This window comes from Cellvibrio sp. PSBB023, assembly GCF_002007605.1.
GTDB lineage: Bacteria > Pseudomonadota > Gammaproteobacteria > Pseudomonadales > Cellvibrionaceae > Cellvibrio.
Window position 1 is genome coordinate 4,493,528 of the sequence record NZ_CP019799.1, and the last position, 57,671, is coordinate 4,551,198.

Consider the following 57,671-nt stretch of genomic DNA (forward strand, 5'->3'; position numbering starts at 1 on the left):
TTAAACTGGAGGAAGGCAATTACACCATTGAAACTAAACCCGCGCCGACAGCAGTGAAAGCGCTGCCTCCGGTAATAGTTACCGCGCGTACCGACAGTAATGTTGTGGAACCATCCCGCTCAGTGACGCTTATTGAAAAGGAAGAGCTGGACACTTTACGTCAAGGTTCGGACAGCCTTGCCACCTTGCTTGGAAAAGCAATCGCAGGAATGGGCGATTCGACCCACACCATCACCGAGTATGGGCAGACATTGCGAGGCAGGGAGACATTGGTGTTAGTGGATGGCGTGCCGCTGAATACTAACCGCGGTTCTTCACGCAACCTGGCCAACATCAACCTTGCCGATGTGGAGCAAATAGAAGTGTTGCGTGGTAGTAGCGCCATTTATGGCAGTGGCGCGGCGGGTGGGATTATTTCAATTCGCACGCGTAGACCCGAAGGCGAAACCCAGGCGCGAACAACAATTACCGGTGTTGTACCTTTATCAAAAATTGGCACTTCCGGATTGGGTGGTGAAGTCCAGCATTACATTTCAGCAGCAAGTGAAGCGGTGGATTACACACTGAGCCTTGGTGCCCGTCATGTAGGTGGATCATTTGATGCAAAAGGAAATCGCATTGCACCCGAGCCAAGCCAGGGCGATATGTTTGATTCAAATGTCTACAGCGCTGCGACAAAACTCGGTTTTAAAATAAATGCAGATCAGCGTTTGCAATTATCGGCCAGTTATTACGATCTGCAACAAGATACTGACTATGCCACTGATCCTAGCGTGGCAGCGCTTCCTCCGAACAGTGTTCCGGCACGCTCGATAAAAGGGCTTGATCTGGAAGAGCAAAATCGTGTCCAGAATACACTTTTGGGTGTTGATTACGAACACCGCAACATCGCGGGCAATACACTTGCGGCACAACTTTATTATCGGGATTTTTTCACCCGCTTTGCGCCATTTGATGCGCGCAGAGTTGCTGTGCGTGGCGGGAATGTTGATCAGTCAATGCAAAACTCTGAAGTCTATGGCGGGCGTTTGACGATCAAATCACCGGTTGGTGAGAGCAAAACTACCCAACTGGTGTGGGGTGGCGATTTTCACAATGAAGTCACTGATATGCCGTTGGATATTTTTGACCCAGTGATTTACGACGCAAGTGGCGGCTTGGCTTTCAAAAAAACAGGCAAACTCATTTATATGCCTGAAGTGACAACCAATGCGTCAGGTGCGTTTGCACAGTTGGAGCATCGCGTTAATAAACGCTGGTCAATTGAGGCGGGCACACGATACGACCGTGCCAAGGCAAGCTTCGATGACTTCATCCCATTATCACAATCGAAATTAGCTAATCCCGGAACAGTTACTGGCGGCTCAGTTGATTACGATGCTTGGACATATAATGCCGGAACGGTGTTTTCTTTGACCAAGGCGCATGAAATTTATGCGTCGTTTAGCCAGGGTTTTCAATTGCCGGATATTGGTTTGCAGGTCCGCAATGCAACACCTGCCTTTAATATTAATAGCTCAAATTTGCAGGCGGTAAAAACGGATACTGCCGAATTGGGTTGGCGGGGGCGCTGGGATAATTCACTGGCAACATTTAGTGTGTTTGAGTCCCGATCAGATTTAGGCGGCGTGCAAAGTTTTAATAATGGTCTTCGGCTGATCCGCACCAAAGAGCGAATTTTTGGTGTTGAAGGCGGCATTGATTATTTTACCGATGACGAGCGCTGGAGTATTGGTTCAACTATTACCTGGATGAAAGGCGAGGAGTTGCCACAAAATTCCAGTCAGTATCAGGACATGCCAGGCAATCGTATTCCGCCGTTAAAGTTTACTGCTTATGTCGAGTATCGGCCTTCAGAAAATTGGAGCCATAAACTCCAAACAACCGCATTTCAAGGAAAAGATTACCGACTTAACGGCGTTGCAAGTTTCAGCCGCAGGGATACGAATGGCTATGCCACAGTCGATTTAATTTCCCGCTGGAAAATCGATGGCGAAAGCAGTGTTGCGATGGGTGTGGAAAACCTTCTTAACCACTATTACTATCCTCTCTACAGCCAGCTTTTGCGTAGCGATAGCAATACCAGTCATTTGCCTGCAAGTGGAACGGTGTTGAAGCTAAGCTTTACCCATAACTGGTAATGGATTTTACAAGAAAGGCGCAGCCTTAATTGGCTGCGCCTTTGAATAAAATAAGGTCATCACCATCACAAAACAGCAGGCTATAAGAAAAAATTGAATGTGTTTGTTATAGCGCTGAATAATTGCGATACGAATTGTCCGTGCTGGAAGCGAAGCGCACAATTTATTTAGTAGTTGTTAAGTGACAGGAACTGCCAAATTATTCTAGCAAGAACAAAAGTTTCAGGAGGGATCTTAAAATGGTGGGCCCAGCTGGACTTGAACCAGCGACCTGCCGATTATGAGTCGGATGCTCTAACCAACTGAGCTATAGGCCCTTGAGAAGCAAAATGCAATACGCACTTTGATTTTGGAGTTGCGCATTATAGTGAGATATAACGGATGTGGCTAGGGTTAATTGTGTGGGATTTTTATCCATTAGCGTCCATAAAAAAACCGCCAGTTGGCGGTTTTTTGACTTCTATATTGCTGATTGTGTCCCTTTAGTTGCACACATTACCCGTTACTGTGGGTATAGCTGCGGCTCCGTTTGGCTTTGTGCCTTGGAAGCCGAATTCAACCGACTGGCCCGGCTGGATGGTTTTATTCCAATCCAGATTTGTGACCGTGTAGGGGTTGCTTCCGCTCAGAGCACCATTCCACAGGTTGGTTACTCGAGTGGCATTGGTGTAGCTCCAACTGACGCTCCACGCATTAATTGCCGTTGAGCTGGTGTTGGTGATTTTTATAGACGCGGTGAATCCATTGCCCCAATCATTTGTGATGGAGTAAGCGCATTTCCCGCTGCTGGCGGCTTTGGATGAGCTTGAGGCGCTTCTTGATGAAATCAGGCTGCTTGAGGACGAGCTTAAACTTGTTGCGGAAGAGGAACTCCGGGCGCTGCTGGATGAGAGCGAGCTTACTGTGCTGTTCCTATCTATTTTATCAAGCATAATTTGTGCGTAGCGTCTGCCAAGCTCGCGATAGGATGCTGAGGTGAAATGATACACATCCATTCCTGGCAGCCCCATTGCCGAAACTATGTGGGCATTGTTGATTAATCCGGGCAATTTTCTGACCTCGGTATTGTGCCAGTGACAGCAGGATCCATAATCCGCATAGAGCAATTCGCCAGCGAGAAAAGGCACATCGCCAATACCAAGATCTCTGCGCAAATCTGTAACGATTTCTTTGACCTGGTTTTTCCAATTCGGGTCACTGGTATCGCTTTCGCCTTGATGAAAGATAATGCCCTTAATGACGCCAGCTTGTTGGGCTTTTCTTGCCATATCGAGCAGCCATGCATAGCCGCCATTAAATTGTGTTGGGATGTTTTGATTATTTCGGCCTATTGGCGCCGATTTCTGATAAAGCTCGATGGGGGTTCCAGATACTGCTGCCGGAACCAATCCTATAGTCACGGAGCTTGGCATCCCGTCTGCCATGGTTTTACCAAAGTAATCGCCAGGGCCCAGGCCGCTGTAGCATCGGTTAAGTGGCGGTGACGCGACATACCAATTGCCATAGGTGCGACCTAAATTGCTGCAATTTAAATCAGCCATTACTTTTACCCGTGGATTGGTAATGCGATCCTGGTTTTCGATTGGTGCTGCACCTTCCATGTTGGATTGGCCAAACATCAAGTAAATATGAAAATTTGGATCAGGTGCTGCAGAGGCCTGGTTTGTCGCAATAAAAAACAAAATAGAAAAAAGCCATTTTCCCAGCAAATTATTTTTATTGAGCATGGAGTACTCCTTATGCGCTTAAAGGTGGTGACGGAAGCATTATTTTTTGAACCTTTAACTTCAAGGTGCTCGCGGATATTGGCGGGAAAAACACGGAATGGCTTGATTAAAATGCAGGAAAGCTTGATGACTGTAGAAAGTTGAAGTTTTGCTGTAAAAAATAGATGGTAGCCTTGTGAGCCTGGATTTTTATACCAGCTAAGTTGCGAGGGGATCTTGCCCGGCGTTTGGATAAGTTGCGCACAAAATAAAACCCGCCTGAGCGGGTTTTATTTTGTGCGGTCTTGAGACAATTAATCGTCGAGGAAGCTGCGCAGGTGATCAGAGCGCGATGGGTGGCGCAGTTTGCGCAAGGCTTTAGCTTCGATTTGACGGATACGCTCACGCGTTACATCAAATTGTTTGCCCACTTCTTCCAAGGTGTGGTCGGTGTGCATGTCGATACCAAAGCGCATACGCAGTACTTTGGCTTCGCGTGCAGTAAGGCCAGCCAGAACTTCGCGTGTAGCTTCCATCAGGCCTTCCATTGTCGCTGACTCCACCGGGGAAATAATGGTGGTGTCTTCGATAAAATCGCCCAGATGTGAATCTTCGTCATCGCCGATGGGTGTTTCCATGGAGATAGGTTCTTTGGCAATCTTCAGCACTTTACGCACTTTGTCTTCTGGCATTTCCATGCGCTCGCCCAATTCTTCAGGAGTGGGTTCGCGACCCATTTCCTGCAGCATTTGACGCGATACACGGTTGAGTTTGTTGATGGTCTCAATCATGTGCACCGGAATACGGATGGTGCGCGCCTGATCCGCAATAGAGCGGGTAATCGCTTGGCGAATCCACCAGGTGGCGTAGGTGGAGAATTTGTAACCGCGACGGTATTCAAATTTATCCACCGCTTTCATCAAGCCGATGTTACCTTCCTGAATCAGGTCGAGGAATTGCAGGCCACGGTTGGTGTATTTCTTGGCGATAGAAATAACCAGGCGCAGGTTGGCTTCTACCATTTCCTTTTTGGCGCGACGTGCACGTGCTTCACCAATCGACATGCGACGGTTGATATCTTTGATGCTGGCGAGGCTCAAGCCACTTTCTGCTTCAATGTGTGCCAGTTGTTGTTGGGCATTTTGAACATCGGGCAGTACACGCTCCAGTTTTTCGGGCGCTTCCACTTTGCCTTTGAGCACTTCAGGCAGCCATGCTTCGTTGGTTTCGTTGCCAGGGAATTCTTTGATAAAGGTCTTGCGTTGCATCTGGGCTCTGCGGGTGCACAGATCCATGATGTGGCGCTCGTGTTTACGTACGCTGTCCAGTGCTTCGCGCGCTTTGGTGTAGATGGGCTCGAACTGGCGTGCAGGCAATTTGAAGAATTTAAACAAATCGCCCAATACCGATAGCTCTTTCTCGGCTTGTTTGCTGCCATAGCCATACTTGGCGAGTGCTTTGGTAGTTTTGTCGTGCTGTTTTTGCAGCTCTTCAAAACGTGCACGCGCTTCTTCCGGATCTACCCCGGAAACGGCTTCTTCTTCATCTTCTGTTGCGGCTTCTTCCTCTTCGTCGTCAGCAGCGGCAGGTTTGGCGCCTGCTGCAGCAACGGGGATTTCTTCCACTTCAGCCAGTGCGGCGGGAATATCTTCCACCGGGTCCAGCCAGCCGATGATTACGTCGGCCAGGCGGCGCTCTTCTTTGGCAACCAATGCGTATTCGTCCAACACTTGTTGTACGGCGCCGGGCCAGTAAGCGATGGCGTGCATTAACTCACGCACGCCTTCTTCAATACGCTTGGCGATAACAATTTCGCCTTCGCGGGTGAGCAGCTCTACGGTGCCCATTTCGCGCATGTACATACGCACCGGGTCGGTGGTGCGACCGGTTTCGGTCTCCACGGCAACCAGTGCGGCAGCAGCTTCGGCGGCGGCTATCTCGTCGGCGGCGGAGTCACCATCGGTCATTAACAGGGTATCGGCGTCGGGTGCAGTTTCGTACACACGGATACCCATGTCGTTGATCATCTGAATGATGTCTTCGACCTGATCCGGATCAGAGATGTCCTCCGGCAGGTGATCGTTTACCTCGGCATAGGTCAAATAACCCTGCTCTTTACCGCGGGCGATCAGTTCTTTAATACGGGACTGTTGCTGTTGGACGTCTTCAGACATTCGAAACCCTATTTAAAACCTGATGAGTGAAATGCAAAGCCCAAAATTATACTCCACTTGCGTGTGTGGATTCTAGGCGACATATGGTTGGCGCCCTGTTCTTCGGACTGTTTTGGGTCAATTTGCCGGCCTTTGACCGGCTTTTGTGCTCAGTGTTGCAACTTTTTATCCAGAGCGGCGCGCACAAGCGCCTCTCTTTCCTCTTTGCTGAGTTGATTAAAGTTGGTGTTTTTCAACTTGGCCAAGGATTCTTCGGCTTTTTTTTGGGTTTGTTGTAGCCGCAATTTCTGCATCGCATGGGTAAATGCCGCTTCGGTGTCGTAATCGGCTTTGGCTGGCTTGTCCTGCCGTGTTTGCGATATGGCATTGGCTGCTTGCAACAAGTCATGCCCGGCAACGGCAGCCAGGCGCTCTGTGTTTTCGGCGCCATAGATGCCGCGCCAATAACCAATCAGGTGCGACAGGTTGTAATGTGGGCGCTCATGAAGCACTTTCAAGAGCCGCCCGAGCATTTGGCAATCCAGATCATTATCCTGCGCCATCCATTCATCGTGATTGGGCTCAAGGCTGGCGAGGGTTGGATGGGTAAGCAGTAGCGCCAAGGCTTTGCGGACTGGCGGCATGAGGTACTTGCTGCTTGCGCGGCTGTGCAGGTCGGGCTGGTGCGGTTTGTTGCCCGGCTCGCGTCGCAGGCGCGGCTCTTCATAAAATTCGTGATAATCCGCAGGCGGCAGCTCTTGCGGAAAATCGCCGTACTCGGCGTCCAGGTATTCGGGCGGTGCTGGAGGCAAATGATCCCATTCCTGCTCCATCTTTTTAGGCATTGCCAGGGTTGGTATACTTTCTTCCTGTTTCTGTGGTGCAGGCGGCGCCGTAAATAGCGGTTGCATCTCGCCTTTTTGTTGCTGCTCCTGAATCAACTCTTGCAGGATGTTGCGATTAAGCCCCGTACGGGTGGCGAGGCTTTCAAACATCAGTTCGCGGAAAACGCCTTTGGGGAGGCGATCCAATAGCGGCGCCGCGCGTTTGCTGAAGGTGGCGCGGCCTTCCATAGTGCGGATATTGATGCCTTCCGCAACCGCGTCGAATAAATAGTCCTCAAAGGGTACGGCCAGTTCGATCATGCGCTCGAATTTATCCGGGCCAATTTGGCGCACCAGTGTGTCCGGGTCCTCGCCTTCTGGCAAAAACAGGAATTTCACTGTGCGCCCGTCCGTCATGGTATCGATGGAGGCTTCCAGGGCGCGATGGGCGGCGCTGCGGCCTGCCTTGTCGCCATCAAAGCAAAATACGACTTCGTTGGTGTATTTAAACGCGCGATCGAGATGATCCGGTCCGCAGGCGGTGCCGAGGGTGGCAACACCGTAACCTATGCCAAACTGGGCGAGACTGACCACATCCATATAGCCCTCAACCACTAACAGGCGCGGCAGTTCGCGGTAGGCGAGGCGCGCTTCGTACAGGCCGTACAGTTCCTGCCCTTTATGGAATACCGGTGTTTCCGGCGAGTTCAGGTACTTGGGTTTGTCATCGCCCAGTACCCGTCCGCCAAAACCGATCACCCGCCCACGGGTATCGCGGATGGGGAACATAATGCGGTGGCGAAAACGGTCGTAGAGTTTCTTTTCCTGTTCCTGATGAATCAGCATGCCACCTTCAATCAGCAGGTGTTTGTCTTCGTCGTTTTGACCAAGGGCCTTGAGCAGGTTGTCCCAGCCTGGAGGAGCGAACCCCACGCCATAGGCTTTGGCAGTTTTGCCATCCAGTCCGCGATTTTTGAGGTAGTTAACCGCCTGAAGTTTGCTGGGGTGATGGCGCAGCTGCTGCTGGTAGAATTCGTCTGCCTTTTCCAGCAGGGTATAAATGCTGCGTTTTTCCTGTTCGCGTTTGGCTTGCGCTTCGGTCTGGACTTCGCGCGGCACTTCAAGTCCGGTCAGGCGAGCAAGTGACTCAACCGCTTCGGGGAAGCTGAGTCGCTCGTAATCCATCACAAACCCCAGCGCATTGCCGCTTGCGCCACAGCCAAAGCAATAATAGAACTGTTTTTCCGGGCTTACGGTAAAAGAGGGGGTCTTTTCGTCATGGAACGGGCAGCAGGCGCTGTAGTTTTTGCCGGTTTTGCGGAGTTTGACGCGACTATCGACCACATCGACTATATCGAGGCGGTCGAGCATGTCATCGATAAAGCTCTGGGGGATTAAACCGGCCATGAGGTGCGTCGCTTATGAGCTTATGAAATGGCGCCTGTGCTGTTGTTGCAGCCAGATTGACTGGTGGCGATCAGCTGCTCAGCTTGGCTTTGAGCAGTTTGCTCACCTCGCCCATATCGGCGCGGCCTTGTACCTGGGGCTTGATCAACGCCATGGCTTTGCCCATGTCGCGCATCTCGGTAACGCCCGCATCAGCAATCGCTTGGGTGACAATAGTCTCCAGCTCGGTTGCACTCAGTGCGGCGGGGAGCCAGGCTTGGATCTCGCTGATTTCGTAAGCTTCCTGGGTGGCCAGTTCGCTGCGGCCAGCGGCAAGGTACTGCTGTTCAGAATCGCGGCGCTGCTTGACCATTTTATCGAGCAGGACGAGGGCGCGAGCGTCATCAACATCGATACGTTCATCGACCTCAATGCGTTTGAATTCAGACATCACAAGACGCAAAACCGCGACGCGCTCTTTTTCTTTAGCGCGCATCGCGGTTTTCAAGGCATCATTTATGCGGTCTTTTAGCGTTGGTTGACTCATGACTCACCGTTTGGTCAGTAATACAGGAGTGGAACGCACAACTCGTTAGATGACAGATGCAAACAAGGCTAACGAGCGCAACCGGTCAAACTAAGGCTATGGCTGCCGAATGTAAGCGGCAGCTAATAACTTAGTACAGACGGGTAAACTTTTTAGATTCGCGTTGAACCTTTTTAGCGTGACGCTTAACAGCGGCAGCAGCATCACGTTTACGAATAGTGGTTGGCTTCTCGTAGCATTCGCGAGCGCGAACATCAGCCAAAATACCTGCTTTTTCACACGCGCGCTTGAAGCGACGCAGAGCTACATCAAAGGGTTCGTTTTCTTTAATTTTTACTGAAGGCATGCTGTTACCTTTAAAAGAGTGCTTAAAAATGATGTCTTGAGGATAGCTACAGGCACGTAAGCACCGCGAAGTATCCGAGGGGTGCGGATTCTATACACTTATTATGGCTGTCGCAACCTTGGGCGGTTCACTGGTGCTGGGTTTTCGTGAGGCCAACCTTTATCATGGCGCCCTGTTTTTAGGGTTGCTATCCGGCATTGTGGTCGGGTGAGGTTTTTTTATATGCGTGTATTGGGGTTGGAGACGTCTTGTGACGAAACGGGCGTGGCTGTTTACGACAGTGAGCGCGGCCTGCTGGCGCACCGGCTTTACAGCCAGATTGCGCTCCATGCGGAATATGGCGGTGTGGTGCCCGAACTGGCATCGCGCGACCATGTGCGCAAATTATTGCCTCTGATTAATGAAGTCTTGAGCGCCAGTGGCTCCTCGCCTGCTGATATCGGCGGCATTGCTTACACCTCTGGCCCCGGTCTGGTCGGCGCCTTGATGGTAGGAGCCTCTATGGGGCGAGCACTGGCCTATGCCTGGAACGTCCCGGCAATTGGCGTGCATCATATGGAAGGGCATTTATTAGCGCCCATGTTGGAAGCTAATCCGCCCGCCTATCCTTTTGTGGCCTTGCTGGTCTCCGGAGGGCATACCCAGTTGGTCAAAGTGGATGCCTTGGGTGAGTATGAATTGTTGGGGGAGTCCATCGACGATGCCGCTGGTGAGGCCTTTGATAAGGCGGCCAAAATGCTGGATCTGGATTATCCCGGCGGCCCGCAAGTGGCAGCGTTGGCGGAGCAGGGGAGTGAAGGTCGCTTCAAATTTCCTCGCCCGATGGTTGACCGTCCCGGTTTGGATTTCAGCTTTAGCGGCTTGAAAACCGCCACACTCACGACGGTAAATGCCCATGCCCAGGAAAATGGCTTGCCGGATGATCAAACCTGTGCCGATATTGCCAATGCCTTTCAGGCGGCAGTGGTGGATACGCTGGTGATTAAGTGCAAGCGCGCGCTGGAGCAAACCGGCATGAAAACATTGGTGATTGCCGGTGGCGTGTCTGCCAATAAAAAGCTGCGCGCCGATTTGGAAACTCAGCTCGCGCGCATTGGCGCAAAAGTATTTTATGCGCGTCATGAATTCTGTACCGATAACGGTGCCATGATCGCCTATGCAGGCTGCCAACGCTTGCTCGCCGGGCAGCACGAAGGTTTGGCAATTAATGTAAAAGCGCGCTGGCCGCTTAATACTCTCTCTCCTCTTTAAAAGAATTATTTATGGATATTGTCTACATTCGCGATTTACGTATCGACACCATTATCGGGATTTACGATTGGGAGCGCGAAGTGCGCCAGACCGTGAGTATCGATTTGGAAATGGCGAGCGATATTCGCAAGGCTGCCGCTACCGATGACATTCAATTTGCGCTCAATTACAAAGCGGTTTCCAAGCGATTAATCGCCTACGTGGAAAACCGTAATGCACTGTTGGTGGAAACGCTTGCAGAAGAAATCGCGCAGATGATTCGCAGCGAGTTTGATGTACCCTGGTTGCGCTTGCGGTTGAGCAAGCCCGGTGCAGTGCGTGGCGCGCGCGATGTTGGGCTGATTATTGAGCGCGGTGAAAAGCCGGGAGCGCGCCCGCAATGACGGCCATTTATTTAAGCTTGGGCAGTAATGTTGAGCGCTACAAACACATTACGGCGGCATTGGATGCGCTGGAACATTTGTTGGGTGATTTAACGATTTCATCGGTCTATGAAAGTAAATCCATTGGTTTTGATGGCAGCAACTTTTTCAACCTTGTCGTAGGTGCACAGACTCATCTGGCGATTGTCGAGCTGTCCGAGGTATTGAAACGCATTGAAGATGAGAACGGTCGCAAACGCAGTGGCCCGAAATTCAGTCCGCGTACCTTGGACATTGATATTTTGACCTACGGCGATTTTGTCGGCTTGGAGGGCGGCATTGAGTTGCCGCGTGCAGAAATCACCAAAAATGCCTTTGTGCTCTTGCCCTTGGCAGAAATTGCGCCGCAGGTGTGCCACCCGCAGCTACAGAAAACCTATGGCGAACTGTGGCAGGAATATGATCAGACATCCCAATCCTTATGGGCGATTGACTTTGAGTGGCGGGGTAAAAAAATTTCCGCCCGCCGCTAGTGGCTATAGCCATTTTTTGTAGGCGAACACGCCAAAGCCCGCCGCAATTACCAGCATCGCTCCCAGCGTATAAAAATAACCGTGCGGGGCGCGCAGTTCGGGCATGTTTTCAAAGTTCATTCCGTAAATACCGGCAATAAATGTCAGTGGAACAAAAATAGCCGTGATAACTGTGAGCACGCGCATAGTGTTGTTCAATTGGTGCGAGCTTATCGACAGGTAACCATTAATCAAATCGCCGCAAATATCGTAGTACATGGTGCACAAGCCGTGGAGGCGCTCGCAGCGCTCAAATAAATCCTGCAGGGCATGTTCTATATCACCATCTTCCTCAATGAGCTGTTGAGGAACATCCTTCAACAAATTGGTGACCAGTTTTTCGTGGTAGCTGAAAATGCGTTTTAGTTTGCGCAAACGTGCTTGGTAGGCGATCAGTTCACGCATAACCTCGTCATTGGGTTTTTCCTGCATGGAATCTTCAAGCTCGGTGAGCGAGGGCTCAAAAGCAAGAATTGCTTCCAGGTAGCGTCCGACTGAGAAACGCATAATGCGCGATGCCAGCAGGCCTGGGCTGATTAATAAATTTTCGGCCTGCGCATTTTCCCAGTAATAATTCACGCCCATGGAGTGGCGCGGGTGGCAGCTGATCAGGCAGCGCTCACCGGCAAAGAGCGCAATGTTCATTTGTTGGATGGTCAGGTCTTTATTAAATTCGGTGATGCCGCGATATAAAATCAGCGTGTAGTTATCAAAGGTTTCTGTCTTGGGTGGATGGCGAAAACGCTGTACATCTTCAATTGCCAAGGGGTGGCAATCCATCGACAATAAAAATGCTTTTTCACTCTGGGCTTCTTCGCCCAGCAGGTCTATCCAGATAAACCCACTGTTATCAGTGCGCCAGCGTTGTACCAGCTCATCGCCACCGCTCAACCATTCGCCTGCCGCTGTTAATAGCTGTGCTCTAATCATGAAGATTCCTGCGCATTCCGAATTAAATAGTCAGTGAGCGGCCGCCATCAACGGCGAGTATTTGGCCGGTCACATAGGGCGCATCATTGACCAAAAACAAAATTGCCTTGGCGATATCCTGTGCTTGACCGCGTTGTTGCAGTGGGATTTTACACAGCATTTTTTCTTTGTCTTCATCGGATAGTTTATCTTCCGGTTTTTTATGGCTGTCATCCGGCCAGAGAATAGCGCCGGGGGCTATCCCATTAACGCGCACGCGCGGCGCCAATTCTTGCGCGAGGCTTTTGGTCAGCATCAGGTTGCCCGCTTTGGCGATAGAGTAAATTGTGTGGTTGCGTAGCGGTTTTTCTGCATAGATGTCGGCAATATTGATAATACAGCCCGCAGCGGCGGTGAGTTGTGGGGCGAGTGCCTGAGCTAAAAAGTAGGGTGCTTTTAAATTGGAACCGATTAAATTATCCCAATCCTCCAGACTTGCCTTATCAAAAGGTGTTGGATAAAAGCTGGAAGCATTATTGACCAGCAGGGTGAGGCAATCCCATTGCGCGCTAGCCTCTTGTGCCAGCGCTTGGAGTTGCGCGTGATTATTCAGATCGGCTCCAATCGCAATGGCGGAATTCGCGCGTACAGCATTTAATTCGCTGGCCAGTGAGCGCGCATCGGTTTCAGAATGATGGTAGTGAATAACCAGATTGAAATTGGCCGCATGCAAGTGGCGCGCAACTTCGGCGCCGATACGTTTTGCTGCGCCGGTAACCAGTGCGACCTTGGTGTTATTAGGCATAAGGCGATTCCCGTTACAAAAAATGGGTGAGTTAATGTGATGAGCCTGGTGCATTATCCCTTGCGTTTTTTAATGCAGTGATTTGTTGCACGCGCTGCCGATCAAGCGCCTCACCAAATGCTTGGCCTGTCAGCCCCAATGTTTGAACGGCGGCGATATCAATCTGTTTGGCTGCCAGTAAGCACTGGCGGAAAAAATCCGCTTGTGGGTAGTCGCGTGATTCAAAACCCGTACGACCACGTGCATCGGCCTCGCAACACACCAGGAATTGCTCAAAACGTTCGGGCCTGCGAAATGCATCGGTGGCCTGCAATACTTTTAACAGTGTCGTCGGTTTTAATTCCAGGGCGCGATGACAGTGGGTGTGCCATTGCGCCGTGAGCAGTGCCAATTCCTTATAGTCTTTGGGCGCGGCAATGCGCGCGCACAGTTGTTTTATGAGCGGTAAGCTGCGCGCTTCGTGGGCAATGTGCCGCGGCCACTCTTCGTGCGGCGTTGTCGCCTTTCCCAGATCGTGCAACAGCGTTGCAAAACGAATGCAGCTATTTGCGCCTAACTTAACCGCCTGTTGCAAGCTCATCAGTGTGTGAATGCCGGTATCTATTTCCGGGTGGTGTACCGCTGTTTGCGGCACACCAAAGAGTGCATCAATTTCCGGAAACAAGCGAGCCAATGCATCACAGGCGCGTAGCACTTCAATAAAAATTTCCGGATTGGGTTCACCCAATGCCCGCTCGGTTTCTTTCCACACGCGTTCGGCAACTAAATGATCTACCTCGCCATTAGTCACCATGGCGCGCATGAGCGCGATGGTTTCATCGGCAACACGAAAGCCCAAATGGTGATAGCGCGCTGCGAAACGGGCAATGCGCAGAATGCGCACTGGGTCTTCGGCAAATGCAGGTGAGACATGACGCAATAATTTATCGGCAAGATCCTGCTGGCCATTGTAGGGGTCGATAATCTGGCCGTGCTCATCTTGTGCCATGGCATTGACGGTAAGGTCGCGACGGATCAGGTCATCTTCAAGAGTCACTTCCTGCCCGCAATAAAAACTAAAACCGCCATAACCGTGGCCGGTTTTGCGCTCAGTGCGGGCGAGGGCATATTCTTCTTTGGTGTCGGGGTGCAGGAATACTGGAAAATCCTTGCCAACCGCAGTAAAGCCGAGTTGCTCCATTTGTTCAGGGCTGCTGCCTACCACAACCCAGTCATGTTCAGTGACCGGGCGATGTAATAATTTATCGCGGACAGCGCCGCCAACCAGATATGTTTTCATTGTTGTTGTCGCAAAAAATAATGCCGCTGAGTATAGGCGATCCATCGCGATAAAAAAAACAGCAAAAATGACTTGTCGCTGGATAAGAATTAAATTACTCTCGATCCAGTTACAAAAAACCTTATAACCTTAGATCAATTAATTATGTACCAGATGAACTCCATCAAGCATAGCTGTGGGCTGCGACCAACTATTTGGTTTGCGGGCGTCATCTATTGCGAGGCGGATTTTGTTGATTAGTTGAATAATCGTTATAAACAAAGGCCGCAGCATAAAAACTGCGGCCTTTTTGTTTTTTTGGTTTCAGTTTTTTAAATCAGCTCCTGTGCTGATCTTGTGCTGCGGCGATTTACTGATGAGTTGCTCATGGGGCAATAAGGAGTTATGCCGTGGCCGTTTTCTTTGCTTATATTTCAGTGGTGCTCATATGGGCAACCACTCCCCTTGCCATTCAATGGAGTAGCGATAGCCTGAGTTTTATCGCTGCTGCTGCCTCACGTATGTTGCTCGCCCTGGCGCTGGCATTAGCGGTTCACGCGCTGCTGCGCCAATCACTGCTGGATTATTGGTATCAGCGCAAAATTTATTTTGCGGCGTCACTGGGTATATTTCCCAATATGCCGTTGGTGTATTGGGCTGCACAATTTATTCCCTCTGGTTTGGTGGCGATTATTTTTGCCTTATCGCCTTTTGCTACCGGCGTGATGACACTGCTCCTGTTGAAGCAGAATCCATTTGGTATTAAGCGCGTATTGGCGCTATTGCTGGCGATTAGCGGATTAGTGGTAATTTTTTATCATCAAATGCGTTTTGATTCCGATTCGATCTACGGTGTGGTGGGTATTTTGTTGTCTTGTGCGCTATTTAGTTTTAGTAGTGTGTGGGTAAAAAAAATAAGCGAACAGAGTCGGCAACAAACCGCACCGTTTCAACAGGCAACAGGGGCATTGTTATTTGCACTGCCCGGACTGCTGCTTAGCTGGTGGTGGATGGATGGCAGTATCCCGGCGCAGGTCTCATTAAAATCGGCCGGTGCAGTGGTGTATTTGGCGATCGTCGGATCACTGTTGGGAGCGGTGATGTTTTTCTTCATTTTGCAGCGGCTGTCTGCCAGTGCGGTGTCGCTTGTTACATTGATGACACCCGTGCTCGCGATTGTTATTGGTAAACACCTGGCAGATGAAGTCTTGCCGGTGCAGACATTGATTGGCGTGAGCATTGTGCTGGCTGCGCTCTTATTGTACTCGCCCTGGTCGCTGCGCGAATGGCATGGTGCACTGACGACAAAGCTGCTGCGCGCCTTGCGTGAGCCTGCGATTATCGAGCAATCCGAGGTGCAAATTTTGTTGAAACAGGCGCAAGAAGAAGTGGATCGTTATAAATGAGTGTTATTGGTGCGCAACTTGCGAAGCTGTTCGCATTTTGCGCACCATGTTGGTGCTGTGGGTTGTTTGGTTTTTGGTATTCAATCTTGTATTCCATTATTAAGTTTTTGATATATATAGAAAAAATAAAATTGGCTTGGTATCTGCAATATCCGGATCAGGCTAGTGTGAATTATCAATAGCTGTATTAAAACACAAGTGAAAAGACCATTAATTAGAGGAAGAACTCATGAAAATGAAACAAAAGTTAGTTGCTGGTGCAATCGCTCTTTCTGCAATGGCAGGTTTTTCTGTGCCAGCTGCCCATGCTGAAGTCTCAGCAGCTATTGGTGCCGCTAACATGTACTACTGGCGTGGTCTGGATTTGGGTGAAGGTGATGCACAAGTATGGGGTGATTTGAAATACAGCGTAAGCGGTTTTTATACCGGTGTGTGGGCAAGCTCTGGTGACTTCGATGATGGACAAGAATACGACTTGTATGCTGGATATGGCGGTTCACTTGGTGATTTTAGATATGATGTAAGCCTGTGGTCATACGTTTATCCTCAGGTGGATGTGTCTCCTGCAGACTTCACCGAAGCGGTAGTTTCTCTTGGTTATGGTCCAGTAACCGCTACTTATTTCAAAAACATTGCCGCTAAAGACTATGGTGATAACAGTTATTCTTATGCAACTTTGGCGGTAGTATTAGACAAATTTACACTGAAGTATGGTGTTCATATGGACGATACCGATTCAGTTGATGGTGTTGCTCACGTTGATTTAACTTATGCCTACAATGACAAACTCAGCTTCACCTTAGGTAAAGTAATCGATGACAAAGATGAAACTGTAAACGACGAAGCTAAATTTGTTGTTGGCTTTACTCTGCCAATCGAATAAGTTTTAACTCGCTGAAACTGCTCAAAAAAGGCAAGCACACCGGCTTGCCTTTTTTATTGGTTTTTTGCTTAAGTATTAATTATATGATTTAATAAAAGATTCTTCGATAGCCCTTATGCTGCACAGGTAAGTCTGATTCAATGCACGCTTGCGGCTTTTTATTTATAAGGAATCTTTCATGTCTCGCACTCCTATTCTTGTGACCGGTGGAGCCGGTTTTATTGGCAGCCACGTATGTGTGGAGCTTATCAATAATGGTTATTCGCCGGTGGTGGTGGATAACCTCTGCAACAGCAAACCTGAAGCCTTGAAGCGCGTAGCAAAAATCACCGGTGTTGAACCGGTGTTTTATGAAGTCGATATCAATGACAAAGAATCTATGCGTAAGGTGTTTGCGGCGCACAACTTTGGCGCTGTTATGCATTTTGCGGGTTTGAAGGCGGTGGGGGAGTCCAACCAGATTCCCATGAAATACTATCGCTACAATGTGGCCGGCAGCTTGTCGCTCACGGAAGTGATGGAAGAGTTTGCTGTGTGGAAATTGATTTTCAGCTCTTCCGCCACTGTGTATGGCGACCCTGTGTCGGTGCCTATTGATGAGTCCTTTGCGACCTCGGCCACCAACCCTTATGGCCGCAGTAAATTGATTGTGGAAGAGATTCTGCGCGATATTGCCAAGGCGCCAAATAGCCAGTGGAACTTCTCATTGCTGCGCTACTTCAACCCGGTCGGTGCCCATGAAAGTGGTCTGATTGGCGAAGATCCCGCCGGAATCCCCAATAATTTGTTGCCATTTGTGGCGCAAGTGGCAATTGGCAAACTCAAGGAATTGAGCGTGTTTGGCGATGATTACAACACAGTGGATGGTACCGGCGTGCGCGATTACATCCATGTGGTGGACTTGGCCAAAGGGCATGTGGCGGCGTTGCAGGGGCTGGAAAAGTCAGGCGCCGGTTGTCGTGCCTACAACCTGGGAACAGGGCGCGGTTATTCCGTACTGGAAATGGTTAAGGCATTTGAAGTGGCCAGCGGTCGCCCTGTGCCTTACAAAATAGTGCCGCGCCGCCCGGGGGATATTGCCAGTTGTTACGCCGATCCGGTCAAGGCCAAAACGGAATTGGGCTGGACTGCCGAATTCGGGTTGGAGCGCATGATGCAGGATGCCTGGCGCTGGCAGTCACAAAACCCGAACGGTTACGACAACTAATACTCGACCCAATACCAAGCCCGCGTTATGCGGGCTTTTTTGTGGGCGAGTGCTATTTGTATTTACGCTAAATTTACGAGCGATGATATTTGCAGGTATAGTTCCGCCACATTAAAAACAGAGGGGGCTTGGTTAATGATTCATTTGTTGTGGTTACTTGTCGGTTTGGTGCTGTTGACTGTTGGTGGCGAGGCTTTGGTGCGTGGTGCCTTGGCAGCAGCGCGTCGAATGAGCGTGTCGCCCTTGTTGGCGGGGTTGGTGATTGTTGGTTTTGGTACCTCTGCACCTGAATTGGTGGTGTCGTTGCAAGCAGCGCTTAGTGGTTCGCCTGCGATTGCGGTGGGCAATGTAATTGGCAGTAATATCGCCAATATTCTGCTGATCTTGGGGGTAAGTGCGGTGATTATGCCGTTAGTGACCCATATCAAGTCGCTGCGCCGCGACGGCCTTACCATGCTGTTTGCAACACTCCTGTTCATGGGGCTGGCAAGTTTTGGGGGGCTCGGGCGGCTGGAAGGTATTTTGATGCTTGGGCTTCTTGCTGCTTATTTGGTCTGGGCCTATCGTACCGAGCGTGAGGATACGTCCAGTCCGGAAGCGCAGTTGCATAAAGCAGAGGCAGACGAAATTGAGATGCTGCCCATGTCCATCCCCATGACTCTGCTGGCTACCATTGGTGGCTTGGCGATGTTGATTGTGGGCGCCAATCGCTTTTTGTTGGGTGCCGTGGGGCTGGGACAGGAGCTAGGGGTGCCAGAGGCCATTATTGGCTTGACCGTCGTGGCGGTGGGGACGTCCTTACCGGAATTGGCGGTGTCGATTGTTGCGGCTATTCGTAAACATGCGGATGTGGCGGTGGGCAATATTATCGGCAGCTGTATTTTTAATATTCTGTGCATTCTGGGTATTTCATCCACTATTACACCGCTTCCATTGGAAGGGCGCCTGTTGGAGATCGACCAGTTTGTGATGTTGGCAGTGACTGTTGTGCTGCTGTTGTTCTTGTTTTTTGGCTTGCGCTTGTCGCGCCTCAAAGGTGCGTTATTGCTGGCAGGCTATGTGGCTTACATTGCGGCTATGTTTGGTTTGCAAAGTTAATCCATTAAGCGTGATGACAGCACAAAAACACAAACCCTGGCCAGTGCCGGGGTTTGTGTTTTTGGGATTACACCAAATCCTTGTCGGTTGCGAATGACAGCGCAAACGATTTAGGACCTACATTCACTGCACCGGTCATGCTCATCATCGAGAGCATGGTTTTGAGATTGTGCTGTTTGCAAAATTCGCGGAAAGCGACCAGTACCGGTTCGTCTTTAATCTCCTCCAGTAAACCGCCGTAGCTCATGGTAATTACATCGCTGGTCAGGCCTTGCTGAATTTGTTTTTTCACATGCTCCAGCAGTTTTTCCAGTGCGCCGAGAAACCCTTTGCCGGTATCAATTTTGTCGGTATTGCCGCGATGCAATTGCACTATGGGGCGCAGATTCAGGGCGCTGGCCAGTTTGAAATTGATCCATGAAATATTGTTATCGCCTTTGCGCAGGTGACGGCGTTCGCGCATGTAGGACAAGTCATTGGGGATCAAATACCCATAGACCTGATCGCGCATATTGTCGATTTCGCGGATGGATTTATTGAGCGGTAACTTATCTACCTGGATGCGCTTCACCAATTCGTAAACCAGCAGTGCGTGGCCGGTAAACATGGACATGGAATCGTAGAGGCGAATACGAAAAGGTGCACGGCCTTCGTCGCGCTCCAATTCGCGGAACCTGGGTTCATTGACCAGTGCCGCTTCGGATACGCGTTTGAATACATCACTTTTTTTGCTATTGATGGTAACTACTTGTACCAAATCGTATTTGGGCAGCAGGCGCTTTTTGAGTATGTCGGTCATGTCATTGACGGAGAGTGGATCAGATTGCGCCAGACCGTAAACATCGCGGCTGTGATTTTTGTAAAAGTTGAGCATGGTTTGCGGGTCGCGATAATCCAGCTCTTGCCCTTTGGCGTGGTTGATGTAAATCGGCAGCACTTCAATATTGTGTTGCTGGATAAATTTGGCGGGTAAATCGCAGGTTGAGTCAACAGCGATGCAAGTCCTGGCGGTCATGGTACTTCTCTCCTCGAAGTCATTGTCTTGGGTCAATCTTATGCCTTCCTTTGCGGAGTGAGTGGTGTGCACGTCATGTGTACACAGGGTTGATGGTGCCAGTATCGGCGACAATAGTGTTGGGCAACAGTCGCGAAAAGCCGCGCGTGTTGTAAGGTTTGGATGAGTCGGTTGTGCGCTTTGGCTTACAGCCGGTTAGTCGGGCGAGGCAGGGATGGGGAGGAAAATACTAAAGCGTGCGCCGCCCAGCCCGGAGCGACTGATGCGGATATCGCCATCGTAGCTGCGAATAATTTCAGCAGCGACTGCCAGGCCAATGCCTTGTCCGGGTTGGTTGGTGTCCAGCCGCTGGCCGCGTTCCAGAATACGTTCAGTCTGGTCCTCAGGCACGCCGGGGCCGTCATCTTCTATCTCGATGCACAGTTGGTTGTCAGTCAGGGATGAGCTCATCCGCACTTCCTGATGGCCGTATTTGAAGGCGTTCTCCAGCAGGTTGCCGAGCAATTCCATCACATCCTGTTCATCGCCCGCGACTATGGAGTTGGGGGCCAAGGCTAGCGATTGTTTCATTTTTTTATGGGCATATACCTTTTGCAAGGCGGCAAATAAGCGCTGGGCAATAGGCTCGATACGGGTGCGACGGAAGCTGCCGTGCTGTTGGCTGGAGACGGCGCGCTGCAATTGGTAGGTCACCACCTGATTCATGCGAGCGACTTGCTCGCTGGCGATTTGCTGCAATTCGCCGTCGGATTCTGCACCCTGTCCAAGCCGGCTCTGCAGTACTGCAAGAGGCGTTTTCAAGCTGTGCGCGAGGTCGGCCAGACTATTGCGATAGCGCTGGCGCAAGGCCTGTTCGCGCTCCAATACCTGATTGAGGTTGTCGACGATTTTTTGCAGTTCCCTGGGGTGTTCTCCGGCGATGTTACTGGTATCGCCGCTCTGCATTTTTTTCAGCGCCACGGCGAGCTTGCCCAGTGGGCGTAGGCCCCAGCGCAGAATCATGGTCTGTGCGATGAGCAGGAAAATCCCGGCGGCGCCCAGCCAGCGCCAGAGTTCGTTGCGATAGGCTTTGAGCTCCGCTTTGAATTCGGTCGCCCCGTGGATCACCACAAAATAAAACGGTGTTGGTTTGCCGCTGGCGTCCTCCCAATTGACCGCGTAGCTCGCGACAAAATGCAGGTTTTTATCCAGTCGTTGTTCACTGAAAACCAGTTGCCCGGGGGAGTCTTTGGTGACCACGCTGTTGTAGGGCGGCGGATCGCGCAGGGCGGCAGAGTTGGAGTGCCAGACCAGTTTTTCCTGGCCGTTGAAAATGTAGCCGTACAAGCCCGAGTTGGGGTGCTCAAAATCGGCTTCACTCAGGGTGACTGGCATGCGCAGGCTGTCGAAGCGATTGTTGCGCACTTCCGGCTCGGCAACGCTGAACAACAGGTTGATGTGCCCGCGCAAGCGCGACGTTTCGGCAACGTTCAGGCTGTTTTCAAAGGCGCGATCCAGAAAAAAACCGGTCAGCCCCAGGAATAGCGGCAGCAATACTGCCGAGGCCAGCAACAGCCTGGCCGCGATAGAAGAGAAGCGTGCCTTGAGCTTGGACAAGGCTTATTGAACATCCAGATTGAACCGGTAGCCCAGGCCGCGCTGGGTACTGATCAGGTTGAGGCTGCCATCGGGGTCGAGTTTCTTGCGCAGGCGCCCGACAAACACTTCAATCACATTGCTGTCGCGGTCGTAGTCCTGGGCATAAAGGTGTTCGGTCAGCTCGCTTTTGGAGATGTTTTTACCGGCATGTAGCGCCAGATAAGTGAGGGTGTTGTACTCAAAGCTGGTCAGTTCCACTTCGGTCTCATCGCGGTGCACACGCTTGGCACTGGTATCAATGGTGATAGGGCCGTAGCGCAGCACTGAGGAGGCGTGACCACTGGCGCGGCGCAGCAGGGCGTGAATGCGGGCGCGCAGCTCTTCGGGGTGGAAGGGTTTGGTCAGGTAGTCATCGGCACCGGCTTCCAGGCCTTGTACCTTGTCCTGCCAGTTGCCGCGTGCAGTCAAAATCAAAATGGGAAAGTTGCGCGATTTGCTGCGCAGTTCGCGGATCAGTTGGGTGCCATCCAGCAGTGGCAGGCCCAGGTCGATAATGGCCAGATCATAATCGTATTCACTGCCCAGAAATAACCCTTCGCGACCGTCGGCGGCGCTGTCACACGCGTATTTTTCGTCGGCCATCAGGGCGAGAATTTGCTCGCGCAGGGGTTTTTCATCTTCCACAATCAAAATGCGCATAGGGTGATCCTGACGTTATTCTGTAAAGGCTGGATGGATTACTGGTTGAGCAACTGGCCGGTTTGGCCATCGACATTGATGACACGCATACGGCCATCATTAAGCACTTTAACACCATAAATGACGCCGGACTCACTGCGTTGGCTGTTAACGCTCATCACTTGTCCGCCCACTTTGGCGCGCACCAATGCGGCGGCTTGCGCCGGGGAGAGTTTGGGCTGCACAGGATCGGCGCTGATGCTCTTGCTGTCGATCAATGAATTGTCCGGCGCGCTGGACGGCATGCCCATATCGCCGTCCAGCAGCGAGGGGTCGGCGAACGCTACCAGACTGGCCAATAAGGTCAGGCTTAGCGCGGCGGAGAGTGCATGACGAATAGCGATACCCACTTGGCGACAGGCGACAAGTGATGTGGTGCGGGAGGTCTTTGACTGCAACATAACAAATTCCAACTGGGAGATAGCACTGCATCACTATCGCCGCTGTTTGGGCAAAGGTCAATTTGACCCTTACCCCGTGTGAGGCTGTATGGTGAGGTAACTAGTAGCGATCTCTAACGTGCACAATACGGTCACCGGGGTGGTGGCGCGTCTCTGTAGTATAGACGCGACCATCGTAACGGTAGGTGACATCATAGCCTACCAGCTCGCGCTGGTATTCTGTGCGGTAGCGGGTAGAGCAGACTTCGCGATCTTCATAGCGGGTCACGCTGCGGCTGCCGCCGGCCACATTATTGCCTATTGCCGCTCCAATCAAGCCACCGGCCGCTGTCGCGTGACCATTGCGACCGACTTCATGGCCGATAGCTGCGCCAATCAGCCCACCGACCACTGTGCCCTGGAACGAGTCGCCACCGCGACGCTCATTGTAGGCCACGGTTTCTACGTGGCAGGAATCAACGGGTACGCGGATAGCAACATCGCGGTAAATAGGCGTGCTGCGCACAACACGGGCATAGTCGTCGCGGTACACAACGCGCTCGCGGTGTTCTACGCGATAGCTGCGTTCATGTTTGTGCGGGTGTGAATGCTTGTAGTGTTTTCCATCGGCAAGGGCATTGTTAGCCAGCAACAAGCTGATGCTGGCCAGTGCGCTGAATGCTAACAATTTTTTCATGGTGTCGATTCCTGTGAAAAGGTGCCATTGATTGTGTGCACTGCCGAAGGTGTTGGTTGGCGATTGCACAGTTTCAGACTAGTCCCCATAAACTGAATCAAAACTGAAGGTTGCGCGCATTTTTCGGTAGTGATCTGGTTTCTTGCGCGCTGCCACACATTTGTCGACATTCGCGAAAAAGCTGAAATAAAGGCGCATGCAGCGCCAACTTTGGTTGGTACTCAGGTTATAATCGCGGCCATTTTTTCCAGATTACCCGCAACAGGTTGTTTCATGTCTGAATTGAACGTCAAAGAATATATGGCTGAAGTAGGCCGCAAAGCGCGTGCCGCCTCCCGTGTGATTGCCGCGGCGCCTACGGCGGTAAAAAATGCTGCGCTGCTGGCGATTGCTGCTGAGTTGGATAAATCCCGCATTACGCTGGTGGCTGAAAACCAGAAAGATCTTGCCGCCGGTAAGGCCAATGGTTTGGATGCGGCCATGTTGGATCGTCTGGCGGTGAAACCGGCGACCATCGACGGCATGATCGAAGGTCTGCGTCAGGTTGCTGCACTGGCTGATCCCTGTGGTGAAATCACAGGCATGAGCTATCGCCCCACCGGTATTCAGGTAGGCAAGATGCGCGTGCCTCTGGGCGTAGTGGGCATTATTTATGAGTCGCGCCCGAACGTTACCATTGATGCGGCGAGCTTGTGTTTGAAGTCAGGCAATGCGGCTATTTTGCGCGGCGGCAGTGAGGCGATTCATTCCAATCGCGCCATCGCCAACTGTTTGCAGACGGGCCTGAAAACTGCCGGTTTACCAGCCGATGTGGTGCAAGTGGTTGAAACAACCGATCGCGCTGCTGTGGGTGAATTAATTGCCATGCCGCAATTTGTGGATGTGATTGTGCCTCGCGGCGGCAAGAGTTTGATTGAGCGTATCAGCAACGATGCCAAGGTACCGGTCATCAAACACCTGGACGGTATTTGTCATGTGTATATCGATGATAAGGCTGACCTTGATAAAGCCTTCACCATTGCCATGAATGCCAAAACCCATCGCTATGGTGTGTGTAACGCCATGGAAACCCTGCTCGTTCACCAGGCTGTTGCGGCCGCTATTTTGCCGCGCCTTGCCACTGCTTATGGTGAAAAAGGCGTTGAGCTGCGCGGCGATGAGCAAACCCGCGCACTGATCAAGGCTAATGTGGCGACGGAAGAGGATTGGGCCACTGAATACCTGGCGCCGGTTTTATCGATCAAGGTCGTGGCAGGTCTGGATGAGGCTATTGCGCACATTAACCAATACAGTTCACAGCATACCGATGCCATAGTTACCGAAGACTATACCCGTGCGCGTCGCTTTATCACCGAAGTTGACTCTGCATCGGTAATGGTCAATGCCTCCACTCGCTTTGCCGATGGTTTTGAGTATGGTCTGGGCGCAGAGATTGGTATCTCGACCGATAAGATCCACGCGCGCGGCCCGGTTGGTCTTGAAGGTCTGACCTCGCAAAAGTGGATAGTGTTTGGCGATGGGCATATTCGCCAGTAAAACATGCGCAAATGTCTCGGTATTTTTGGTGGCACTTTTGACCCGATTCATCTCGGGCATTTGCGGTTGGCGTTGGAATTAAAGCAACAATTCTCACTGGATGAGATGCATCTCTTGCCCTGTTACCTGCCTCCGCATCGCGCTGCGCCGGGTGCCACTGCAAACCAGCGAGTGGCAATGCTGCGTCTGGCCTTGCAGGACTGCCCGCAGTTGCAACTTGATACACGCGAGCTGCAGCGTGATCGGCCGTCCTACACTGTAGACACTCTCACCGAACTGCGTGCCCAACTGGGAGAACAAGTCAGCCTGAGTTTGTGTATGGGGATGGATAGTTTTTGCACGCTGGATAGCTGGCACGAATGGTCGCAGCTGATTCGGTTGGCGCATATTGTGGTCGTGGAGCGCCCCGGTTATGAGTTGCCAGTGGTGGGGCCGGTTGCTGACTTACTAAGGCGTCATCGCGCAGGTGCAGATGCTATTCAGGCAGCAGCGGCTGGTGCCGTGATTATCGCTGCGCCGCGGCTGTTGCCGATATCGGCAACGGAGATTCGCGCCCAGATCAAGAGTGGACAGTCACCGCAATTTTTATTGCCGGATGCGGTCTTGAATTACATCCATGCGCAGCAGCTTTATTGTGAATAAAGTTGTTGTGTTTCTCATTGTTGAAAACAGTCTGATTTTTTTAAAACTTATAGGTAATTGAATGTCTGATTTAAACCAAGCGATCATTAACGCCCTTGAAAACCTCAAAGGCAAAGACATAGTGACGCTCGATGTGCATGAACTCACCGACGTAATGGACACCCTGATTATTGCCAGTGGTACCTCCAGCCGTCACACCCGCTCACTGGCGGAAAATCTGGTGGAAGAAACCAAGAAGTCCGGCTTTCGCGCGTTGGGAATAGAGGGGCTGGATGCCGGCGATTGGGTGTTGGTGGACTACGGCGATACCGTTGTACACGTGATGCAACAGGAAACCCGCGACTATTACGAGTTGGAAAAACTCTGGTCGATGAAACCCGCTAACCGTATTTAAGCCACAGCGGGTGAATCGCTGATGCGCATTCGTATTATTGCCGTGGGCACCAAAATGCCCGACTGGGTTGAGCAGGGTTACGCCGAATATGCCAAGCGCATGCCGCGCGATGTGACTGTGGAAATGGTAGAGCTGCCGCTCGCCCAGCGCGGCAAAAATACGGACATCGCTACGGCCATGGCAAAAGAAGGCGAGGCCATAGTTGCTGCGATTGAAAAAGGCGGCAAAGGCGAGCAGGTGATTGCTCTGGAGGTAAAGGGCAAGCCCTGGAGTACAGAGCAACTGGCAGAGAACCTCGCTGGCTGGAAGATGAGCGGGTTTAATTACTGCTTGTTGATTGGTGGCCCCGACGGTTTGGCGCCAGAGTGTTTGTCGCTGGCATCGATCAAATGGTCGCTGTCACCGCTCACGCTGCCGCACCCGCTGGTGCGCATTCTGGTGATTGAACAGCTGTATCGCGCCTGTAGTATTTTGCAAAACCACCCGTATCACAAATAACACGGGGTGTTTGCACCCTGACTGGCTGCAATATCCATTATTCCAACACGATTTTGATTACTCTCTGGCCCAAGAATGCAAGAAGACCAACAGTTTAAAGATCACCTGCGCGAGGCACGATTATTTCGCAATCGCATTCTGGTGATGGCCGGCTTTATGCTGCTTTTGGCTTCTACAGTAGTCTATCGCTACTACGATTTGCAGATCGTTAACTACGAAGAATACGCGACCCAGTCCGAGCGTAACCGCGTGCATGTACAGCCGGTTGCGCCTACGCGCGGGCTGATTTTTGATAGCAACGGCTTATTGCTCGCTGACAACAAGCCCAGCTTTACCCTTTATGTGATCAGTTCCAGCCAGATCGAGTTGGATGCCACCCTGGATCTGCTCAAATCCATCATCGAGATCACGCCCTCAGACCTGGAAAAATTCTACAAAGCCAAAAAGCAGCGTCGTCACTCGCTGGATCCGGTGCCTTTGCGTTACCGGCTGACGGAAGACGAGATCGCCCGTCTGGCGGTCAACCAGCATTTGTTGGATGGCGTTGAGGTTAACGCGGAATTGGTACGCAACTACCCCTATTCGGACCTGTTTGCCCACGTGATTGGCTATACCGGCCGCATCAGTGAGCGGGAAGTCACATCATTTAGCCCTGAACAGGTACAGCGTTATTCCGGTACTCACTCTATTGGTAAAAACGGCATAGAGCGCAGCTACGAAGAAGTCTTGTTAGGGCAGGTTGGCAGCCAGAACGTGGAGACCAATGCACGTGGTCGCGTTATGCGCGTGTTGGATCGTATCGACCCGAAACAGGGCAGTGATTTGCACCTGTATCTGGATGCCCGCTTGCAGGAGACCGCCACTGCGGTGATGCGCGGGCGCCGTGGTGCGGTGGTGGCGATTGATGTGAAAACGGGCGGTGTATTGGCTGCCGTCAGCTACCCCGGTTTTGATCCCAACCTGTTTGTGACCGGGATTAGTGTGCCTAACTATCGCGCACTCAATGAAGATATAGACACTCCTTTGTTTAACCGCTTCCTGCAAGCCCAGTATCCACCGGGCTCTACCGTCAAACCTGTAGTAGGGATGGCGGGGTTGTATAACGGTTATACCGATGTGAATCGCGCTATTGCCGACCGTGGTTTTTATACCTTGCCCGGCAGTTCGCGCATCTACCGCGACTGGATTCTGGCAAAAACCGGTGGCGGACATGGCATGGTTAACCTCAAGACCGCGCTGGCTGAATCCTGTAATACCTATTTCTGGGATTTGGGGGTGCGCATGGGGATTGACCACATCAGCGAATTTGGCGCCCACTTTGGCTTGGGGATGCTGACCGGTATCGATATTCCCAGCGAGCGCAAAGGTGTATGGCCATCGCGCGAGTGGAAGCGCGCTGCCAAAGGGCAGGCCTGGTATCCGGGTGATACCGTCAATATGTCAGTGGGTCAGGGGTTCGTATTGGTGACGCCCATGCAACTGGCAGTAATGACCGCCACGATTGCCAATCGCGGTACGCGCTACCGCCCGCAATTTGTGAAGCAAATTGGCGATCAACCCTTACCGCCGGTGATTGAAAGCCAATTGGAAACCAAACCGGAATATTGGAATGCGATTTTTGAGGGCATGTCCGAAGTGATGCACGGTGCCCGTGGTACCGCTCGCCGCGCCGCAGAGCGCTCGGAATATCGTATGGCGGGCAAGTCAGGAACCGCGCAAGCGGTGGGGATTGCCCAAAATGCCAAATACAATTCTGGCCTGCTCAAAGAGCGCCACCGCGATCACGCCTTGTTTGTGGCATTTGCCCCGGTGGAAAACCCGCAAATTGCGGTCGCGGTGATGCTGGAAAACGCCGAGGGTGGTTCCAGCCAAGCCGCCCCTGTGGCGCGCGCCATGATGGATGCTCACCTGCTCGGCTACTACCTGAAGCCGGATGAATTTGTACCGCCGCTGGGGTTCCACCATGCCGCGATCGTCAAGCGCGCCAATAACTACATCGCTGAGCGCAAAGCCGCACAGGAGGCGCGGGCGAGTAGCAGCGCATCCTCTGCTGCCGTTGCGCCGGGGAATTGATCGATGAGTAGACAAGATTTTTTGCGTCGTATGCCCGAAGCTGCCAGCGCGTTCAGTCGCCGGGCGCGCCTTGCCGAGCGTTTGCATATCGACTTCTTTTTGCTGGCACTGCTGATGATTCTGACCCTGGTCGGTTTGACCGTGCTCTACAGTGCCAGCGGCCATCACCTGCCCAGTGTTGAAAAGCAGGCAACCTTTTTTGGCATTGCCTACGTCACTATGTTTGTGGTGGCGCAGATACCCGTGGATTTTATGCGGCGTATGGCCCCTTTTGCCTATGTGGGCGGGGTAATTCTGCTGCTGGCGGTGACCGTCTTTGGCAATGTCGCCATGGGGGCGCAGCGCTGGCTACAAATTGGCGGCTTCCGCTTCCAACCCTCGGAAATTATGAAGCTTGCCCTGCCCATTGCTATTGCTGCCTACCTGAGCGGGCGTTTTTTGCCGCCGCGTTTCAAGCATGTGATGGCAGTATTGGGGTTGATTGGTGTGCCAACAGCCCTGATCATTGAGCAACCGGATCTGGGTACCTCTATCCTGGTGGCGACCTCGGGCATCATGGTGCTGTTTTTCAGTGGCCTTTTGTGGCGTTACATCGTTGCGGCGGTAGCGGTGTTTCTCGCCAGCCTGTGGCCCATTTGGCATTTTATGCTGCATGACTACCAGCGCCAGCGTGTGCTGACCATGCTTGACCCAACCCAGGACCCGTTGGGAACCGGGTGGAACATTATCCAGTCCAAAACAGCAATCGGCTCCGGTGGTCTCTCTGGTAAGGGGTGGATGGAAGGCACCCAGTCGCGCCTGGATTTCCTGCCAGAAGGGCATACGGATTTTATTATTGCGGTGATGTCGGAAGAATTTGGCCTGCTTGGCGTCATCCTGTTGTTGGTGATCTACGCCATGGTGATCGTTCGCGGATTGAGGATCGCGGTCAACTCGCAAAACACTTTTGGTCGCCTGTTGGCGGCGAGTATCAGCTCCACATTTTTTGTCTATGTATTCGTCAACATGGGCATGGTATCGGGCATGTTGCCGGTCGTGGGAGTGCCCTTGCCGTTAATCAGTCAGGGCGGTACTGCGATTGTCGCGCTCTTTGCCGGCTTTGGCATCCTGATGGCGATATCCACAGAGAAAAAACGAGTCATGACTCCGCAAGCCTGATTACCCGGGTGCGGAGCAAACCAGGAAACGAGGTTTTATGTTGTCTTTTATGCGTTTGGTATCCACAAAATCACTGCCGCTGTTGCTGGGGTTGGGAATGGCGATTCCCTCTTGGGCCGACTACAGCACCCACCCTCTGGCGCCGGCCTTTATCGATGAAATGGTGCAGCAGCACGGTTTTACTGCGGCAGAAGTGAAACAACTGCTGAGCAAAGCGCAGAAGCGTCAGCCTATCCTTGATGCCATTGCGCGCCCCGCCGAAAAATCCAAAACCTGGAAAGAGTACCGCCCGATTTTCATTGTGCCCATGCGTGTGACCAACGGCGTCGCCTTCTGGCATGAGCACCGTGCGGCGCTGGCGCTGGCCGAAAAAGAATACGGTGTGCCCGCCGAAATTATTGTGTCGATTATCGGCGTGGAAACCAATTACGGCCGCAACATGGGCAGTTGGTATGTGATGGATGCGCTGAGCACACTGGCGTTTGACTATCCGCCGCGCGCACCGTTTTTCCGTTCGGAATTGGTGAATTATTTAATCCTGACACGCGAGCAAAAACATGATCCCTTGGAGTTCAAAGGCTCCTATGCCGGTGCGATGGGTTATGGGCAGTTCATGCCATCCAGCTACCGTAATTACGCTGTGGATTTCAGTGGCGATGGTTTTACCGATATCTGGAACAATCCCACCGATGCTATTGGCAGTGTGGCCAATTATTTCAAAAAGCATGGCTGGCAAACGGGTAAAGCAGTCGTAGTGCCTGCCAAATTATCCCAGGCGCGCAACCAGGTACTGGCTAATGAAGCATTTAATCAGGTGCTGCAACCTGGCGTGACGATCAATGACTGGAAAAAATCCGGTGTTGTGCCGGTCACGAAAGTGGATGGCAAAATCCCGGCAATCGCCATTGAATTTGATGGCGCAAAGGGGTTGGAGTATTGGTTCGGCCTGCAAAATTTTTACACCATTACCCGCTACAACCGCAGTCCGATGTACGCCATGGCCGTGTATGACTTGAGTGTGGAAATTAAAAACGCGATGAACAAATCCAACAACTCGGCAGCGGGAGTGAACTAATGGGATTGGTGGCGCAGACAAGGCAGCAGATGGGGAAGTATCAATTGCAATCGCTCTGGATTCTTGGCTTATGTGTGCTGCTTGCCGCTTGTTCTGCGCCACAAAAATCACCGACGGGTAAAGGCAAGGCGCCCCATAACCCGAATGATGGGCGCTATGCCCACGATAAGGATTTTGGTCCCGATGCCGATGTGGATCTCTCCCATGTGCCGGATGCAGTGCCACGTTATGAAGTGCGCACTCGCGCCGGTAATAAAAACCCCTATACCGTACTGGGCAAAACCTATCACTTGATTGAGGATGAAACCTCTTACAAAGAGCGCGGTTATGCCTCCTGGTATGGCAAAAAATTTAATGGCTATCACACCTCAAATGGTGAGGTGTATGACATGTACGCCATGACTGGCGCGCACAAAACCTTGCCCATTCCCTCCTATGTGCGTGTGAAAAATCTGGATAATGGCAAGAGTGTTGTGGTGCGTATTAATGATCGCGGCCCGTTTCACCAAGGGCGAATTATCGATTTGAGCTATGCCGCCGCACAGCGTATTGGTATTCACAAAACCGGCACTGGCCGCGTTGAAGTGGAAATCGCCTTGCCGCACGACGCCGCACCTATTCCCATGCGCGCTAACAATACAAAAGCCGCACACATTGAATCTGCCTTGCCGCCCGGCACTTATTTACAAATTGGTGCGTTTTCGCAAAAAAAATCCGCACAACAATTTGCCGCGAGCATAGGCACCAAAATTACTTATCCGCTCACTATTAATTCTGCGCAGTCACCCAAAGAAATTCATCGCGTGCGTATTGGGCCATTTACCAATGCGAAATCCCTGCAGGATGCGCGCGATCAATTAGCGCGCATTAAAATTTACGAAGCGCATGTGGTTTATCAATAAACTCAGCGCTTATCACTGTTACAATTCGCGGATTCATTTTATTTTTCGTTTTACAGAGTGTTGCCCATCATGATTAAACAACTTGTTGCCAGTATATTGCTCGCCAGTTCGAGCCTGTCATTTGCACAGCAGCCCACCGCTCCTGTTCCCTCCGCAACCTTGCCTACACCCACGCCCGGACAAGTAGTGCAACAGCAGCCACAGGCCATTCCCGCCGCGCCGCAATTGGCGGCAACCGGTTATATTCTGGTAGATGCCACCACCGGTGCCATTGTTGCTGAATTCAATTCTTCCGAGCGCCTGCCACCGGCGAGCCTGACCAAAATGATGTCCAGCTATCTGGTGGTCGATGAAATCGAAAAAGGCCGTATCAGCGAAGATTCACTGGTCAATATCAGCGTTAAAGCCTGGAAAATGGGCGGTTCGCGCATGTACGTCAAAGAGGGCACCCAAGTGCCGGTTATTGATTTGCTGCGCGGCGTCATTATCCAATCCGGCAATGATGCAACCGTTGCCTTGGCCGAATATGTTTCCGGCAATGAAGATGCATTTGTGGATTTGATGAACCAAACCGCTGCCCGTATGGGCATGACCAACACCCATTTTGAAAACTCATCGGGCTGGCCTGCAGAAGGGCATTTGACTACGGCCAAAGACCTGGCTGTACTGGCGCGCGCCATTATCAATGATCACCCGACACACTATCCGCTGTATGCGGAAAAACACTTTACCTACAACAATATTCGCCAGCCCAACCGCAATACCCTGTTATTCCGCGATGACGCGGTTGATGGTTTGAAAACCGGTCACACAGACGAAGCCGGTTATTGTTTGGTCGCCTCTGCCAAACGTGACAATACGCGCTTTATCGCTGTGGTCATGGGTACCGCCAATGAGCGTGCACGTGCCGCTGAAACAGAAAAACTGCTGGCCTATGGTTTCCGTTACTTCCAAACCACGCCGTTGTATCAAGCGGGCCAGCAAGTGGGCACATCCCGCGTGTGGGCAGGTCAGGCCGATGAAGTCAGTCTCGCCATTCCCAAAGATATAGTGCTCACTTTGCCAAAAGGCCGCGAGCAATCGCTGCAAGCCAAAATGCACATCAATGAAGTCATCAAAGCGCCGATTGCTGTTGGCCAGGAGCTGGGTAACCTCACTGTGGAATTGGATGGTCAACTTCTGGTCAATACCCCGATTGTGGCTGTGCAAGCGATAGAAGAGGCGGGTTTCTTTGCTCGCTTGCTCGATAATTTGAAATTGTTCTTCCGCAATTTGTTCAGTTAAGTCCTTATTGTTGTCGCACACCTGCCTTACCCGTAAATAGGGCAGGTGTTGCGATGGTTTTCTGACGGTTTAATCGTGTTACTGCCCGCTTGGTCTCCCTCTTTTCTTTTCTTAGCGTTTCTTCGCTTTTCCCGCCCGCAGGGTAATGGTCTAATAAAGTCATATTTATATTGATTGGCTTTTTCATCAGGGATAGGGTGAGCAAGCATGGCTTGCATACGTATTCATCTTGCTCCGCTCTCCTGCCTAAAATTACCCTGAGGTTGAAGCAAGATAAAAACAATAACCTTCTCCTAAAAGCTGTAAAAACATGAGCAATCCCTGTCTGGCGCTATTGAATAGTGTGTTGGCAGTGCGTGTGAATTCGGCGGTCAATGAATTTGTACTGCGCACTCAGGATCTAATTTCCACTGGCGTTACGGATGATCGTTTTACCCAGTTGGTCTCCCTGGCGAGCAGGCATGTGCCGCGCCAGATGCTGGCTCCCTCGCGCGAGGAAGATCAACTCGCCGCTGCATTAATTCCCGGATGGAGCCTGGCGGCCTGGAGCCTGCTGGATCTGGTGCGTGTCAGTTTTGTCTTGTCGCGTCATGATTTGGCTGATGCGGATTTCCCCCCCAAATTTAACCAATGGTTTCGCTTTGCCGATGAAGGCGAGGCCTGCGCTTACTATCGCTCGCTCTGCCTATTGCCGCAGCCGGAACAGCATCTGTGGCGCGCGGCTGAGGGCTGCCGTACCAATATGCGTTCGGTTTTTGCAGCGGTTGCCTGTGGTTCACCCTACGCGTTTTTGCATTTTGATTCTCTCGTCTGGAACCAAATGCTGCTCAAGGCCTTATTTATCGGCGAGCCACTGACAGGCATTTATGGCTTCAATAAGCGCACTACGCCGGAATTAATCGCGATGGTAAATGACTATATTGATGAGCGTCGCAGTGCCGGGCGTGATATTCCAGTAGACGCCCAACTGTTATTGGCGTGATCCCCACAACAATGCCTCTGTCGGCGCGACAGACAATCACCGGGAATTTTAGTTATGAAATTTTTTGATCCGCACATTCATATGTCCAGCCGCACAACGGATGACTATCAAGCTATGGCTGCCGCGGGGATTCGCGCCGTCATTGAACCGGCGTTCTGGTTTGGCCAACCGCGTACCAATATCGGTTCGTTTATCGATTACTACGCGAGTTTAATTGGCTGGGAGCGCTTTCGCGCTTCGCAATTTGGTATCGCCCATTACTGTGCCATGGGGCTGAACTCCAAAGAGGCCAATAACGAAGGCCTCGCGCGGGAAGTGTTGGAAATTTTGCCGCAATTTATTTTAAAAGAAGGCGTAGTGGCCATTGGCGAAATTGGCTACGACGAAATGACACCCGCTGAAGAATTTGCCTATCAGGCGCAATTAAAAATGGCGGTAGATTACGACATGCTAGTGATGGTGCATTCGCCACATCGCGATAAAAAACGCGGCGTATTGCGCTCGATGGATGTCGCGCGTGAAATGGGTGTGCCCATGCACAAATTAATTATCGACCACAACAACGAAGAAACCGTGCGCGATGTATTGGACTACGGCGCCTGGGCTGCGTTTACCATTTACCCCAACACCAAAATGGGTTCGGCGCGCATGGTAGAAATTGTGCGCGAGTACGGCCCCGAGCGCATCATTGTGGACAGTTCTGCGGACTGGGGTGTAAGCGATCCCTTGTCGGTGCCCAAAACTGCACAATTGATGTTAGAGCGCGGTATTGATCCCGCCGCTGTCGAGCTGACCACCTGGAGCAACGCTATTGCCGCCTACGCCCAATCGGGTCAAATTGATGTGGATGCGTTAATGCAAACGCCGGTGATTGATCAGCGCCAGTCCTACAGTGACAACTCGGTATTGCGCGGGCAAAAACCGCGTGTTGATGAGCCAGTGCCTAATTAAATAGATGCAGTAGAAATGATGTCGCAGATTATCCAACGCTTTAGCGTCAGCTATGAATTCCCAGTGAGTTTTACCCATCACACCTTTGCGGTAGAAAACCCGGTGTTGTGCGAGGTGCTGGCGCGCGCCGGTGATCGCGAGCACAAGGTGTTTCCGGTAGTGGATGCGGATGTACTGAAAAACCACCCGCAACTCATTGACGACCTGACGGAATACGCGCGCTGCCACAGTGACAGGATTAATTTAATCCTGCCGCCGCTGGTGGTGCGCAGCGGTGAAATTTGTAAAAGTGATCCGCAAGAAGTGGAAACCTTTTATCGCCTGACACAGGATTACAAAATCGATCGCCACAGTTTTGTGTTGGTAATTGGCGGCGGTTCGGTGATTGATGCCATGGGATATGCGGCGGCTACGGCCCATCGCGGTATTCGTTTGATCCGTATGCCCACGACGGTACTGGGGCAAAACGATGCGGGTATCGGGGTAAAAAATGCGGTGAATTTTTTAGGCCGCAAAAATTATTTAGGCACTTTTGTGCCGCCGTTTGCCGTGATCAATGATTTTGCTTTTTTGCAAACCCTGCCCAAACGCGACCAGCGCGCCGGTATTGCCGAAGCAGTAAAGGTGTCGCTGATTAAAGATGCAGAATTTTTTAATTGGCTGTACGAGAATCGCCACTCGCTTGCTGCATTTGATGAGCAAGCGGTAGCCTATATGATTCGCCGCTGCGCCGAATTGCATTTGCATCATATCGCCACCAGCGGCGATCCTTTTGAATACGGCAGCGCGCGACCACTCGATTTTGGCCACTGGTCGGCACATCGCCTGGAAGAATTATCCGGCCACGATTTACGTCACGGCGAAGCCGTGGCCATTGGCATTGCGTTGGATTCGCTCTATTCGACCAACATGGGTTTGATTACGCCAGCGCTGTTGGAAAAAATCGTGGCTACTTTACGTGATTTGGGTTTTAGCCTGAGTCACAGCGCATTAACACAACTGGATATTCACAAAGCCCTGCAAGATTTTCGCGAGCATTTGGGTGGCGAGCTGTGCATCACCTTGTTGACGGGCGAAGGGCAGGCGGCGCAATTTAATCATATCGATGTGGATGTGATGCAGCGTAGCGTTAATCATTTGGTGGCTCACCACTGATGCGCCAATTAACCTACTGCAGCAATATTCATCCCGGCGAATCCTGGCGGCATGTGCTGGATAACCTTGAATCCCACGGCTTGAGTGTAAAGCGACAGGTTTCACCTAATGCGGCGTTCCCGCTTGGGCTGCGTATCGCCCAGCAGGCCAGCGTTGAACTGGACGATAAAAAAATCGCCGAGTTCCGCGCCTGGTGCGAAAAACACGATTGTTACTTGCTCACCATTAATGGTTTTCCCTACGGCACTTTTCATGATCAGCCCGTTAAAGCGGCGGTCTATGAACCTGATTGGCGTACACAAGAACGTGTGGTGTATACCAAACGCTTGGCCGATCTGGCTGTTGCCTTAACAACACGCGCGCCGCAAATATCTATTTCCACTGTCCCTATCGCTTATAAACAAGGTTTTGCGGAATCTGATTGGCCGCTAGTTCGCGATCATTTAATCGATGTGCTGGCGCATTTGCGCGCACTGCATGAGCGTAGCGGTATTTTGGTGCAGCTGGCGCTTGAGCCTGAACCCTGCTGTGTATTGGAAACCACAGAAGAGACCATCGCATTTTTTGCGCGTATGGATTTTCCGGCGGAATTAAAAACCTACATTGGGATTTGTTTTGACTGTTGTCACCAGGCAGTGGAATTTGAAGATGCCGCCGATGTGCTCGCGCGGCTGCGCGCTGCCAATATCACTATTGCGAAAGTACAAGTCTCCAGTGCCCTGCGGGCGCAAGGCGAGCAAATTGCCACGCTAATGCAATTTAACGAGCCGGTGTATTTGCATCAGGCGGTTGCCAAACATGCGCAGGGTTTGCATCGTTTTAGCGATTTGCCGGAGCTGCAAGCTGCACTTGAAAATGGCGAAGTTTATAGTGAATGCCGTGTGCATTTTCATGTGCCGATTTTTATCGATAACCTCGGGCCATGTACCACCACGCAATTTTTCCTGACCGATTTTTTACCGCAATTGGATGCGTCTATTCCATTAGAAGTGGAAACCTACAGTTTTAAAAATCTGCCCGCCCACTTACGGGATTACCCGCTGGATGTATCCATTGCGCGCGAATTGCAGTGGGTGAAAAATCTGCTCGGCCAAAATAATTAAGATTTTTATGGATACCCGCGTTCGCGAGTATGACGAAAAAATACAATAGGTAAGTTTTATGCAACGAACGCTGGTGATTAATGTGGTGGGGCTAACGCGCAATTTAATTGGCGAGCACACACCCAACTTACAAAAATTGCTGGGCAACAGTGTGGATATAAAACCCATGGTGCCCGCCGTTACCTGCGCGGTGCAAGCCACTTACCTCACCGGAAAAACACCGGCGGAGCACGGCATAGTTGCCAACGGCTGGTATTTTCGTGACCTTAATGAAGTTTGGTTGTGGCGGCAGAGCAACCGCTTAATTCAAGCACCAAAAATTTGGGATATAGCACGCGCAAAAGATTCATCGTTCACCTGCGCCAATACCTTCTGGTGGTATGCCATGGCCACCGGTGCAGACTACACCTTAACGCCGCGTCCGCTCTATTGCGCCGATGGCAGTAAGCTGCCGGATTGTTATACCTATCCACTGGAATGGCGCGAAGAATTATCGCAAGAACTTGGGCCATTTCCCTTGTTTCAATTTTGGGGGCCAGCGACTTCCATTAAATCCAGCGCCTGGATTGCCGACGCCGCGATAAGCGTGGAGCTAAAAAAATCCCCCAGTTTGCAATTGGTGTATTTGCCGCATTTGGATTACTGCTTACAAAAAGTCGGCCCCCAAGGCGATATCAGCAAAGACCTGCAAGAAGTGGATGGGTTGGTGGGTAAACTGCTCGACTTTTTTACTGCGCGCAATTGCCGGGTGATTGTGTTATCGGAATACGGTATTGGTGCGGTGGATACACCGGTTCACCCCAATCGCATTTTGCGCCAAGCGAATTTACTCGCGGTAAAAACCGATTTGGGGCGCGAGTATTTGGAAACTGCAACCAGTAAAGCCTTTGCGGTGGCCGACCATCAAATTGCCCATGTGTATATTCAAGACGCTGAATTAATTCCCACCGTAAAAGCATTGTTCGAGCAACAGCCGGGTATTGCACGGGTATTGGATGCGGAAGGAAAACGTGAGTTGGGGCTGGACCATGAACGCTCGGGCGAATTGGTTTTGTTAGCTGAGGCCAATGCCTGGTTTACCTATTACTATTGGTTGGACGATAACAAAGCGCCGGATTTTGCACCCACAGTCGAAATCCATCGCAAGCCCGGTTATGACCCCTGCGAATTATTTTTTAACCCCACGCTGCGTTTCCCCATGCTGCGTATGGCAGGCAAGGTGTTGCGCAAAAAGTTAGGTTTCCGCTATTTAATGGATGTGATTTCCATACAGCCGGAACAAGTGAAAGGATCACATGGTTTGGCATTGCCCGGTGCTGACTCTACGCCGATTTTTATGTCCACCGAAGCGCACCTGGTGCCTAGTGAACCCATAGCTGCCACCGATGTATGCGATTTACTGTTGCGCCATGTGTTCGATGAATAATTTTTAGTAATGCATTTTTTACCTTGGAATACACAATGAAAATAAAACCGCTCCTTGCGTTGTGCCGTATCAGTAATTTGCCCACGGTGTGGATGAATGTACTCACGGCGATGGTGTTAATTGATCAGGCTATTCCCAATAGTGTGCAATGGTGTTGGTTGCCCTTGTTAGCACTGGCGCTGTCGGCTTTTTATTGCGGCGGCATGGTATTGAATGACTTGTGCGATTATTCGTGGGATAAACAGCACCAGCCCTATCGCCCTTTAGTGACTGGCAGCGTCAGTGTAAAAACTGCCGTATTTATTGCCTGCGCATTATTTTTAACGGGCTTTGTGATTGTGGCGCTCGCGCCTTTCGCGCTGATGGGCGTGCTGGCCGCAAGTGCCTTGTTTGCCACCATTGTTATTTATGATGTGTTCCATAAACAAACTGCTGCCAGTATTTTGGTGATGGGCCTGGCGCGCGCGCTGGTGTTTGTGGTGGTGCTTATGGCTTTGTCCGCACAATGGTTGCAATGGGTATTAATTGCAGCCGCTTTGCAGTTTGTGTACACCTTGTCGTTAACCTTTGTTGCACGCTACGAACATATTCGCGGCAAACCTTACCGTGGGCCGGTTATTCCGCGCATGATTGCGGGCATGGCGGTTATTGATGGCGCTTTGTTGGCAATAGTTGTCTCGCCGGTATGGCTGGTGGCGGGCATTGCGTTGGCGCTGCTCACCCGTTTTGGCCAGCGCTATGTGCGCGGCGATTAAGTTTTCCTGCATACGTATTCATCTTGCTTGAAGCGGCGAAACAAAACTATTCTGCAGATGCGATAGTGCTTGTTTCGCTGCTTGTTTGTTAGCGCAATCATCCTCTCTCGCTCACTCACTGACAAAGTAAATAATAAAAAGTAGTTCGGGCAAGTATCACCCTGCGTTGTTTCAACGCCTTACAAATACTCTTAGGTTACACAACACTATGGATCCGGTACGCAACAGTTGCGGAAATTACTGTGGCTGGGTAGCGGCATATTTTTAATCTCCCCCAGCCCCTCTTTGCTAAAGAGGGGAGTCAGCTCCTCCCTTTTCAAAAGGGAGGTCGGGAGGGATTTAAAACCACGTTAAATAATATCAATTCACATAACAATAATATTTCCAGACTCCGCCGGTGTTGATGTTGGTCGTCTGGCTACTTGTAGGAAAATACTATGCGTAAATTACCAACTCGTTTTGCCGGGGGAGGGTGGTCCACCCTGTGGAGCAGCATGCTTTGCCTGTTACTGCTGGGCTATTCGCATGTCAGTCTGGCGCAGTGGAATAATGCGTATTTTCGCGGGACCCCCAATGATTGGGTGGCCAGCGCCATGACCAAAAACACCGCAACGGGATTGTGGGAAACCCGCCAGAGTTTTGCGGGGACGAATCCGCGTTTTAAAATTACCCGCTATACCGATAATTGGACTGATGCTTATCCCGCGCAGGATTTTTTAATTGCATCGGCGGGCGATTATCACATTGCCTTTAACGAAACGAGCAAAGCGATTTCCGCTGTGAAATTAGCGGCGACAGTCTCGGGCACCAGTATTTGTTTTAATAACCCGGGTAATTTTGCTAATCCCGCTATTTATTTTTGGGCGCCCACACCGGCGGCGACCATGACCAATTTACCCGCCTGGCCGGGCCGGGCGATGACCAAGGTTGGCAATTATTATTGTTACGATTTGGCAATCCATTTGGTGAACGGTGCACTGCCTGCAACGCTCAGTATTATTTTCAGTAATAACGGTGCGAATCAAACTGCTAACCTGACATTCAATGGCGCAGGGACTGGTGCAGGTTGCTATGAAAATGCGGTGTGGAAAAGTTTGCCGCAGTGCGGATTTTATTTGTCTGGTGCGGCGGCTTCCAGTTCGGTTGCATCCAGCGCGGCGGTGTCCAGTGTTGTGCCATCCAGTGTTGCATCATCATCGGTAGCAGCACAAAGTGTTAGCGCCAATTCGATTTGTTTTAATAATCCTGCTAATTACGCAAACCCTTCCATTTATTTTTGGAACCCTGCTCCTGCAGGGGCCATTACCGCTTTGCCCGCTTGGCCCGGTAAGAGTATGACCAAGCGTGGCCTTTTTTATTGTTACGACTTCAGTGCCGAGTTGGCCAGCGGTGTTATGCCGACATCGCTGGATGTGATTTTTAATAATACCGGTGCACCGCAAAGTGCGAATTTGAAATTTACCGGTGCGGGTTGTTATGAAAATACAGCGTGGAAAACACTCGCGCAGTGTGGTTTTACAACGGTAGCTGTATCTTCTTCGACACCTGCGTCCAGCAGTGTTGCGCCAGCTTCATCCAGCAGTGCGCCACAATCATCCACTAGTGTCTCCAGCTCGGCGAGTGTCGCGTCGAGTACGCCATCCAGTACAGCGGCAAACACTACTACTGTGTATTTCAAAAACACGGCGAACTGGGCCAGTGTGAATGTGCATTTTTTCAATGCCGTGCCTGCGCGTACTGGCAGTGTGTGGCCGGGACCTGCGATGGTTCGCCTTGCGAATGCACCGACAATTTACAGCTATCAATTCACGGGCGCGCTCACATCGGCGGGCATGGTGTTTAGCGCAAACGGCAACCCTAAAACGGGCGATTTAAATGTTGTCGCCCCTAATACTTGTTATGACTTTGGCACGGCTTCCTGGAAAACACCCACGGCCTGTGGCGTGCCTGCGGCGCTGGTTGCTAATGCGGGGGTGGATCGCAAAGCGAATGTGAATAGTCGGCAGGCATTGTCGGCGGCGGCATCTACTGGTGATTACACGACGGCCAGTTGGACCAGCACCGCCTGGGCGGGGGCATTGGTGGGTAAACAAGTGGTGACACCGCCATTGACCAGTCTGGGCAATCACACGGTCACGCTCACATTAACGGCAGCCGATGGTTCAACCGCGACCGATACTTTGGTGATCAATGTGGTCGCCGCGACTCAAGGTTTGCCCGAGCGTCCCCAATTAGCGGCGCCACTGGGTTTCCCGATTACCGGTACGGTGAGCAGCGGTAAATACCGCTTTGTAAATGCCTTCCCTGCATTGGAATCCTACTTCTTTTCACCGGTGATGGTGACTAACGACGGCGCGAATGATTTGGTGTATGTAGTGGATAAGGAAGGGGCGATTTATGTATTCCCCAACAAGGAATCAGTCGTGCCCGTCGAAGTGCGCAAGTTGTTGGATATCAAAGCCACAGTGCTCAACAACAACGAGAGCGGCATGCTCAGCATGGCCTTTGACCCGCACTACGCCAGTAATGGTTTTATCTATGTCTATTACATTTTTGGCGAGAGCGATAATTTCTACCCCCGCACCGACGGCATAGTGGGCGGTAAAACCGGCGATGCGATTATCGAGCGCTGGACGGTTGATAACCCGGCCAACCCAGCCTCTGCTGGTTCCAAGGTCGAACTGCTGCGCATTCCGCAACCGGGTGAAGATCACAAGGGCGGCATGATGCAATTCCATCCCACCGAAGGTTACCTTTATGTGGGCATAGGCGAGGGCGGTTACGGTCACAGCGCCTTCCCACTCAACCCGCAACCGAGCGATGCCTATCAGCGCCGCCACAACAACAGCGCGCAAGATCCGACTACCTTGCGCGGCAAATTTATCCGCATCCAGCCGCTCGCGACGCCAGTGAATGGCAAGTATTACAGCGTGCCGGCGGATAACCCCTTTGTTGGTCAGGCGGGTTATTTGCCGGAGATCTGGTCCATGGGCCATCGCAACCCTTGGCGCTGGGCGTTTGATACCGATGCCCCCTACACCCTGTGGGAAACCGAAATCGGGCAGGACACCGATCTGGCCTATGAGGAAGTAAACATTATCACCAAAGGCCAAAACTACGGTTGGCCGGTGTGTGAAGGCACACGCAACCGGGGTGCCTTGGGTGGTGCTGCCAGCAAAAATTGCCTGACGGATTATGTGCCGCCGCGCGAAGGCTATGGCCGCACTTCCGGTGTGTCGATTATTGGTGGCTTTGTCTATCGCGGCACCCAATTGCCCGCGCTTAACGGTAGCTTTATTTTTGGCGACTATGTCACCAAGCGCCTCTGGTCAGTCAGTAATGACGGGCAGGCGAAGAAACTGATCAGCGAAGCATTCCCTTACTACATCTCGTCGATAGGCAAGGATTTACAGAAGAATCTGCTGATCTCCAGCCACGGCCGCGAATTGGGTGGGCCATCCAGCATTTTTAAAGTGGTGGATGACGATGTCGCCACCGCGCAGATCCCGACCAAACTCTCCACGACCGGCCTGTTTGCCGATTTGGCTAACCTGATTCCGGCTCACGGTGTGATTGAGTATTCGCTCAACACCAGCGGTTGGTTTGATGGAGGCAAAATGCGCCACTTTATCGCCCTGCCCAATAGCAGTAAGGCAGGTTTTGACCCGACCGCACTCTGGGATTTGCCCGTGGGTGCGGTGGTGGTAAAACACCTTGCCGTAGCCAGTGCCAGCAATGCCAATAAACCCTTTACTACCTCGGTCTTGTTCCGTCAGGAAACCGGCTGGCAGGCCGCTAACTACCTGTGGAACAGCGCCGGTAGTGATGCCGATTTGGTGACTGAATCCTCAGTGGTGCCCGATGGCGGACTGGCGAGTGTGACCCGTAAAGTGGAAACCGGCAGCACCTGTGGCGGCTGTCATAAAACGGCGGAAGGGCAACTGACACCGCTGGCGCTGCACAGTCGCCAACTTAATGGCAACTTCAACTACCAAGGCGTAATCGCTAACCAGCTCACGGTGCTGAACAGTATTGGCCTGTTCAGTAGCGCGATTGGCAATGCCAGCAGCTATGAACGCTTTGCCGCACCAACAGACAGTAGTGCCAGCCTGACCGAGCGCGCCAAAGCCTATTTGGACACCAACTGTGCCCACTGCCATGCCGGCACCTCGGGCGGTATGGATTTGCGTTTTGATACGGCGCTGGAAGCCATGAAGCTGGTTAACCAGAGCAATCGCGTTATCCCCGGTATTCCGGCCAACAGCAACCTCTACAAATACCAGACCGGTTCCGGTATGCGCATGCCCTTTGGCTCCACGGAAACCAATGCTCAGGCAGAAACCCTGTTCCGCAACTGGATCAATGCGCTGGGTGTGGATGTAGTGCAAACCGGTATCACGCTCAGCGCCACCAAAGCCAGTGCCGAGGTTAACGAGGTGATTGGGTTGAGTGTGGCCATGCTCTACAGCAATAGCACCCAACTGCCTGCGGTTGGTGATGTGAGCTGGAGCTCCAGCAACCCGGCGGTGATATCGACCAGTGGGAAAACCGGCGCCGCCATCAACCTGACGGCCCTGAGTACCGGCACTGTCACCATCACCGCCAGCAATGGAGGCTATAGCAACAGTATCACCCTGGAAGTCGTTCCTCCCTCCAACCCGATTACTGCGCTCACCATTGTTGGCCGTGCCAACGTGCGTTTGCTGGCTGGCGAAAAGCACCAGTTGGCGTTGGTGGCGACGGCCGCCAATGGCCTGCAGGGCATGACCTCGCGGGTAATTTGGACCAGCAGTAACCCGCAGGTAGCGACTGTATCTGCCTCTGGTTTAGTGACAGCAGGCACCGCCGCAGGTACTACCACCATTGCCGCACTCTATGGTGACCTGAGTACCAGCTACACAGTGACCGGTTTGGGGCAGGGGCAGTATGTGTATGTGAAAAAACCGGCGACCTGGGGCAGTGTGTCGGCCTATGCCTGGACTAACCAAAACGGTGTGGAAACCGCGCGTACTGGCCCATGGCCGGGCACTGCACTGACCGAGCCGGCAACGGCTTATGGGGCTGGCTGGCTGCGCTTGGTGATTCCGGCCAGTTGGGCGAATAGCAGCGGCTTCACCAATATCATTTTCAGCAATAACGGCGCCAATCAAACCGCCAATCTCACCCTGACCCAAGCCCAGCCGCGCTGGTATGACATGGGTTGGCTGGCTGCCGAGCCTGCAGCGGCAGCGGTGGAAGCGGGCACCCAAATTCAGGTGGGTAACGGCACCGCGAGTATCGGCGCCAGCGGCAATCTTAGCGGAAAGTTGTTTGTGCCCGGCACCTTGCTGGATATCAACGCCAACCCGGCTGGCCCCGGTATGCAGTTCGTGCACTGGGAAGGCACCGGCGCGGCTTACCTGCTGGATGCCAACAGCGCCAACACCCAAATGGTGGTGGGCAATGCACTATCACTGACACTGCTGGCAGTCTTTGATGCGGTGACGGATCAGCACCAGGCGGCGCGCGGTCATTACCAAAGTCAGGGTTGTGTGGGCTGTCATGGCAGCGATGGGTTGACGGGGGATTACAAACTCACCAACCAGGCACTGGCTGGTCGCTACAACCTGCAAAGCCTGGCCGATTACATCGCCACCAACATGCCCAAGGGCAGTGCAGGTAGCTGTACCGGCAGTTGTGCCACCAGTATCGCCTCCATGATTCTGGCTGATGCCCTGTTGCCGCCCGCCGGCGTGTGCGATGCCGACAGCCTGGACGACCTGATTCCGCAGGATCGCAGCTTCCGCTTGTTATCGACCCTGGAGTACAACAACTCGGTGCGCGATTTATTAGGGCTGACCACGAATATCGACGTGACCACCGGTCGCATTCCTGCCGACCTGCCGGTCAACGGTTTCAAAACCAACGCCAATACCGTGTTTACCAATGACTACGCCAAAGGTTATGTGCTGGCTGCTGAAACCGCTGCGGGCATGGTGACTAACCTCTACAGTCTCACCCCCGGCTGCAACAATGTGACCTGTTTTGTGCAGAACTTTGGCAAGCGCGCTTTCCGTCGCCCGCTGAGTTCGGCTGAAGTGACCAAATTGGTGACACTGCACGCAGCGCAGGGCGATCTGGCTTTGCTTACCGCGATTTTGTCATCACCCTCCATGCTCTATCGCTCGGAAGTGGGGGTGCCCAAAGGGAACTACTACGAGCTGACCGACTATGAAGTCGCCGCCATGCTCTCTTATACCTACTGGGCAACCACGCCTAATGTCGCCCTTATGGCCGCTGCCGATGCCGGGCAGTTGAGCACGCCGGAGCAAATCGCCACCACGGTGCGCAGCATGCTGCAAGACCCCAAAGCCCAAATCGCCTTTGAACGTTTTATCACTGGCTGGTTGGATTTGGATAAAGACATCAAAACCACCGCCATCAGCGCCAGCCTCAAAGCTGACATGAAGGCCGAGACCATTGAGTTTGTAAAACGCACCGTATTTGGCGGCGGCAACTATAAAGACCTGCTTACCGCCAACTACAGCTACATGACCCAGCAGATGGCCAGCCATTACGGCCTGACCTGGCCGGGTGGCAGCGGTGTACAGCGAGTGGATTACACCGGCGTCAATGCCGAGCGCCGTGGGGTATTGGGTCATGCCGGTATTCTGGCTATCCAATCCGCCTCGGAGAAAACCCATCCGGTGAAACGCGGCTTGTTTGTGCGTCGCAACCTCCTGTGTCAGGACTTCCCGCCACCACCGGTGGGTGCAGAGTTAAAACCGCAGGAAGATCCAAGCCTCACTGTGCGCGAACGTTTTGAAGCCGCGCATTTAAAAGAGGGTTGCGAGTCCTGCCATCAATACATCGACGGCATAGGTTTTGGCTTGGAGAACTATAACGCCCTCGGCTTGTACGTCACCACCGAAACCACGGACAACGGTCTGGTAAAAGCCATCAATTCACTGGGTGAAATTGGCAGCTTGAATTCGGCGGAGACTTATTTATCCGAGTCCGAACCTGTGACCTTGTATCACGGCATGGATGAGCTAACCGATTTGCTCGCACAAAGCCCTAATGCCCAAGCCTGTTACGCGCGCCAGTGGTATCGCTACACCCGTGGCCAACTGGAAGAGGCGAGCGACAGCTGTACCTTGCAAGTCTTTGGTCGTGAATTCAAAACCGCCGCCAACGCTAACCTGTTGGACTTGATGGTGGAATTCACCCAAACCAAAAACTACATTTTGCGCAAATAATTGCAGAGGACATCCGCATGAATATCTTAAAAAATAAAATGCAACGTCGCGATTTCCTCCGCACTCTTGCGAAGGCCGGTTTAACCACCGCGTTCACCAGCCAGTTTATGTTGTCGGCCAATGTGTTTGCCCAAAGCGGCGGCGCCAAACGTTTTGTGATGGTCTATTACCCCAATGGCTGTGTGCGCGACAAATGGCACTCCTACAATGTTGGCGCTTTGGGGAGCGGCAGTTTTGATACCAGCCCGCTGCAACATTTAAATAGCCACATCACCAACGTCGTGACCTTTAAAAATCTCAGCTATGTTGGTCACGGCGGCAGCTCCGGTCACCCGGAAGCCTGCCGCGCGGTGTTCTCCGGCGGTGTTGAATACGCCACCACGTTTGATGTAGCCATAGGTGAAGCACTGGGCGGGCGCCTCACCAAAAATATGCATGTCGGGGTGTGGTCAAGCCGTGCAAAAGGAGCGGAATACATGCCCTTTACCGATAAAAACGGCAATAAAATTCAAGTGTCCGACAACCCGCAACAAGTCTACGACAGCCTGCTCGCCGACATAGTCGGCAGCAGCAGTGGCACACCAGACCCGGAAGCGGAACGACGCAAAAAAGTATTGGAAAGCCTGCATGAAAATCTGGATTTATTGCAAGCCAACGCACTCAATATAAAACAACAAGGCAAATTATTAAGCCACGAAGAAGCACTGAACTATTACCAGAGCACACTCACCGGCACTTTGGATATAGGCACCGGCAGCGGATTCAGTCGCCCCGTCATCGGCATGACCGGTGTGGATGCCGATGCAGAATTAATCGCCAAAGCACAGATGCGCAATATCGCCATGGCATTTCAAGCAGACATCACCCGCACCGCCAGTTTTCAATTTATGGGCGCGCAGGATGAATCGTTAAAATTAAATTTCCCCAGCATTCGCCCCTACATGGGCGACTACGGTTCGGGTGAAAAATTAAATTACAACGAAGTGCGCAGCCATGTGAGTTCACACAATGAATCCGCATTATTCGATTCACAAACCCGCTGGTACAATATGATGGTCTCCTACCTCATGGACGAACTCGCCGCCCGTCCAGATGTCGCCTACGGCGGCACGCTGCTGGATAACACCTTGATTCTGGTGATGTCAGAAGTCGGTGGCGGCAACCACCAACAAGAAAACCCCGGCATTTACGTCGCAGGTGGCGCAGGCGGCGCCATCCAAAATGGCAAAGCCATCGACGCCATGAACACCGGCATGTCCAACTTATATCTGGATATCGCCAAAGCCTTTGGCTTGAACTGGGGTAGATATGGGAATAGTTATGGGGGGATTAGTGGGTTTTTGCGGTAAATTTTTTCGCAAATCATCCAGCAAAACCCCACTTGCTGTCAGGGCGAGCGGGGTTTTAATAAGTTTTTTAGTTTGTTGTAATTACTATTTGCGAGTTATGAAAGTTCCCAAAACCAAATTTCTTTACAGTTAAAATAGCAGTGTGAGTTGCACATCTGAACTTTGTTATTGCTCTCTATTAAATCAATGTGTCCGCCATCATAGCCTGTTATTTTCCAAAAAAAGATAACGCCCTTTTTGGTACCAATTTTATTTGGCGCAGTTGATGTATCAGTAAAAATTTCAGGTTTACCAAAGATTCCGGGTTGCATAAGTTGGTCAGCTAATAACTTTGCTCCTGTTTCAATGGTTCGGCCTTTGTAGGCACCTGATTTTATGCGCAGTCTTCCTTGAAAGTTAACACCTGCTTTAATGAGCGCAAGGCTCATTCTTGTGGCACAAGTATTCGCATAACCTGCATTTTGTTTTAAAAGAGAGTCAATGTCGTATCCAATCTCTTTATAAATAGCTGCTCCAGAGAGATAGTTTGAATTGCTCGGTTCTGAAGAGTGATGATGTTTTTTAAGAGCTTGATATATTGGTTTCATTTCTCATCCTTGCATGGAAAATAATGCGATAGAGCTTCCTGTATAAGTGTTGCTGCTCTGACTTGTTGTTTTTCGATGGGTTGTTTTTTCAAATACTCAAAGACAAATTCATTAATACTGACTGTTTTTATTTGATTGTAGCTGCACCAACTGTTCCCTTCGGTAGTATCTAGTACGCCAAGTAGATAGAGTCTTGCTGTATTTCTATCATCTGGGGACTGACTGACAAACGCCCTCAAGAAATGTTCACCGGACAAGTCAACCATGTCAGGTGTGATTGATAAGGCATTTGGCTGAGTTGCTAAGGCAGATGGGAAAGCCGTTATTGATCCGAGGCAGATTGCGCCAACAATACAAAATCCTGATAGTGTGTTGCGTTTGAAGAAAGTGCTCACTGAAAATTCTCCTTGTTAGTATAGCTAATTGAGTTATGAATCTTTTTTTATATGGTTCGATAGTTTAATTTGTCAAGGATGTAAAAATAGAGATTTGATCGATGTTTCTCTGATTTGTGTGCCAGATATTTCTTCAGTAAGAATCTCTCTTATTGTTAGTGATAGGGATAGTCAATTTTACCCTGTAAATATTGCCTTCTCGATATGCTTTATTCTTTTCAGGGCTCCAGTTGCTTCCTTTTACGACAATATTCTTGACTCCCATTTCTTTCAAATCATCCAAGCTGTAATCAAACCCCTTGTGTTTTTTGCTTTGATATTGCGGGATGTAATCTCCCTGTTGACCATAATAGGGAAGGTTTGGGTCTATTCCTAACATAACGAAAAAGTCCTTCTCTCTTTTTCCAAGATGTTCCAGACATTTTTTCATTGCTGTCCTTATAAAGGTTTTTCTATCCTCTTCTTGCATTGCATCCACTAGCGCATTATCCCATGGGCATGTGTCTTGACTGGAATCACCTTTGCTGGAGTTTATATTTATACTTGCCTCATGTGACGATCGTTGGTATGTGTCGGATAAGGCGGATTCAACGTTCTCCATTAGGTTTTTTTGATTTAAACCACCATGCCAAATTAATACTGCAGATTCATCAAGATATTTGCTACCTGCGCTTAGAAATACATAATTTGCACATGCCGATGCACAATAGTCCTTAACCCTAACGCTTATCCCAGTGTTGTGAATCCATTCCCCCATGTCTAATCCTGCTTTTCCGTCACCGCCGCTGCTTTTTATCCTGATGATAGACGGTTTAATATTTGATGAGTTATATAGGGATTTCAGTTTATTAAAACTCCCTGCCGATATTCTTCCTTCAAAACGAAGGGTATTTTTTCGGTCTAGCCAAACACTGTAGTCTTTTTCTGGTTCTTTAGTGCATCCACATATGAGTACTAAAAAACCTAGTAAAATATTCCTGGGCAACATTTTGGCTTTCCTTTTTATAGATAATCGGTTTATGGTTTATGGTTTATGGTTGTTCGGTTTTGTCTGTGTGAACGTTACAAAACCCCCGCCCCCTTAATTTCCCAATAAGCATTTGCCACACGCACTGCTAATTCGTTAGCGGTGCAGTCGATGGCGTAGATGCCGGAGGAGGTTAGTTGTTGGTGGCTCTCGCTGCGCTCGTGTAAAAATTGTTGTACGCCGGCGTAGTGCAGGGCGTCATCAAAATCGCGGACGGGGGTGTCGGCGAGTTTGTCTAGGATGTGTTCGCGGATGTTCACTACCATGACCAAGTGGCGTTTCTTCAGCAGGTTTACCGCGAGTAATAATTCGTTATTGTCTTCGTCGCGGGAGTTGGTGACGAGAATTACCAGTGAGCGTTTAGGTTGCAGAATGGCGAGTTTTTCGGCGGCGGTGATGTAATCTGCCGTGGCTTGGGTGGCTTGCAAATCGTAAATACCATTGAGCAAGGTCTTTACACGCTCTACACCTTTTTGTGGTGGAATCCAGCGGTGTTTTTGATTGCCTTCACTGCCAAAGCTGAGCAGGCTGACATTATCGCCCTGACGCAATGCAATATAGCTGACGAGTAGCATGGCATTGAGTGCGTGGTCGAAATGGCTGAGTTCGTCGTCTTTGGCACGCATACGGCGGCCGCTGTCGATCATTAATACTATTTGTTGATCGCGTTCGTCTTGATAATCCCGTGCCATTAATTTTTGGCGGCGCGCGGTAGCTTTCCAATCCAATTGACGCAAGCTGTCGCCTTGGCGATAGTCGCGCAGTTGATGAAACTCCATACCTTCACCGCGACGCTGGCGTTTTTTAATGCCCATTTGGCTGGTGTGATTTTCGGTGGCGAGAATCGCGTAATTCGCAATGGCGACAAAATCCGGGTAGACCTTGATGGGAGTTATTTCTCCCGTCCAGTAGCGAATCGCCCAGAAGCCGAGCGGGCTATAAAACTCCACCTGCGTTTGGTTAATTTTTTCGGCACCGCGCACCAGCGGGCGCAATTGGTATTCGCTGCGGCTATGGTGATTGGGTTGCAAATCAATAGTGAGTGGCAGATTGTCGTAGTCAGCACTGCCGGGGACTCCATCAAAAATACTAATCTGCGTCGGCTGGGCGAAATTGTGCTTAATGCGTAGCTTTACCGGTGCCCACTTATCAACGGCGAGGTTGCCTGCGACTTCGCGTGTTATTTCTACCGGCGGCAAGCGACGCGACAACATAAAATCCAGCAGCGCAATAGTTATCAGCCCGCCAAACAGTACAGCGGGTAAATAATCAGCCAGCCCCGTATTAAAATAACTTTTGCTGACGGCGTTAATAAAAACCGCTGCACTCAATAGTGCAAACGCGGTAATCAATCGTGAGCTGGGAGTCCATTTTCTGCGCATAAATCAATCTCGCGGTGCATCAACCTGCAATAAAATATTGTGCAATATCCGCTCGGCGGCTATGCCTTCAATCGCCAATTCCGGTGATAACAAAATACGGTGGCGCAGGGCGGGAATAAACATTTTTTTCACGTCGTCGGGTGTGACGAAGGTGTTGTTGCTGATTAATGCGTAGGCGCGCGCGGCGGCGAGTAACGCGATACAGGCGCGTGGGCCAGCGCCGCGAGCAATGCCGGACCAACTGCGGGTGGCGCGTACCAGTTTTACTACGTACTGCAAGATTTGTTCGTCCACCGTAATTTGCTCGGCGATTTTTTGCAGGTTTAATACATGTGCCGGTTTTAACAGGGTGCGAATATGTTCCAGACCAAAACCGCCTTGCGCTTGCGAGCTGACTTGGCGCAGCATTAACTGTTCATCGTTTTCGCTCGGGTAATCGATAATCACCTTCAACATAAAACGATCCAGCTCTGCCTCGGGCAGCGGGTAAGTGCCTTCCTGTTCAACCGGGTTTTGGGTGGCTAATACCATAAATGGTTCGCCGGTTTTAAAGGATTGCCCTTCAATGGTAATTTGTCCTTCCTGCATAACTTCCAGCAGTGCCGCCTGGGTTTTGGCCGGGGCGCGGTTAATTTCATCGGCGAGTAATAAATTGGTAAAGGCCGGGCCTTTGCGAATTTCAAATTCCTGTTTGGCCATATTGAACATGGCATGACCCGTGACATCACTGGGCATTAAGTCCGGGGTGAACTGAACGCGCGAAAATTGCCCGCCAAAACATTTTGCCAGGCTGCGCACCAGCAGAGTTTTTCCCAGCCCGGGAACGCCTTCAATTAATACGTGGCCGCGCGCGATAAGCGCAATTAATACCTGTTCGATAATGGCGTCCTGACCGATTAATACGCGTTTTATTTCGTTTAATAAATTATTGGCCAGCGCGCTCGCTTGCTGCAAACGCTGCTGCAGGTTTTCATCGGCACTTGTTGCTGGATTGGTGGTGATATCTTGCGTATGTTCAGCATTTTGTAAATTGATATCGACGCTTTCACTGCTGTGGATTGACTCGGTCATAGTTGCTTCCTGATGGTTTGCAAATGGGTGATGGCGTTGGCAAAGTCTTGTGGTTGATGCACATCCTCGGCATAGAGTGCGCGCTGAATTGCAGCGAGCTCGATACCGGTTAGTTCCTGTAAAAATACACTGCGTTCTTGTTGGCTGGCGTGCAACAAGTGCGGATGCTGTTGTAGCAAACGAGTGGAAATGTGCTGGCGCAGTAGGGCGAGTAATTGTGGATGTTGCTGGTTGCGCCAAAGCAACATTGCACTGGCAAAAATGTGTTCAGCCAAACTGCGGCGCGCAAGGGTTTCACTGGCGAATACGGGGCCGAAGCGTTGGCTTTTAGCCCAGAGCCACAGCAATAGCGCAAGCAAGGCTGCCAGTACACCATAGGGCGCATTGCGCCATACGATGGCGACGAGTGAGGGCGCGTCCTGATTGATTAAAAACCACACGCGGCCATTGTGATTGGCAAGGCTCCAGAGTGCATAGGCATGATCATGGCAGTCAATGCGGCGGTTACTCCAAATAGTATTGTCACTGGTAATCGTGATACCGCCAGCGCCAACGTCAAAATACAGCATGTGTGATGTTTCTGTATTGTCGGTATTTTCGTTGTTATCTTCTGTTCTTTCTTCTACTGTACTGCCTTCCGTTGTGTTTGCTGCATCCTCTGTAGGTATTTCATTTTCTACTATTGATTCACTTTCGTAATTATCCTCGCCCTGATAAAAAAAGGGATCGTAACGGCTGAAGTCAAAACGCAGTGGTTTTTCCTCATCGGCAAATGCGATTTCGGTCGGTTCATCCATCAGGTTACAGCGATAATAATTTTCCGGCTTATCTTCTTTTTTGGTTTTTTTAGCGGTGGATTTTTTATCTTCTTGCTTGGATAACGGCTCAGCATATTGGCTATCAGTCGCTTCGGTTGAGTCTTCTTCTGATTCCTCTTGCTCCTCGTCTTCGTCATCCTTGTTATCAAAAGCGTCAAACAATGACTGTGCTAAATCCGGCACATGATCAGCGGCGGGGGTGATACCAAAATCGCGTAGCAGTAAATCCTCCTCATTGGTGTGGGAACCGATAAAGGGATTCTGTGTGGAAGTGATTAGGGTTCCGCCGTTTTCAATCCACTCGTATAGGCGGTCATAGCGTTCCTGGGTGAGGGTTTTATTGGCATTAATCAGTACGATGGTATCGTCCTGCCCCAAGGGAATATTACGCCAGTGGTGGTTATCAAGCAGGCTGAGGTTTTTAACGCTGGTAGCTTGCACGCCGTGTTTGCGCAAAAATAGTTCGGCGGCGAGAAAATCATTTTGTTGGGCTTCGCGGGAATAGCCATGATCGATCTCTTTTTCTTCCCAACGAAAGTTGCTGATGGCCCAATAAATGATCCCGGCAATCACCACGGCGGCAAACGCCAGCAAAATAATAATTTGACGCAAAGACAAGGCTTTTTTACTCATTGTGCACCTGCCTTGCCAGTAGCTGATGATACTGGTGTGGTGTGTGACAGCCAGCAACTATTCCACTGCAAACACAACTGCTCCGCCAGCGCAAATTCCGGTAATTGATGGCCATAGGCAAGTTGCTGCCAATGACGGGTCAGCTCGGCAAAATAAAGAATTTGTTGTTGCAGTGTTTGCTGTTGTGCGGCAGGAATATGATTCACCAGCTCGCGCATTAGCTGCACACATTCGCCTTCCGTATGGCCTTCGTGAATATCGGCGCCTTTATAAATTAATTGAAACAAGCTGGCGCGGTATAGCAGAGCGAGCGCTGCGCGGCTATTGCCTTGTTGTAAAAGTTGAAGGGCACAGGTGCTGACATCGTCCGGTAGGGATTCTTTTGTTACCTCCATACCGAACAGGGTTTGTGGCATTGTGCGTGGTACTTTGTTAGGAGCAACGCGGACAAATTGCGCCGAGAGCCAATGGCGATAGCGGTAAATTACCAGCGCAATAAGCAATAGCACGGCACACCATAAGAGTATTTCCAAGCCACTGGCGAAAAATCCAAAGCCTTTGAAATCCTTAAGCGTGTCAAAATAATCACCAAAATGTTTATCAAGAAATTCAAGGAGCCAACTCTCTTCTTCTTTTTCTATAAACGTGAGCGTGCGTTTGGTTTCTTTGCGACTGAATTCCGCTTGTTGCATTACCCCGGTAATCGCCTTGTGCGCTTGTTCGCGATTAATGTCCTGATAGTCACCCAGTGGTTGGTCGAGTAATTCCGGTGAGAGGCTGTCAGATGGCTCTTGCGTAGACTCCATGGTTGGTAGTGGATCATCGGCATAAGCCGGGTTTGGTAAATCAGCCAATAAACATAGGCCCAGCGTAATGGCGGCCAGTAGTGAGACTGGTGTTGCGCTGCGTTTGTTGGCAATACGGCGAAAGGCGATATCTATATCCCAGGCTTCGAGTTTTACGCGGCGATTGAGATAAAGTGCAAAACCACAGGCGACATAAAAGGGCGCCGTTAAGCCCAGAGCCAAATACCACAGCGCCAGTTGTAAATAAGGTAATTGCGTATTTTCTTGGTTAAAAAATAAATTGGCCCATTCAATTTCAAGCTCGCGCGGAATCATCGACCAGATAAGGCTCATCATGCCGATGGCTAAAAAGATTTCCAGCATCAGCCCGATAAAACTGAGCCAGCCCGCTGGTGCGGAATCTTCCCGGTGCAAAACGGACAAACGTGTTTGACGCTGTGCACCGGCCAGCCCCTCCAGTTGTAACACGGGCAAGTCCATGGCGCGTGTGGGACTGAAACGGCGAATCGTCATACTCATAAATAGCTGTTGCCGCGCGAGCCGTGGAAACAGTGTTAAGGTATTGCGGGTTGTTGGCAATTCGTTGAATACGGCGCGGCTGAGAATATGCAATAGCGGGCGTTCGTAAAGTGGTTTAAACCACCAGAGCGCAAGAAATGCGACCCACAAATAGCGATCGGGTATGAGTAGAGCCAAGGCAAAAAATGGCGCGCTAGCGAGTAGCCAGACTTTCATCATAGGCAGCCACCAGCGTTTGGCCATGAGCAAACCTAAATCCACCGCTTCCCACGCGGAGCGTGGGCGAATTTCCAGCGTAACCTGATCCAGATTCATTGCGGCTTTCCTTGCAGGCGAGTGTCCAACCGGCGGCCACTAAATACCAGATAGCCAATTACCAGTGCCCATAAAAATCCGCCCACCAGATATTTTTGCCGGGGCAATAACATATTGTTGGATGACCAGAAGGCTTCAATAAACGCGGCGATCACCAGCATGATGATCACGCCGTAAATTAATTGAATCGCAATTTTGCTGGCGCGTTTTAGCGATTCGGTGCGCGTGAGGTTGCCCGGCGCGAGTAATGCATAACCAAGCTTCAAACCGGCGGCGCCGGAAATACAAATCGCCGTTAATTCAAAACTGCCGTGGCCCACTACAAAACTGAAAAAAGTTTGAGTGAATTCCGCATTGGTTAAATGTCCTGCCACTGCGCCCATTAATAAGCCGTTGTAGACCAGGAAAAAAATCGAGCCGACGCCAAATAAAATGCCGGAGGCAAAGGTGCGAAAACTCACGCCGATATTATTGCGAATATAAAAGCCAAACATTTGTACATTGGTATCGGATTCGCGCGCGCTACCCAAGGTGCGGTTTTGCGGATCGTACATTTCTTCAAAGCTGCTGACCTGTGCGGGCGGGGTAATGGTGTAGACCAAATCCGGTTGCCACAAAATCGCGATATAAATAATCAGGCCCGGCACATAAAGGAGCGCGCTCGCCCACCAAATATAGGATTGTTGCGCGCGCACCAAACGCGGAAAACCTGCGACTACAAAACTGATCAGTTGCTGCATAAACGGCTGCTTGCGACGATAAAGCTGTTGATGACCGCGCACCACCAAGTCGCCCAGTTTGTCGACCAAATGGCTGGAGTAATGGCGATCTGTTGCCAGTGCATGCAAATGGCAGAGGCGACGATAGCGACTGGCAAAGCTGGCCAGTTCGTCGCCGGACAATGAATGTTGGGGGCTTTCCAGCGCAATAATGTGCTGCTCCAGCAATTCCCACAGCGGTTGATAGGTTTGTTCAAATTGCCCTTGTTTCATCGGCTATTTATTCCTTGACCATATTGCACAGATGGCGGCTTAGTGTTTTCCGACCATAGTGTTGGCCATTTGTTTAATACGGGTGACCGGGTCTTGCGCACCGATCACTGGTACAAGCAGTGCGGCGAGTTCGGCCTGGCGTTCGGCGGATAAATAATTGCTGCGCTCGGCAAAAGCGAGCAGCACGCGCTGTTCATCGGTGGAGAAGTCTGCCGGTACTGGCCGTTGGCCGCGTACTGCAAAGTCGGTGTGTTGGGTGGCGGGCGCGTCGTACACCACCATGCTGCCGGCGGCTAAATCGCCCAGGCGTTTAAATTGGCGATTGCACAGGCTGGTAATAATGCCGGTGAGGTAAAGCATGGGCAGGAAATCAACAACACGCAGCAGGTTGCGCAATAGCGAGGGGCCAAAAGAAATGGGCGTGCCATCGTCGTTCACCACCCGAATCCCCAGCCATTTTTTACCGGGTGTGCGGCCATTGCGTGTCACCTCAAAAAATACCGGGTAAAACCACTCCAGTAAAAACGCGAGAATCAGCGCTATGCCCGTTCCCATTTTGCCGAGCAGGGAGAGCAGGATAAAAACAGCCAGCGTAATCACAGCGCGAATAATGATATCGATCAATTGCGCCATGCAGCGCACCATAAATCCAGCAGGCGTAAGCGGCAGCAGCGCGCCTTCAGGGGTTTCAATGGCGTGGCGGGTATCGAGTAGTACGTGAGCGGGTGTATAACTAACGTGGTAGGGCGATGATTCCAAGGTTGGCGATCCTTTTTACGTATCCTTTATCCTGCCTGCATAGCACCGGTGGCGGCGACAGGACGGTGTGGAGTGGCGCAAAAGTTATTCTTTTTGAGCGCTAATGACTGACGCGAGCATAGCGGATAAGCCTATATCTGAATAGCCAAAACTGCTTTTCAGAGCTTGTGAATGGGGATTTTGCCCCCATACAGAGGCTATAATTCGCGTCAGTTTTTACCCCTACTCACCGAGGCTGTCGTTTGCGTGATGTGTCGATAGCCGAGAATACTCAGGATCGAGCTTATGTCCGAACAACAGCCCCCCAAAATTGAATTCCCCTGCGAAAACTACCCCATCAAAGTGCTGGGTGAGGCAGGGCCGGATCTGCATAGCTATGTGATAGAAATTATGGAGCGCCACGCGCCCGGTTTTGATCAGACGCGCATCACCATCAAAGAAAGCAGCAAAGGCCGCTACAACTCATTAACTGTGTGGATTACCGCTACCGGCGTTGAGCAACTGACGGCGATTCACGAAGACCTGCGGATTAATCGCAGCATTAAAATGGTGATGTAACTTGGCTGTTCCCGCGACTTTGGAGG

General features: G+C 51.3%; 49 protein-coding genes and 1 tRNA gene (1 of these 50 cut by a window edge). 26 read left to right on the forward strand and 24 right to left on the reverse strand.

The annotated features are described in order from the left end of the window. Positions 1–2,141: the 3' portion of a TonB-dependent receptor gene (locus B0D95_RS19460; RefSeq protein WP_078045420.1), read on the forward strand. Its footprint begins 340 nt before the window's first position; only the last 2,141 of its 2,481 coding nucleotides appear in the window; its start codon lies off the left edge, out of view; the stop codon is at positions 2,139–2,141. Positions 2,142–2,381: 240 nt separating this feature from the next. Here B0D95_RS19460 and B0D95_RS19465 read toward each other — a convergent pair. The 6 genes from B0D95_RS19465 to rpsU form a co-directional block, all read right to left on the reverse strand. Continuing rightward, positions 2,382–2,458, reverse strand: a tRNA-Ile gene (locus B0D95_RS19465). A 165-nt stretch (positions 2,459–2,623) separates the two neighbouring features. Then, positions 2,624–3,868 carry a sialate O-acetylesterase gene (locus B0D95_RS20910; RefSeq protein WP_078045421.1) on the reverse strand — a complete coding sequence of 415 codons (1,245 nt, stop codon included), beginning with the start codon at positions 3,866–3,868 and terminating at the stop codon, positions 2,624–2,626. 293 nt (positions 3,869–4,161) lie between these two features. Further along, positions 4,162–6,021, reverse strand: a complete 1,860-nt coding sequence (gene rpoD / locus B0D95_RS19475) for an RNA polymerase sigma factor RpoD (RefSeq protein ID WP_078045422.1) — start codon at positions 6,019–6,021, stop codon at positions 4,162–4,164. Between the two features lie 149 nt (positions 6,022–6,170). After that, positions 6,171–8,231, reverse strand: coding sequence for a DNA primase (gene dnaG, locus B0D95_RS19480; RefSeq protein ID WP_078045423.1), 2,061 nt, complete (start codon positions 8,229–8,231; stop codon positions 6,171–6,173). Positions 8,232–8,301: 70 nt separating this feature from the next. Then, on the reverse strand, positions 8,302–8,757 hold the full coding sequence (locus B0D95_RS19485) for a GatB/YqeY domain-containing protein (protein WP_078045424.1): 456 nt from the start codon (positions 8,755–8,757) through the stop codon (positions 8,302–8,304). Positions 8,758–8,887: 130 nt separating this feature from the next. Then, a complete protein-coding gene (gene rpsU, locus B0D95_RS19490; RefSeq protein ID WP_007644759.1) occupies positions 8,888–9,103 on the reverse strand; it encodes a 30S ribosomal protein S21 in 216 nt (71 codons plus the stop codon). A 222-nt stretch (positions 9,104–9,325) separates the two neighbouring features. Here rpsU and tsaD point away from each other — a divergent pair, with 222 nt between their 5' ends. Genes tsaD through folK form a run of 3 tightly spaced genes read left to right on the forward strand, consistent with a single transcriptional unit; the run spans position 9,326 to position 11,249 of the window. Next, entirely contained in the window at positions 9,326–10,354 is a 1,029-nt protein-coding gene (tsaD, locus tag B0D95_RS19495; protein WP_078045425.1) for a tRNA (adenosine(37)-N6)-threonylcarbamoyltransferase complex transferase subunit TsaD, read from the forward strand. 11 nt (positions 10,355–10,365) lie between these two features. After that, positions 10,366–10,737, forward strand: a complete 372-nt coding sequence (gene folB / locus B0D95_RS19500) for a dihydroneopterin aldolase (RefSeq protein ID WP_078045426.1) — start codon at positions 10,366–10,368, stop codon at positions 10,735–10,737. After that, on the forward strand, positions 10,734–11,249 hold the full coding sequence (gene folK, locus B0D95_RS19505) for a 2-amino-4-hydroxy-6-hydroxymethyldihydropteridine diphosphokinase (protein WP_078045427.1): 516 nt from the start codon (positions 10,734–10,736) through the stop codon (positions 11,247–11,249). The genes folB and folK overlap by 4 nt, the downstream gene beginning before the upstream one ends. A 3-nt stretch (positions 11,250–11,252) precedes the next feature. Here folK and B0D95_RS19510 read toward each other — a convergent pair whose 3' ends face one another. The 3 genes from B0D95_RS19510 to B0D95_RS19520 are packed head-to-tail and all read right to left on the reverse strand — an operon-like array spanning position 11,253 to position 14,281. Further along, positions 11,253–12,218 carry a magnesium transporter CorA family protein gene (locus B0D95_RS19510; protein ID WP_078045428.1) on the reverse strand — a complete coding sequence of 322 codons (966 nt, stop codon included), beginning with the start codon at positions 12,216–12,218 and terminating at the stop codon, positions 11,253–11,255. A gap of 22 nt (positions 12,219–12,240) precedes the next feature. Next, a complete protein-coding gene (locus B0D95_RS19515) occupies positions 12,241–13,002 on the reverse strand; it encodes a pteridine reductase (RefSeq protein ID WP_078045429.1) in 762 nt (253 codons plus the stop codon). Positions 13,003–13,033: 31 nt separating this feature from the next. Continuing rightward, complete coding sequence (locus tag B0D95_RS19520; RefSeq protein WP_078045840.1) at positions 13,034–14,281, reverse strand: multifunctional CCA addition/repair protein; 1,248 nt, start codon at positions 14,279–14,281, stop codon at positions 13,034–13,036. A gap of 389 nt (positions 14,282–14,670) precedes the next feature. Between B0D95_RS19520 and B0D95_RS19525 the strand changes: the two genes are divergently transcribed. The 4 genes from B0D95_RS19525 (at position 14,671) to B0D95_RS19545 (ending at position 18,854) form a co-directional block, all read left to right on the forward strand. Further along, positions 14,671–15,666: a DMT family transporter gene (locus tag B0D95_RS19525; RefSeq protein ID WP_078045430.1), complete on the forward strand. Its 996-nt coding sequence runs from the start codon at positions 14,671–14,673 to the stop codon at positions 15,664–15,666. Between the two features lie 229 nt (positions 15,667–15,895). Further along, a complete protein-coding gene (locus B0D95_RS19535) occupies positions 15,896–16,549 on the forward strand; it encodes a TorF family putative porin (protein WP_078045432.1) in 654 nt (217 codons plus the stop codon). Between the two features lie 178 nt (positions 16,550–16,727). Next, a complete protein-coding gene (gene galE, locus B0D95_RS19540; protein ID WP_078045433.1) occupies positions 16,728–17,756 on the forward strand; it encodes a UDP-glucose 4-epimerase GalE in 1,029 nt (342 codons plus the stop codon). A 135-nt stretch (positions 17,757–17,891) separates the two neighbouring features. After that, on the forward strand, positions 17,892–18,854 hold the full coding sequence (locus tag B0D95_RS19545; RefSeq protein WP_078045434.1) for a calcium/sodium antiporter: 963 nt from the start codon (positions 17,892–17,894) through the stop codon (positions 18,852–18,854). Between the two features lie 67 nt (positions 18,855–18,921). On the opposite strand, the gene B0D95_RS19550 is transcribed toward B0D95_RS19545, so the two are convergent. The 5 genes from B0D95_RS19550 to B0D95_RS19570 all read right to left on the reverse strand — a co-directional run bounded on the left by B0D95_RS19550 (position 18,922) and on the right by B0D95_RS19570 (position 23,262). Continuing rightward, positions 18,922–19,869 (reverse strand): DegV family protein, encoded by a 948-nt coding sequence (locus B0D95_RS19550; protein WP_078045435.1) that lies wholly within the window; start codon positions 19,867–19,869, stop codon positions 18,922–18,924. Positions 19,870–20,064: 195 nt separating this feature from the next. Beyond that, positions 20,065–21,465, reverse strand: a complete 1,401-nt coding sequence (locus B0D95_RS19555; protein ID WP_078045436.1) for an ATP-binding protein — start codon at positions 21,463–21,465, stop codon at positions 20,065–20,067. 3 nt (positions 21,466–21,468) lie between these two features. Further along, complete coding sequence (locus B0D95_RS19560) at positions 21,469–22,146, reverse strand: response regulator transcription factor (protein ID WP_078045437.1); 678 nt, start codon at positions 22,144–22,146, stop codon at positions 21,469–21,471. Between the two features lie 38 nt (positions 22,147–22,184). Next, complete coding sequence (locus tag B0D95_RS19565; RefSeq protein WP_078045438.1) at positions 22,185–22,586, reverse strand: PepSY domain-containing protein; 402 nt, start codon at positions 22,584–22,586, stop codon at positions 22,185–22,187. A gap of 100 nt (positions 22,587–22,686) precedes the next feature. Next, positions 22,687–23,262, reverse strand: a complete 576-nt coding sequence (locus B0D95_RS19570; RefSeq protein ID WP_078045439.1) for a glycine zipper 2TM domain-containing protein — start codon at positions 23,260–23,262, stop codon at positions 22,687–22,689. 282 nt (positions 23,263–23,544) lie between these two features. Here B0D95_RS19570 and B0D95_RS19575 point away from each other — a divergent pair, with 282 nt between their 5' ends. From B0D95_RS19575 to B0D95_RS19615, 9 genes are all read left to right on the forward strand, one after another. Then, positions 23,545–24,798, forward strand: a complete 1,254-nt coding sequence (locus tag B0D95_RS19575; RefSeq protein WP_210403760.1) for a glutamate-5-semialdehyde dehydrogenase — start codon at positions 23,545–23,547, stop codon at positions 24,796–24,798. A gap of 3 nt (positions 24,799–24,801) precedes the next feature. Further along, positions 24,802–25,440, forward strand: a complete 639-nt coding sequence (gene nadD / locus B0D95_RS19580) for a nicotinate-nucleotide adenylyltransferase (protein ID WP_078045440.1) — start codon at positions 24,802–24,804, stop codon at positions 25,438–25,440. A gap of 61 nt (positions 25,441–25,501) precedes the next feature. Beyond that, the gene (rsfS, locus tag B0D95_RS19585; protein ID WP_078045441.1) at positions 25,502–25,834 is read left to right on the forward strand and encodes a ribosome silencing factor; all 333 of its coding nucleotides are present in this window, start codon (positions 25,502–25,504) and stop codon (positions 25,832–25,834) included. 21 nt (positions 25,835–25,855) lie between these two features. Next, positions 25,856–26,332 carry a 23S rRNA (pseudouridine(1915)-N(3))-methyltransferase RlmH gene (gene rlmH, locus B0D95_RS19590; protein ID WP_078045442.1) on the forward strand — a complete coding sequence of 159 codons (477 nt, stop codon included), beginning with the start codon at positions 25,856–25,858 and terminating at the stop codon, positions 26,330–26,332. A 75-nt stretch (positions 26,333–26,407) separates the two neighbouring features. After that, positions 26,408–28,405 (forward strand): penicillin-binding protein 2, encoded by a 1,998-nt coding sequence (gene mrdA, locus B0D95_RS19595; protein WP_078045443.1) that lies wholly within the window; start codon positions 26,408–26,410, stop codon positions 28,403–28,405. Between the two features lie 3 nt (positions 28,406–28,408). Next, positions 28,409–29,563 (forward strand): rod shape-determining protein RodA, encoded by a 1,155-nt coding sequence (gene rodA / locus B0D95_RS19600; protein ID WP_078045444.1) that lies wholly within the window; start codon positions 28,409–28,411, stop codon positions 29,561–29,563. 37 nt (positions 29,564–29,600) lie between these two features. After that, entirely contained in the window at positions 29,601–30,638 is a 1,038-nt protein-coding gene (gene mltB, locus B0D95_RS19605) for a lytic murein transglycosylase B (protein WP_078045445.1), read from the forward strand. A 29-nt stretch (positions 30,639–30,667) separates the two neighbouring features. Continuing rightward, on the forward strand, positions 30,668–31,540 hold the full coding sequence (locus B0D95_RS19610; RefSeq protein WP_246841662.1) for a septal ring lytic transglycosylase RlpA family protein: 873 nt from the start codon (positions 30,668–30,670) through the stop codon (positions 31,538–31,540). Positions 31,541–31,609: 69 nt separating this feature from the next. Next, positions 31,610–32,824, forward strand: a complete 1,215-nt coding sequence (locus B0D95_RS19615) for a D-alanyl-D-alanine carboxypeptidase family protein (RefSeq protein ID WP_078045447.1) — start codon at positions 31,610–31,612, stop codon at positions 32,822–32,824. Positions 32,825–32,850: 26 nt separating this feature from the next. Here the strand turns inward: B0D95_RS19615 and B0D95_RS19620 are convergent, their stop codons facing one another. Next, a complete protein-coding gene (locus B0D95_RS19620) occupies positions 32,851–33,042 on the reverse strand; it encodes a hypothetical protein (RefSeq protein WP_149867956.1) in 192 nt (63 codons plus the stop codon). Positions 33,043–33,134: 92 nt separating this feature from the next. Here B0D95_RS19620 and B0D95_RS19625 point away from each other — a divergent pair, with 92 nt between their 5' ends. From B0D95_RS19625 to B0D95_RS19660, 8 genes are all read left to right on the forward strand, one after another. Further along, entirely contained in the window at positions 33,135–33,806 is a 672-nt protein-coding gene (locus B0D95_RS19625; protein ID WP_078045449.1) for an EboA domain-containing protein, read from the forward strand. 54 nt (positions 33,807–33,860) lie between these two features. Beyond that, positions 33,861–34,757, forward strand: coding sequence for a TatD family hydrolase (locus tag B0D95_RS19630; protein ID WP_078045450.1), 897 nt, complete (start codon positions 33,861–33,863; stop codon positions 34,755–34,757). A gap of 15 nt (positions 34,758–34,772) precedes the next feature. After that, on the forward strand, positions 34,773–35,912 hold the full coding sequence (locus B0D95_RS19635; protein WP_246841663.1) for a 3-dehydroquinate synthase: 1,140 nt from the start codon (positions 34,773–34,775) through the stop codon (positions 35,910–35,912). Continuing rightward, on the forward strand, positions 35,912–37,015 hold the full coding sequence (gene eboE, locus B0D95_RS19640) for a metabolite traffic protein EboE (RefSeq protein ID WP_078045451.1): 1,104 nt from the start codon (positions 35,912–35,914) through the stop codon (positions 37,013–37,015). The genes B0D95_RS19635 and eboE overlap by 1 nt, the downstream gene beginning before the upstream one ends. A gap of 58 nt (positions 37,016–37,073) precedes the next feature. Further along, a complete protein-coding gene (locus tag B0D95_RS19645; protein ID WP_078045452.1) occupies positions 37,074–38,441 on the forward strand; it encodes an alkaline phosphatase family protein in 1,368 nt (455 codons plus the stop codon). Between the two features lie 35 nt (positions 38,442–38,476). Further along, positions 38,477–39,196, forward strand: coding sequence for a UbiA family prenyltransferase (locus tag B0D95_RS19650; RefSeq protein ID WP_078045453.1), 720 nt, complete (start codon positions 38,477–38,479; stop codon positions 39,194–39,196). A 437-nt stretch (positions 39,197–39,633) separates the two neighbouring features. After that, positions 39,634–46,434 (forward strand): starch-binding protein, encoded by a 6,801-nt coding sequence (locus B0D95_RS19655; RefSeq protein WP_078045454.1) that lies wholly within the window; start codon positions 39,634–39,636, stop codon positions 46,432–46,434. A gap of 17 nt (positions 46,435–46,451) precedes the next feature. Continuing rightward, entirely contained in the window at positions 46,452–47,783 is a 1,332-nt protein-coding gene (locus B0D95_RS19660) for a DUF1552 domain-containing protein (RefSeq protein ID WP_078045455.1), read from the forward strand. A 95-nt stretch (positions 47,784–47,878) separates the two neighbouring features. Here the strand turns inward: B0D95_RS19660 and B0D95_RS19665 are convergent, their stop codons facing one another. From B0D95_RS19665 to B0D95_RS19705, 9 genes are all read right to left on the reverse strand, one after another. After that, positions 47,879–48,370, reverse strand: a complete 492-nt coding sequence (locus B0D95_RS19665; RefSeq protein ID WP_078045456.1) for a T6SS effector amidase Tae4 family protein — start codon at positions 48,368–48,370, stop codon at positions 47,879–47,881. Continuing rightward, positions 48,367–48,765, reverse strand: a complete 399-nt coding sequence (locus B0D95_RS19670; protein ID WP_078045457.1) for a Rap1a/Tai family immunity protein — start codon at positions 48,763–48,765, stop codon at positions 48,367–48,369. Before B0D95_RS19670 ends, B0D95_RS19665 begins: the two co-directional genes overlap by 4 nt. Positions 48,766–48,898: 133 nt before the next feature. Beyond that, positions 48,899–49,753 (reverse strand): hypothetical protein, encoded by an 855-nt coding sequence (locus tag B0D95_RS19675; RefSeq protein WP_078045458.1) that lies wholly within the window; start codon positions 49,751–49,753, stop codon positions 48,899–48,901. Between the two features lie 74 nt (positions 49,754–49,827). After that, positions 49,828–51,174: a DUF58 domain-containing protein gene (locus tag B0D95_RS19680; RefSeq protein ID WP_078045459.1), complete on the reverse strand. Its 1,347-nt coding sequence runs from the start codon at positions 51,172–51,174 to the stop codon at positions 49,828–49,830. A gap of 3 nt (positions 51,175–51,177) precedes the next feature. Continuing rightward, the gene (locus B0D95_RS19685; protein WP_210403652.1) at positions 51,178–52,245 is read right to left on the reverse strand and encodes a MoxR family ATPase; all 1,068 of its coding nucleotides are present in this window, start codon (positions 52,243–52,245) and stop codon (positions 51,178–51,180) included. Beyond that, complete coding sequence (locus B0D95_RS19690) at positions 52,242–53,696, reverse strand: DUF4350 domain-containing protein (protein WP_078045460.1); 1,455 nt, start codon at positions 53,694–53,696, stop codon at positions 52,242–52,244. Before B0D95_RS19690 ends, B0D95_RS19685 begins: the two co-directional genes overlap by 4 nt. Beyond that, complete coding sequence (locus B0D95_RS19695) at positions 53,693–55,336, reverse strand: DUF4129 domain-containing protein (protein ID WP_078045461.1); 1,644 nt, start codon at positions 55,334–55,336, stop codon at positions 53,693–53,695. The genes B0D95_RS19690 and B0D95_RS19695 overlap by 4 nt, the downstream gene beginning before the upstream one ends. Next, complete coding sequence (locus B0D95_RS19700; protein WP_078045462.1) at positions 55,333–56,328, reverse strand: stage II sporulation protein M; 996 nt, start codon at positions 56,326–56,328, stop codon at positions 55,333–55,335. The genes B0D95_RS19695 and B0D95_RS19700 overlap by 4 nt, the downstream gene beginning before the upstream one ends. A gap of 39 nt (positions 56,329–56,367) precedes the next feature. Beyond that, positions 56,368–57,087 (reverse strand): RDD family protein, encoded by a 720-nt coding sequence (locus B0D95_RS19705; protein WP_078045463.1) that lies wholly within the window; start codon positions 57,085–57,087, stop codon positions 56,368–56,370. Between the two features lie 285 nt (positions 57,088–57,372). On the opposite strand from B0D95_RS19705, the gene B0D95_RS19710 reads away from it, so the two are divergent. Further along, positions 57,373–57,645 (forward strand): YbeD family protein, encoded by a 273-nt coding sequence (locus tag B0D95_RS19710; protein ID WP_078045464.1) that lies wholly within the window; start codon positions 57,373–57,375, stop codon positions 57,643–57,645. Positions 57,646–57,671 lie beyond the last annotated feature (26 nt).

Bases quoted from the DNA above. Each gene is read 5' to 3' on its own strand.
- B0D95_RS20910 (WP_078045421.1), bottom strand. From the start codon at position 3,868: ATGCTCAATAAAAATAATTTGCTGGGAAAATGGCTTTTTTCTATTTTG.
- B0D95_RS19560 (WP_078045437.1), bottom strand. From the start codon at position 22,146: ATGCGCATTTTGATTGTGGAAGATGAAAAACCCCTGCGCGAGCAAATT.
- galE (WP_078045433.1), top strand. From the start codon at position 16,728: ATGTCTCGCACTCCTATTCTTGTGACCGGTGGAGCCGGTTTTATTGGC.
- B0D95_RS19545 (WP_078045434.1), top strand. From the start codon at position 17,892: ATGATTCATTTGTTGTGGTTACTTGTCGGTTTGGTGCTGTTGACTGTT.
- B0D95_RS19700 (WP_078045462.1), bottom strand. From the start codon at position 56,328: ATGAAACAAGGGCAATTTGAACAAACCTATCAACCGCTGTGGGAATTG.
- folK (WP_078045427.1), top strand. From the start codon at position 10,734: ATGACGGCCATTTATTTAAGCTTGGGCAGTAATGTTGAGCGCTACAAA.
- B0D95_RS19550 (WP_078045435.1), bottom strand. From the start codon at position 19,869: ATGACCGCCAGGACTTGCATCGCTGTTGACTCAACCTGCGATTTACCC.
- B0D95_RS19650 (WP_078045453.1), top strand. From the start codon at position 38,477: ATGAAAATAAAACCGCTCCTTGCGTTGTGCCGTATCAGTAATTTGCCC.
- B0D95_RS19635 (WP_246841663.1), top strand. From the start codon at position 34,773: ATGATGTCGCAGATTATCCAACGCTTTAGCGTCAGCTATGAATTCCCA.
- B0D95_RS19645 (WP_078045452.1), top strand. From the start codon at position 37,074: ATGCAACGAACGCTGGTGATTAATGTGGTGGGGCTAACGCGCAATTTA.
- B0D95_RS19625 (WP_078045449.1), top strand. From the start codon at position 33,135: ATGAGCAATCCCTGTCTGGCGCTATTGAATAGTGTGTTGGCAGTGCGT.
- rpsU (WP_007644759.1), bottom strand. From the start codon at position 9,103: ATGCCTTCAGTAAAAATTAAAGAAAACGAACCCTTTGATGTAGCTCTG.
- B0D95_RS19685 (WP_210403652.1), bottom strand. From the start codon at position 52,245: ATGACCGAGTCAATCCACAGCAGTGAAAGCGTCGATATCAATTTACAA.
- B0D95_RS19695 (WP_078045461.1), bottom strand. From the start codon at position 55,336: ATGAATCTGGATCAGGTTACGCTGGAAATTCGCCCACGCTCCGCGTGG.
- B0D95_RS19535 (WP_078045432.1), top strand. From the start codon at position 15,896: ATGAAAATGAAACAAAAGTTAGTTGCTGGTGCAATCGCTCTTTCTGCA.
- B0D95_RS19565 (WP_078045438.1), bottom strand. From the start codon at position 22,586: ATGTTGCAGTCAAAGACCTCCCGCACCACATCACTTGTCGCCTGTCGC.
- B0D95_RS19610 (WP_246841662.1), top strand. From the start codon at position 30,668: ATGGGGAAGTATCAATTGCAATCGCTCTGGATTCTTGGCTTATGTGTG.
- B0D95_RS19690 (WP_078045460.1), bottom strand. From the start codon at position 53,696: ATGAGTAAAAAAGCCTTGTCTTTGCGTCAAATTATTATTTTGCTGGCG.
- nadD (WP_078045440.1), top strand. From the start codon at position 24,802: ATGCGCAAATGTCTCGGTATTTTTGGTGGCACTTTTGACCCGATTCAT.
- B0D95_RS19615 (WP_078045447.1), top strand. From the start codon at position 31,610: ATGATTAAACAACTTGTTGCCAGTATATTGCTCGCCAGTTCGAGCCTG.
- rodA (WP_078045444.1), top strand. From the start codon at position 28,409: ATGAGTAGACAAGATTTTTTGCGTCGTATGCCCGAAGCTGCCAGCGCG.
- B0D95_RS19570 (WP_078045439.1), bottom strand. From the start codon at position 23,262: ATGAAAAAATTGTTAGCATTCAGCGCACTGGCCAGCATCAGCTTGTTG.
- B0D95_RS19620 (WP_149867956.1), bottom strand. From the start codon at position 33,042: ATGCAAGCCATGCTTGCTCACCCTATCCCTGATGAAAAAGCCAATCAA.
- rsfS (WP_078045441.1), top strand. From the start codon at position 25,502: ATGTCTGATTTAAACCAAGCGATCATTAACGCCCTTGAAAACCTCAAA.
- rlmH (WP_078045442.1), top strand. From the start codon at position 25,856: ATGCGCATTCGTATTATTGCCGTGGGCACCAAAATGCCCGACTGGGTT.
- B0D95_RS19510 (WP_078045428.1), bottom strand. From the start codon at position 12,218: ATGATTAGAGCACAGCTATTAACAGCGGCAGGCGAATGGTTGAGCGGT.
- B0D95_RS19660 (WP_078045455.1), top strand. From the start codon at position 46,452: ATGAATATCTTAAAAAATAAAATGCAACGTCGCGATTTCCTCCGCACT.
- B0D95_RS19630 (WP_078045450.1), top strand. From the start codon at position 33,861: ATGAAATTTTTTGATCCGCACATTCATATGTCCAGCCGCACAACGGAT.
- B0D95_RS19520 (WP_078045840.1), bottom strand. From the start codon at position 14,281: ATGAAAACATATCTGGTTGGCGGCGCTGTCCGCGATAAATTATTACAT.
- B0D95_RS19665 (WP_078045456.1), bottom strand. From the start codon at position 48,370: ATGAAACCAATATATCAAGCTCTTAAAAAACATCATCACTCTTCAGAA.
- B0D95_RS19680 (WP_078045459.1), bottom strand. From the start codon at position 51,174: ATGCGCAGAAAATGGACTCCCAGCTCACGATTGATTACCGCGTTTGCA.
- mltB (WP_078045445.1), top strand. From the start codon at position 29,601: ATGTTGTCTTTTATGCGTTTGGTATCCACAAAATCACTGCCGCTGTTG.
- tsaD (WP_078045425.1), top strand. From the start codon at position 9,326: ATGCGTGTATTGGGGTTGGAGACGTCTTGTGACGAAACGGGCGTGGCT.
- mrdA (WP_078045443.1), top strand. From the start codon at position 26,408: ATGCAAGAAGACCAACAGTTTAAAGATCACCTGCGCGAGGCACGATTA.
- dnaG (WP_078045423.1), bottom strand. From the start codon at position 8,231: ATGGCCGGTTTAATCCCCCAGAGCTTTATCGATGACATGCTCGACCGC.
- eboE (WP_078045451.1), top strand. From the start codon at position 35,912: ATGCGCCAATTAACCTACTGCAGCAATATTCATCCCGGCGAATCCTGG.
- B0D95_RS19515 (WP_078045429.1), bottom strand. From the start codon at position 13,002: ATGCCTAATAACACCAAGGTCGCACTGGTTACCGGCGCAGCAAAACGT.
- B0D95_RS19675 (WP_078045458.1), bottom strand. From the start codon at position 49,753: ATGTTGCCCAGGAATATTTTACTAGGTTTTTTAGTACTCATATGTGGA.
- rpoD (WP_078045422.1), bottom strand. From the start codon at position 6,021: ATGTCTGAAGACGTCCAACAGCAACAGTCCCGTATTAAAGAACTGATC.
- B0D95_RS19710 (WP_078045464.1), top strand. From the start codon at position 57,373: ATGTCCGAACAACAGCCCCCCAAAATTGAATTCCCCTGCGAAAACTAC.
- folB (WP_078045426.1), top strand. From the start codon at position 10,366: ATGGATATTGTCTACATTCGCGATTTACGTATCGACACCATTATCGGG.
- B0D95_RS19485 (WP_078045424.1), bottom strand. From the start codon at position 8,757: ATGAGTCAACCAACGCTAAAAGACCGCATAAATGATGCCTTGAAAACC.
- B0D95_RS19655 (WP_078045454.1), top strand. From the start codon at position 39,634: ATGCGTAAATTACCAACTCGTTTTGCCGGGGGAGGGTGGTCCACCCTG.